The organism is Candidatus Accumulibacter propinquus, assembly GCF_056856495.1.
This window is the reverse complement of sequence record NZ_JBSEHC010000002.1, coordinates 403,701-461,044: the sequence shown is the minus strand read 5'-3', so window position 1 is coordinate 461,044 and position 57,344 is coordinate 403,701. Positions and strand designations below refer to the sequence as shown.

General features: G+C 62.4%; 47 protein-coding genes and 5 pseudogenes (2 of these 52 cut by a window edge). 26 read left to right on the top strand and 26 right to left on the bottom strand.

The genetic code is table 11. The annotated features are described in order from the left end of the window. The 3 genes from AC15MQ_RS04600 to cysC form a co-directional block, all read left to right on the top strand. Positions 1-10,163: the 3' portion of an FG-GAP-like repeat-containing protein gene (locus tag AC15MQ_RS04600; RefSeq protein WP_483079457.1), read on the top strand. Its footprint begins 3,676 nt before the window's first position; 10,163 of the gene's 13,839 nt are visible here — the last part of the coding sequence; the start codon falls outside the window, past its left edge; its stop codon occupies positions 10,161-10,163. A 39-nt stretch (positions 10,164-10,202) separates the two neighbouring features. Then, entirely contained in the window at positions 10,203-11,333 is a 1,131-nt protein-coding gene (locus tag AC15MQ_RS04595) for a TIGR03032 family protein (protein WP_483079456.1), read from the top strand. A 78-nt stretch (positions 11,334-11,411) separates the two neighbouring features. Next, the gene (gene cysC, locus AC15MQ_RS04590) at positions 11,412-12,020 is read left to right on the top strand and encodes an adenylyl-sulfate kinase (protein WP_483079455.1); all 609 of its coding nucleotides are present in this window, start codon (positions 11,412-11,414) and stop codon (positions 12,018-12,020) included. A 54-nt stretch (positions 12,021-12,074) separates the two neighbouring features. On the opposite strand, the gene AC15MQ_RS04585 is transcribed toward cysC, so the two are convergent. The 5 genes from AC15MQ_RS04585 to AC15MQ_RS04565 form a co-directional block, all read right to left on the bottom strand. Beyond that, positions 12,075-12,275: a hypothetical protein gene (locus AC15MQ_RS04585; protein WP_483079454.1), complete on the bottom strand. Its 201-nt coding sequence runs from the start codon at positions 12,273-12,275 to the stop codon at positions 12,075-12,077. 6 nt (positions 12,276-12,281) lie between these two features. After that, the gene (locus AC15MQ_RS04580; RefSeq protein ID WP_483079453.1) at positions 12,282-12,590 is read right to left on the bottom strand and encodes a hypothetical protein; all 309 of its coding nucleotides are present in this window, start codon (positions 12,588-12,590) and stop codon (positions 12,282-12,284) included. Next, positions 12,562-12,792 (bottom strand): hypothetical protein, encoded by a 231-nt coding sequence (locus tag AC15MQ_RS04575; protein WP_483079452.1) that lies wholly within the window; start codon positions 12,790-12,792, stop codon positions 12,562-12,564. Before AC15MQ_RS04575 ends, AC15MQ_RS04580 begins: the two co-directional genes overlap by 29 nt. Further along, entirely contained in the window at positions 12,792-13,019 is a 228-nt protein-coding gene (locus tag AC15MQ_RS04570) for a hypothetical protein (protein WP_287651665.1), read from the bottom strand. The genes AC15MQ_RS04575 and AC15MQ_RS04570 overlap by 1 nt, the downstream gene beginning before the upstream one ends. Before the next feature lie 146 nt (positions 13,020-13,165). Next, positions 13,166-14,014, bottom strand: coding sequence for an SIR2 family protein (locus AC15MQ_RS04565; protein WP_483079451.1), 849 nt, complete (start codon positions 14,012-14,014; stop codon positions 13,166-13,168). Positions 14,015-14,393: 379 nt separating this feature from the next. On the opposite strand from AC15MQ_RS04565, the gene AC15MQ_RS04560 reads away from it, so the two are divergent. Continuing rightward, a complete protein-coding gene (locus tag AC15MQ_RS04560) occupies positions 14,394-14,954 on the top strand; it encodes a phasin family protein (protein ID WP_287668838.1) in 561 nt (186 codons plus the stop codon). Positions 14,955-14,966: 12 nt separating this feature from the next. Here the strand turns inward: AC15MQ_RS04560 and AC15MQ_RS04555 are convergent, their stop codons facing one another. The 8 genes from AC15MQ_RS04555 to AC15MQ_RS04520 all read right to left on the bottom strand — a co-directional run bounded on the left by AC15MQ_RS04555 (position 14,967) and on the right by AC15MQ_RS04520 (position 23,513). Then, positions 14,967-16,160, bottom strand: a complete 1,194-nt coding sequence (locus tag AC15MQ_RS04555) for a trans-sulfuration enzyme family protein (protein WP_483079450.1) — start codon at positions 16,158-16,160, stop codon at positions 14,967-14,969. A 259-nt stretch (positions 16,161-16,419) separates the two neighbouring features. Further along, positions 16,420-17,205 carry a CoA-transferase subunit beta gene (locus AC15MQ_RS04550; protein WP_483079449.1) on the bottom strand — a complete coding sequence of 262 codons (786 nt, stop codon included), beginning with the start codon at positions 17,203-17,205 and terminating at the stop codon, positions 16,420-16,422. Next, positions 17,202-18,191: a CoA transferase subunit A gene (locus tag AC15MQ_RS04545; protein WP_483079448.1), complete on the bottom strand. Its 990-nt coding sequence runs from the start codon at positions 18,189-18,191 to the stop codon at positions 17,202-17,204. The genes AC15MQ_RS04550 and AC15MQ_RS04545 overlap by 4 nt, the downstream gene beginning before the upstream one ends. Positions 18,192-18,312: 121 nt before the next feature. Beyond that, a complete protein-coding gene (locus tag AC15MQ_RS04540; RefSeq protein ID WP_332337375.1) occupies positions 18,313-19,566 on the bottom strand; it encodes an ISL3 family transposase in 1,254 nt (417 codons plus the stop codon). Positions 19,567-19,681: 115 nt separating this feature from the next. Beyond that, entirely contained in the window at positions 19,682-20,788 is a 1,107-nt protein-coding gene (locus AC15MQ_RS04535; RefSeq protein ID WP_483079447.1) for an SCO family protein, read from the bottom strand. A 1-nt stretch (position 20,789) separates the two neighbouring features. After that, positions 20,790-21,623, bottom strand: a complete 834-nt coding sequence (locus tag AC15MQ_RS04530; protein WP_287668828.1) for an ABC transporter permease — start codon at positions 21,621-21,623, stop codon at positions 20,790-20,792. An 82-nt stretch (positions 21,624-21,705) separates the two neighbouring features. Continuing rightward, positions 21,706-22,491 carry an ABC transporter ATP-binding protein gene (locus AC15MQ_RS04525; RefSeq protein ID WP_287668826.1) on the bottom strand — a complete coding sequence of 262 codons (786 nt, stop codon included), beginning with the start codon at positions 22,489-22,491 and terminating at the stop codon, positions 21,706-21,708. Further along, positions 22,491-23,513 carry an ABC transporter substrate-binding protein gene (locus tag AC15MQ_RS04520; protein ID WP_287668824.1) on the bottom strand — a complete coding sequence of 341 codons (1,023 nt, stop codon included), beginning with the start codon at positions 23,511-23,513 and terminating at the stop codon, positions 22,491-22,493. The genes AC15MQ_RS04525 and AC15MQ_RS04520 overlap by 1 nt, the downstream gene beginning before the upstream one ends. Positions 23,514-23,718: 205 nt before the next feature. Here AC15MQ_RS04520 and AC15MQ_RS04515 point away from each other — a divergent pair, with 205 nt between their 5' ends. From AC15MQ_RS04515 to AC15MQ_RS04495, 5 genes are read left to right on the top strand one after another with little or no spacing between them, the layout of a single operon-like run. Next, positions 23,719-25,917: a TonB-dependent siderophore receptor gene (locus AC15MQ_RS04515; protein WP_350495324.1), complete on the top strand. Its 2,199-nt coding sequence runs from the start codon at positions 23,719-23,721 to the stop codon at positions 25,915-25,917. Next, on the top strand, positions 25,907-27,181 hold the full coding sequence (locus AC15MQ_RS04510) for a PepSY-associated TM helix domain-containing protein (RefSeq protein WP_483079446.1): 1,275 nt from the start codon (positions 25,907-25,909) through the stop codon (positions 27,179-27,181). Before AC15MQ_RS04515 ends, AC15MQ_RS04510 begins: the two co-directional genes overlap by 11 nt. A gap of 34 nt (positions 27,182-27,215) precedes the next feature. Further along, positions 27,216-27,824, top strand: a complete 609-nt coding sequence (locus AC15MQ_RS04505; protein ID WP_287668820.1) for an energy transducer TonB — start codon at positions 27,216-27,218, stop codon at positions 27,822-27,824. Between the two features lie 3 nt (positions 27,825-27,827). Further along, complete coding sequence (locus tag AC15MQ_RS04500; protein WP_287668818.1) at positions 27,828-28,556, top strand: MotA/TolQ/ExbB proton channel family protein; 729 nt, start codon at positions 27,828-27,830, stop codon at positions 28,554-28,556. A gap of 3 nt (positions 28,557-28,559) precedes the next feature. Continuing rightward, on the top strand, positions 28,560-29,006 hold the full coding sequence (locus tag AC15MQ_RS04495) for an ExbD/TolR family protein (RefSeq protein WP_483079445.1): 447 nt from the start codon (positions 28,560-28,562) through the stop codon (positions 29,004-29,006). A gap of 148 nt (positions 29,007-29,154) precedes the next feature. Here AC15MQ_RS04495 and AC15MQ_RS04490 read toward each other — a convergent pair whose 3' ends face one another. The 5 genes from AC15MQ_RS04490 to AC15MQ_RS04470 all read right to left on the bottom strand — a co-directional run bounded on the left by AC15MQ_RS04490 (position 29,155) and on the right by AC15MQ_RS04470 (position 34,091). Continuing rightward, positions 29,155-30,090, bottom strand: coding sequence for a CysB family HTH-type transcriptional regulator (locus tag AC15MQ_RS04490; RefSeq protein ID WP_483079444.1), 936 nt, complete (start codon positions 30,088-30,090; stop codon positions 29,155-29,157). Between the two features lie 9 nt (positions 30,091-30,099). Further along, complete coding sequence (locus AC15MQ_RS04485; protein ID WP_287651660.1) at positions 30,100-31,167, bottom strand: sulfate/molybdate ABC transporter ATP-binding protein; 1,068 nt, start codon at positions 31,165-31,167, stop codon at positions 30,100-30,102. 3 nt (positions 31,168-31,170) lie between these two features. After that, positions 31,171-32,064, bottom strand: coding sequence for a sulfate ABC transporter permease subunit CysW (gene cysW / locus AC15MQ_RS04480; protein WP_483079443.1), 894 nt, complete (start codon positions 32,062-32,064; stop codon positions 31,171-31,173). Position 32,065: 1 nt separating this feature from the next. Further along, positions 32,066-32,902, bottom strand: coding sequence for a sulfate ABC transporter permease subunit CysT (gene cysT, locus AC15MQ_RS04475; protein ID WP_483079442.1), 837 nt, complete (start codon positions 32,900-32,902; stop codon positions 32,066-32,068). Positions 32,903-33,080: 178 nt separating this feature from the next. Then, a complete protein-coding gene (locus tag AC15MQ_RS04470) occupies positions 33,081-34,091 on the bottom strand; it encodes a sulfate ABC transporter substrate-binding protein (RefSeq protein ID WP_483079441.1) in 1,011 nt (336 codons plus the stop codon). Positions 34,092-34,290: 199 nt separating this feature from the next. Between AC15MQ_RS04470 and AC15MQ_RS04465 the strand changes: the two are divergent. The 5 genes and pseudogenes from AC15MQ_RS04465 to AC15MQ_RS04445 form a co-directional block, all read left to right on the top strand. Then, positions 34,291-34,779, top strand: a pseudogene (locus AC15MQ_RS04465) (DUF302 domain-containing protein); the annotation flags it as partial. Continuing rightward, positions 34,661-35,071 carry a hypothetical protein gene (locus AC15MQ_RS04460; protein WP_332336099.1) on the top strand — a complete coding sequence of 137 codons (411 nt, stop codon included), beginning with the start codon at positions 34,661-34,663 and terminating at the stop codon, positions 35,069-35,071. The pseudogene AC15MQ_RS04465 and the gene AC15MQ_RS04460, both read left to right, overlap by 119 nt. Beyond that, a complete protein-coding gene (locus AC15MQ_RS04455; RefSeq protein WP_483079440.1) occupies positions 35,068-35,631 on the top strand; it encodes a FlgO family outer membrane protein in 564 nt (187 codons plus the stop codon). The genes AC15MQ_RS04460 and AC15MQ_RS04455 overlap by 4 nt, the downstream gene beginning before the upstream one ends. Before the next feature lie 255 nt (positions 35,632-35,886). Then, positions 35,887-37,118: pseudogene (locus AC15MQ_RS04450) on the top strand (ISAzo13 family transposase). A 20-nt stretch (positions 37,119-37,138) separates the two neighbouring features. Further along, positions 37,139-37,543 (top strand): hypothetical protein, encoded by a 405-nt coding sequence (locus AC15MQ_RS04445; RefSeq protein WP_483079439.1) that lies wholly within the window; start codon positions 37,139-37,141, stop codon positions 37,541-37,543. Positions 37,544-37,717: 174 nt separating this feature from the next. On the opposite strand, the gene AC15MQ_RS04440 is transcribed toward AC15MQ_RS04445, so the two are convergent. Beyond that, a complete protein-coding gene (locus AC15MQ_RS04440; RefSeq protein ID WP_350495353.1) occupies positions 37,718-38,047 on the bottom strand; it encodes a hypothetical protein in 330 nt (109 codons plus the stop codon). Here AC15MQ_RS04440 and AC15MQ_RS04435 point away from each other — a divergent pair. Then, complete coding sequence (locus AC15MQ_RS04435; RefSeq protein ID WP_483079438.1) at positions 38,046-38,345, top strand: hypothetical protein; 300 nt, start codon at positions 38,046-38,048, stop codon at positions 38,343-38,345. The genes AC15MQ_RS04440 and AC15MQ_RS04435 overlap by 2 nt on opposite strands. Here AC15MQ_RS04435 and AC15MQ_RS04430 read toward each other — a convergent pair. Both AC15MQ_RS04430 and AC15MQ_RS04425 read right to left on the bottom strand, forming a co-directional pair. Then, positions 38,330-38,848 (bottom strand): OmpA family protein, encoded by a 519-nt coding sequence (locus AC15MQ_RS04430; protein ID WP_350495355.1) that lies wholly within the window; start codon positions 38,846-38,848, stop codon positions 38,330-38,332. The genes AC15MQ_RS04435 and AC15MQ_RS04430 overlap by 16 nt on opposite strands. Before the next feature lie 14 nt (positions 38,849-38,862). Beyond that, entirely contained in the window at positions 38,863-39,354 is a 492-nt protein-coding gene (locus AC15MQ_RS04425) for a MarR family winged helix-turn-helix transcriptional regulator (RefSeq protein ID WP_287651650.1), read from the bottom strand. 175 nt (positions 39,355-39,529) lie between these two features. Between AC15MQ_RS04425 and AC15MQ_RS04420 the strand changes: the two genes are divergently transcribed. The 5 genes and pseudogenes from AC15MQ_RS04420 to AC15MQ_RS04400 all read left to right on the top strand — a co-directional run bounded on the left by AC15MQ_RS04420 (position 39,530) and on the right by AC15MQ_RS04400 (position 45,236). Beyond that, positions 39,530-40,759, top strand: a complete 1,230-nt coding sequence (locus tag AC15MQ_RS04420) for a cation:proton antiporter (protein ID WP_287651649.1) — start codon at positions 39,530-39,532, stop codon at positions 40,757-40,759. Further along, positions 40,750-41,538: pseudogene (locus AC15MQ_RS04415) on the top strand (gamma-glutamyl-gamma-aminobutyrate hydrolase family protein); the annotation flags it as partial. The gene AC15MQ_RS04420 and the pseudogene AC15MQ_RS04415, both read left to right, overlap by 10 nt. A gap of 13 nt (positions 41,539-41,551) precedes the next feature. Further along, on the top strand, positions 41,552-42,826 hold the full coding sequence (locus AC15MQ_RS04410; protein WP_483079437.1) for a cation:proton antiporter: 1,275 nt from the start codon (positions 41,552-41,554) through the stop codon (positions 42,824-42,826). After that, positions 42,823-43,977 carry a YbdK family carboxylate-amine ligase gene (locus AC15MQ_RS04405; RefSeq protein WP_287651646.1) on the top strand — a complete coding sequence of 385 codons (1,155 nt, stop codon included), beginning with the start codon at positions 42,823-42,825 and terminating at the stop codon, positions 43,975-43,977. The genes AC15MQ_RS04410 and AC15MQ_RS04405 overlap by 4 nt, the downstream gene beginning before the upstream one ends. Beyond that, entirely contained in the window at positions 43,974-45,236 is a 1,263-nt protein-coding gene (locus AC15MQ_RS04400) for a serine hydrolase (RefSeq protein WP_332336091.1), read from the top strand. Before AC15MQ_RS04405 ends, AC15MQ_RS04400 begins: the two co-directional genes overlap by 4 nt. 6 nt (positions 45,237-45,242) lie before the next feature. Here AC15MQ_RS04400 and AC15MQ_RS04395 read toward each other — a convergent pair. Further along, positions 45,243-45,488 (bottom strand): annotated as a pseudogene (locus AC15MQ_RS04395) (ABC transporter permease); the annotation flags it as partial. Between the two features lie 599 nt (positions 45,489-46,087). On the opposite strand from AC15MQ_RS04395, the gene arsS reads away from it, so the two are divergent. Together arsS and AC15MQ_RS04385 are read left to right on the top strand one after the other, a co-directional pair. After that, positions 46,088-47,086, top strand: a complete 999-nt coding sequence (gene arsS / locus AC15MQ_RS04390; RefSeq protein ID WP_483079436.1) for an arsenosugar biosynthesis radical SAM (seleno)protein ArsS — start codon at positions 46,088-46,090, stop codon at positions 47,084-47,086. A 78-nt stretch (positions 47,087-47,164) separates the two neighbouring features. After that, positions 47,165-49,309: an FAD-dependent oxidoreductase gene (locus tag AC15MQ_RS04385; RefSeq protein WP_483079435.1), complete on the top strand. Its 2,145-nt coding sequence runs from the start codon at positions 47,165-47,167 to the stop codon at positions 49,307-49,309. Positions 49,310-49,316: 7 nt separating this feature from the next. Here the strand turns inward: AC15MQ_RS04385 and AC15MQ_RS04380 are convergent, their stop codons facing one another. The 3 genes from AC15MQ_RS04380 to AC15MQ_RS04370 are packed head-to-tail and all read right to left on the bottom strand — an operon-like array spanning position 49,317 to position 53,834. Next, positions 49,317-50,657, bottom strand: a complete 1,341-nt coding sequence (locus AC15MQ_RS04380) for a TolC family outer membrane protein (RefSeq protein ID WP_483079434.1) — start codon at positions 50,655-50,657, stop codon at positions 49,317-49,319. Positions 50,658-50,659: 2 nt separating this feature from the next. Continuing rightward, positions 50,660-52,045 (bottom strand): HlyD family type I secretion periplasmic adaptor subunit, encoded by a 1,386-nt coding sequence (locus AC15MQ_RS04375; protein ID WP_332336074.1) that lies wholly within the window; start codon positions 52,043-52,045, stop codon positions 50,660-50,662. Positions 52,046-52,061: 16 nt separating this feature from the next. Next, on the bottom strand, positions 52,062-53,834 hold the full coding sequence (locus AC15MQ_RS04370; RefSeq protein ID WP_483079433.1) for a type I secretion system permease/ATPase: 1,773 nt from the start codon (positions 53,832-53,834) through the stop codon (positions 52,062-52,064). Positions 53,835-54,174: 340 nt separating this feature from the next. Here AC15MQ_RS04370 and AC15MQ_RS04365 point away from each other — a divergent pair, with 340 nt between their 5' ends. Next, complete coding sequence (locus AC15MQ_RS04365; protein ID WP_483079432.1) at positions 54,175-54,675, top strand: hypothetical protein; 501 nt, start codon at positions 54,175-54,177, stop codon at positions 54,673-54,675. Here the strand turns inward: AC15MQ_RS04365 and AC15MQ_RS04360 are convergent. Then, positions 54,676-54,819 (bottom strand): annotated as a pseudogene (locus tag AC15MQ_RS04360) (Wadjet anti-phage system protein JetD domain-containing protein); the annotation flags it as partial. A gap of 292 nt (positions 54,820-55,111) precedes the next feature. On the opposite strand from AC15MQ_RS04360, the gene AC15MQ_RS04355 reads away from it, so the two are divergent. The 3 genes in view from AC15MQ_RS04355 to AC15MQ_RS04345 are tightly spaced (at most 51 nt apart) and all read left to right on the top strand, a layout consistent with a single transcriptional unit that may run on beyond the window. Beyond that, entirely contained in the window at positions 55,112-56,242 is a 1,131-nt protein-coding gene (locus AC15MQ_RS04355) for a methyl-accepting chemotaxis protein (RefSeq protein WP_483079431.1), read from the top strand. A gap of 51 nt (positions 56,243-56,293) precedes the next feature. After that, positions 56,294-57,310, top strand: coding sequence for an NADH-quinone oxidoreductase subunit B family protein (locus tag AC15MQ_RS04350; RefSeq protein WP_483079430.1), 1,017 nt, complete (start codon positions 56,294-56,296; stop codon positions 57,308-57,310). Then, positions 57,307-57,344, top strand: partial view of a Ni/Fe hydrogenase subunit alpha gene (locus tag AC15MQ_RS04345; RefSeq protein ID WP_483079429.1) — the 5' end (the start) only. 1,450 nt of this gene lie beyond the right edge of the window; the window shows 38 of its 1,488 coding nt (coding positions 1-38); the start codon lies at positions 57,307-57,309; the stop codon falls past the right edge of the window. The genes AC15MQ_RS04350 and AC15MQ_RS04345 overlap by 4 nt, the downstream gene beginning before the upstream one ends.

The following is a 57,344-nucleotide window of genomic DNA, read 5'->3' as shown; positions in this document are numbered from 1 at the left end:
AGACTGTGCAGGCGCTCTTCTGGGCCGACGGCAAGGGCAGCTATACGCCGCCCGGCCACTGGAACCAGATTGCCGAGGAAGTGGCGCGCAACAAGGGCAACAGTCTCGCGGCCAACGCGCGCCTGTTCGCGCAACTCAACGTTGCGCTTGCCGACGCGGCGATCGCCTGCTGGGACGCCAAGTACAGTTACGGGCTGTGGCGCCCCGAGACGGCGATCCAGAACGCCGACCTCGACAACAACGACGCGACCACCGTCGATGCCGCCTGGCGCCCGCTGTTGCTGACGCCGCCGCATCCGGAGTATGTTTCGGGGCACTCGACATTCAGTGCCGCCGCCGCGGGCATTCTCGCCGCGACTTTCGGGGACGCCACCGCCTTCAGCACCACCAGCGCGACGCTGCCCGGCGTCACGCGCAGCTTCTCGAGCTTCACGCAGGCGGCACAGGAGGCCGGCCGCAGCCGCATCTATGGCGGCATCCATTACGAATTCACCAACCAGGCTGGCCAGGAACTCGGCGCGCAGGTCGCCGAAGTCGTGCTCGCGCGCTTCGCGCTGACGAGCGACACGCAGGCGCCGGCGATCGTGCTCGACGACACGCCGGCGGCAACCAACGCCAACCTCACGCTGACCGGGCAGGTGCTCGACAACCTCTCCGGAGTCGCCTCGGCACAGTTCCAGATCGACGACGGCGCGCTGCAGGCGCTCGTCCTCGATGCGACCGGCGGCTTCACGATCACCACCGCGCTGGCGACCGACGGCAGCGCCGACGGCGCGCACACGATCACGATCGTCGCCAGCGACGCCGCCGGCAACAGCAATGCGGGTGTGACGCGCGGCTTCGTGCTCGACACCACGGCGCCGACGCTGACACTGACCAGTCTCGCCGACGACGACACGCTGAGCGCCGCCAGCCGCCTGACCGGCACGGCCGATGCCACCGGCAGCGCGCTGACGCAACTGAGCTATCGCATCGACGGCGGTACCAGCCGCAGCCTGATCTTCGACGGTAACGGTGCATTCGACGAAGCGCTGGCGTATGACGATCTCGACGTCGGCAATCACACGCTGGTGTTGAGCGCGCGCGATGCGGCCGGCAACCCGGCGACGCTGACGCGCACGCTCGTGGTCGACGCGCTCGCATCGCTGACGGTGACCAGCCTGACGCCAACCGACGGTTCCGACGAGGTCGGCGTCACCGTGCGCCCGCAGGTTCGCTTCTCGCGCGCGGTGAACGTCGAGACGCTGACCGAAGACTCGTTCTTCGCCACGGGGCCGGATGGCAGCACGCTCGCGGCGACGATCGTTCCGGCCAACGACGGAACCTTCGCCTGGCTATTCTTCAGCAATCCGATGCCAGGCGCTTCGCAGGTGACCTTGCACGTCGACGGATCGAAGATTCGCGGCGCGGCCGACGGCCGCTTCCTCGACGCCGACGCCGACGGGACGGCGGGCGGCACGCTGACGCAGCGCTTCACGACGGTGAGCCGTTCGGCGGTGATCGGGACGACACTGATCGGCAAGGTGGTCGACCCGGGCCCGGATCTGGAGCCGATGAGCTTCGACGACATCCGCCGCGGGGCGGACGGCGTGATTCATACGCCCGACGACGTCTTCCTGCTGCCGATCGCGCATGCCAAGGTCTATCTCCTCGGGCTGGAAGACCATGTCGTCTATACCGACGAGAACGGCAATTTCGAGCTGACCGACGTGCCGGCCGGCACGGTGAAGGTGGCGGTCGATGGCCGTACGGCGACGAATGCGCCGACCGGCGTTTTCTTCCCGGAAATGGTGATGGATGTCGAACTGCTTCCGGGGGTTGCGAACACGGTGATGGGCGGCATGGGGTCGACCGACGAGCGGCTGGCGAACGTCGATCGGCGGGAGGTCTACCTGCCGCGCGTGCCGACGAACGCGCTGCAGCGAGTCAGCGACACCGAAACGACGGTGATCACGCTGACCGATGCCGCTTCGGCACCTCAACTCACCGTGCAGGAGCGCGCGGCGCTGACGCTGACCGTGCATCCGGGCAGCGCGATCGGCGAAGCTGGCCACGTGCTTGACAACGTGCAGATCGGCATCAGCACGGTGCCGCCGGAACTTGTGCGCGACATGCTGCCGCCGGGGGTGTTGCAGCATACCTTCGATATCACAATCCAGGCGCCGGGCGTCGCGGCGTTCGCCGAGCCGGTGCAGATCACCTCTCCGAACGTCTTCAATGCGGCGCCCGGAACGAAGCTCAGCCTACTGAGCTTTGACCACACGACGGGCATGCTGGTCATCAACGGCACCGGGACAGTGTCGGCGGATGGGCTGACGGTGGTGTCGGATCCGGATTCGGGGATCCGCGCGCCGGGGTGGCATGGGTGGACGCCACCTGGTAGCTGCGGCGCAGCGCCGACACCGCCGCTGCCGCCGCACATTCCTCATCCCAACGACACCGTCGACCCGCTGCAGCGTTCGACCCTTCAGCTTATCATGGACGAAGGCGGCAGCTTCAACTTTCCTGTTATGACTTGGATGGCGCCTGATCCTCTGCCCGGGACGCCACCAACTCCGCCCGGACCCACCGGATGCCCTCAGCCAGCCCCTAATCTTCCTGGCCAGACGCAGCCTTACATTCAGGTCAACGTCACTGTCGACGGACCGCTTGGTGCCTTCATGAAGAATTCCGGCGATATCGACATCGCCGGCGACAGTTTCACGCTGCGAGCGGGCACCGGTCAGAGCCGCACGCTGAACATGGTGGCCAAGAGCTTTGCCGAGCTGTCTGCACGCGGCATCAAGGACTTCGAGAAGAACGTGCTGTTCGGCAGCACGGTCACGATCAACGTGGTGACTGGTCGGCCCGACGGCAGCACCCACACCACGACGGAAGAGATCCTGCTCACCCGCTACGTCGACGCCACCGACGACAACCACATCGACGGCCAAACCACGTTCACCAAGGTGGTAGCCGACGGCTGGGGCAGCAACTTGCGGGCAGCCCCGGTCGAGCTCCGTTACGGATCAAATCCGACATCGATTCCGCAGATTTATATCAGCGGCGGCCTGCTCGGCGGCAGCGACTTCGACTATTCCATTGCACATGACGAGCTCTGGTTCGATCCGATCAGTACCGGCATCTTCAGCCACGTCTCGACCGACAGCTTCGAGGTCAGGAACAACGCCGATTATACGTTGGCCGGAACGGTCAAGCTACGAGGCGAGGTGGCAGCAACCCAGTACATGAAGGTCGACACCGCGTCGATCGAGTCGGCGCTGGCCTCGATCGCCACAATGACCGACACAAACGTGTCCTACCCGGACCTCAGCGCGATCGAACTCGCACTGATCGACACCACGGCCGAACGCACGGCCATCGCCACTGCGGTGGCCAACGCGGTGTACGCACATTACACGCCCTACGCCGCCGGCCTACAGACCGGCACCAGCAGCCTGTTCGGTGACCTGATCACGATTAAGTTCTCGACCTACAGCGAAGCCGGCAACGCCAGGGCAGGGCTATACGGCACTTCGTCGCCGGCGGGTGGCGTCGACAATGTCTTCACCGCCGCCGCCGGCGACACGGTATCGACGGTGATCAACAATGTCACCAATTACAGCAAGGCCGAGACGACCTTCCGGCTCGATAACGCGATGAACATCACCTACAACGGTGTGGTCAACGTGCATCCAGACACCCACATGGAGTTCTGGGACCTGGCGGCCGAGCCCACTGGTGCCCTCGCCGCCTATACCCAGATGCTGGCCGACACAGCCGCCCATGAATACGGCCACACGCTGAGCTTGGCACACACCTACAAAACCTTCGACGGCGGTGTGATTAGGACCACCGGGGCCACGGGCAAGTCCGACCTGATGATGGGTCATGCAGGCGACGCACCGTCGTCGAATGGCGCCCTAACCTTCACGGATCTAACGCAGAACCCGCTGCTGATGTCGACCAACCTGTACTACACCGCTAATCAGGCGTCGAAGGCAATCGATTACTACTACGCGAATATCGTCACCGAGGGCGGTTTCGCCGTCGTCGGCGGCGGCGATATGGAAGAAGACGAGGTGCCCAAGATCACATTCCCGGGCCCGCAATTGGCCCTCTTCGACCTGACCGACGGCGCCGGCGTGTTCGACGATCTTAGCTTCGGCCTTCAGCCAGTCGACGGTGCCGGCGGCAACCTGGCCAACCGGCAGCTACGTGTCTTCAATTACGGCACGCAGGACCTGACGATCGCCAACGCAAGTTTGGGCAATACCGCCTTCACGCTCAACGGCCTGCCGGCCAATGCCGTGATCGCCCCAGGTGAGGGCATTAGCGTCAGCCTGAGTTTCGACCCCACCAGCGTCGGCGCGCAGACAGGCACACTCACCCTGGCCAGCAATGCACCTCAGTCGCTGCGCGCGATCGCGCTGAACGGCTTCGGCCAGGGGACCGGCCCGAGCCTGAAGGTCGACTTCGAGCAGAACAACCTCGGTAGCCTCGAGATTGACGGAGGCTCCACCAACTCTCGCGTCACGTTGCGAAACGACGGTGCCACACCGCTCCAGATCAACGACCTGTCACTGCTCGACGGCCTCGGTGACTTCGCTGTCTTCGGCATACCGTCCGACCTGACAACAAACCCGATAATGCTGGAGTTCGGCCAGACCTTCTCCTTCGACATCAGCTTCGACCCGTCGCAGGTCGGCCTATCCAGCGCGACGATCGCTGTCTCATCAAACGACGTCAATCAACCGCTCACACGGATAAGCGCAGTCGGCACCGGATTTGAGGACACTTGGCGATTCGGTTGGGGTGGCGACTTCGTTGCAGTAAGCCTTGGCGGCAACGCGCTGCGCACGACGAGCGGCTCCGACGGCCGGTTCGAGTTTTTCCTCCCTGCCAGTAGTCCTTACTCGATATCTGTGTTCGACCCAGAGAGCGGTTTGATAGCTCATGGTTCAGGCACCACAGCAAGTTCGAATGTTGGTACCGACTTGGCTTCCGGCCTTGTCTTCCAACCCAGTACAGCACCCGACGGGGACGGGGATGGCCTGCCCGACGACATCGAGTTCGCCATCGGTACCTCCTCGGCGAAATCCGACTCCGATCGCGATGGCCTAAACGACTTCGCCGAAGTCGACATGGGCCTCGACCCGCTCGACGGCCGCGGCCTGCCCGCCGGGGTACTCGCGGTGACCGGGCTGCAGGGCGAGGCGAAGGAAGTGGTTCTGGCGGGACGCACGGATGGCGCGAGCGGGCAGCTCGCGTATGTCGCCACCGGCTCCTACGGCCTGTCAATCGTCGATCCGCGCAACATGCTGAAGCCGGTCGTCGTCGGGCAGCTTGAGTTGCCCGGCGACGCCGTCGGCGTCGCGCTCGACGCGCGGCTCGGCCTGGCCGCCGTGGCGACGGGCGTGTCGGTCGAAGTCGTCGATGTCTCGAACTCGAACGCACCGAGGGTGGCGCGCTCGATCCCCGTGGCGGCCCGACAGGTCGAAGTGGTCGATGGCGTCGCCTACGTCGCGGTAGGCAACACGATCGAGTCCTACAAGCTGTTGACCGGTGAGCGCCTGGATTCGATACCCTCCGGTGCCGGTGACATCGTCGGCCTGGCAGCGGACCGTGGCGTCCTGTTCGCCGTCGATGCGGCCGGGCGTCTGGTGTCGGTCGACATCAGCGGCGCGATGATGACACGGGCTGGCGGCATCGACCTGCCGACGAGCTCCGGCAAGGTGTTTGTCGGCGGCGGCATCGCCTACGTCGGGGGCGGTGCGACCGGTGGCTTCGTCACGATCGACGTCTCTGACCCCTCTGCCATGGTGCTGCTGAGTGGCGTCGACAGCACGGGGATCGTGGGGGATGCCATCGTCGCCACCGGATCGGGCGACGCGCTGACGCTGGGAACGAGTGCAGCAGCCAGGCCGGTGCTGAGCGTGGCCGATGTGCGCGATCCGACACGGACCGGTCTGCTCATCAACAGCTTCCGGCTTCCCTCTACGGCACATTCGCTCGCCGTCGGCTCGGGGCTCGCCTTTATCGCCGGCGGGACGAGCGGACTGGTTGTCGTCAATTACCGGCCCTTCGATACGGAAGGGAAGCCACCGATCGTGATCATCAGCGCCCCCGGCGCCGACATCGATCCGGCAACCGATGGAACGCAGGTGCTGGAAGGAACGACGCTCGCTCTGGATGTCGCCGTCGAAGACGATAGTCAGATCGCCCGCGTCGAACTGCTGGTCGACGGACAGGTCGCGATCAGCGATGTGTCGTATCCATGGCCGGGCAGCGTCGTGCTGCCGACGCTCAAGGGCAGCGACGACACGGTCAGCATTCGGCTTCGTGCCGTCGACACCGGCGGCAACGTCGGATTGTCGGACCCGATCAACCTGCAACTGGTGCACGATACCGTCGCCCCGGCGCTGGTCGACAGCAACGCGCCTGACGGTGCGATCAAGGGAACCGCCTTCCGCATCCTGACGCTGGAATTCTCCGAGGCGATCGACGCCGGAACCGTCACCCCCTCGACGGTCGTGCTGAGCGATACCTCCGGAACGGTGATCGCCGCGCAGGATGTCCAGTTGCGGCGCAACGGGGTCGAACTGCAGGTCACGTATCCGCCGCTTGCCGAAGGCACCTACCAGCTTCGGCTTGTCGCCTCGGCGATCACCGATCGCGCCGGCAACCCGCTCGGCGCGACGGACATCATCTCGGGCTTCACGATCGGCGAAACACACACTGTCGAATGGATCGGCAGCAGCTACGGTTTCTGGGACGACGCGGCGAACTGGAGCAGCGGCGCATTACCTGGCCCCGGCGATGACGTCGTGATCGACGTGGCGCCCAGCGGGCTGATCAACCATCGTTCGGGCGCAACGACGATTCGCTCGCTGACCGCGAACGGCAACCTGCAGATCTCCGGCGGAACGCTTGAACTTACCGCCGACTCTTCGATCAGCGGCACGTTCACCCTGGCTGGCGGCACTCTCGCCGGGGCGGGTACGCTCACGCTTGCCGGAAACGGCAACCGTTGGGACGGCGGCGCGATGACCGGCAGCGGCACCACCCGAGTCGCTCCGGCAGCGGACCTGCTCATCACCGGTCGGCTGGGAGACCTGACGTTGTCCGAGCGCACGATCCGCAACGACGGAACAATCGTCGTTGATCGTGGCACGACCGGCGAGGTGGTGATCCAGCCGAGTGGCGCCGCGCTCATTCACAACCTCGGCACGTTCGAATTCGCTGGCAAGGCACGCATTGGCGACCCAGCGAATCCGACTAGCGGCCCCCGATTCGAGAACCAGAGTCTACTTCAGGTGCGCGCAGATAGCGCCCTCGCCGTCGACCTGGTCAATGCCGGCACGGTTGAAGTGCACGCCGGTGCCACACTGACTCTCGCCGGCGCCGGCACCGGCAGTAGCAGCGGGGCTTTCCATATCGCCGAAGGGGCCATGCTCTCGCTGGCCGGGCGCCAGCGCTTCGAGAGCACGGCGAGTGCGTCCGGCGGCGGGCGCATCGACCTGGGATCGACCGGCCGTTTGGCGATGGCAAGCGGCAGCTACGACCTCACCGTCGCGCTGGCGGACGGCGCCGGGTTATCGATCGAAGCACCGACGACCATCCGTTTCCTGGAAATGACCGGTGGCGAGATCTCCGGCACCGGTCCGCTGACCCTCACGCTGCCGCAAAGCGAGCTGCTGGGCGGCTCGATCACGGTGCCGCTGATCGAGCCGCCGGATACGGTCCGGCCCACGATCATCGACAGCAGTGTCACCGATGGCGCTGCTTACGGCCTCGGCCTGGGTCGCATCACGCTGCGTTTTTCCGAACCGATGCGGCCGGAGACCCTGGTGCCCGGCAATTTCTTCCTGCTCGATGATGCCGGCGAGCGCATCGACGTTTTGTCCGTATCCATCGGTGCGCGCTTCCGTTCGGTGACGCTCCAAGTGCCTCACCTGACTAGCGGCCGTTATCGGCTCGTCGTCGCCGGCGACCAGATAGAGGACCATCGGGCAGGCAACCGCCTGGCCGATGGCGAATCGACGATCGCCGCTTTCCGCGCAGTGCCAAGACTCTTCGACGGCACCCTGTACCCGACTGGGGCTGACACGCGTTCTGCAGTCCTCGGAGACCTGGACGGCGATGGCGACCAGGACATCGTCACGGCGAACTACTCCTCCTCCACGTCGGTGTTGCTCGGCAATGGCGACGGTAGCTTCGCGGCGCGGGTCGATTACGACTTGCCGCATGGGGCAAATTCGGTGGTGCTGGGCGATGTCGACGGCGATGGCGACCTGGACATCGTCACGTCCTCCTACTCCTACTCCTCCTCCTACTACTCCTACTCCTCTTCCGCGTCGGTGTTGCTCGGCAACGGCGACGGCAGCTTCGCGGCGCGGGTCGATTACGCCTTGCCGCTTGAGGCAAATTCGGTGGTGCTGGGCGATGTCGACGGCGATGGCGACCTGGACATCGTCACGTCCTCCTACTCCTACTCCTCATCCGCGTCGGTGTTGCTCGGCAACGGCGACGGCAGCTTCGCGGCGCGGGTCGATTACGCCTTGCCGGGTCAGGCAAATTCGGTGGCGCTGGGCGATGTCGACGGCGATGGCGACCTGGACATCGTCTCGTCCTCCTACTACTCCTACTACTCCGACTACTCCTCCTCCTTCGCGTCGGTGTTGCTCGGCAACGGCGACGGCAGCTTCGCGGCGCGGGTCGATTACGCCTTGTCGGGTCAGGCAAATTCGGTGGCGCTGGGCGATGTCGACGGCGATGGCGACCTGGACATCGTCTCGTCCTCCATCGCGTCGGTGTTGCTCGGCAATGGCGATGGCAGCTTCGCGGCGCGGGTCGATTACGCCTTGCCAGGTGGGGCAAATTCGGTGGCGCTGGGCGATGTGGACGGCGATGGCGACCTGGACATCGTCTCGTCATCCTTCTCATCCTCCGCGTCGGTGTTGCTCGGCAATGGCGATGGCAGCTTCGCGGCGCGGGTCGATTACGCCTTGCCAGGTGGGGCAAATTCGGTGGCGCTGGGCGATGTGGACGGCGATGGCGACCTGGACATCGTCTCGTCATCCTTCTCATCCTCCGTGTCGGTGTTGCTCGGCAACGGCGACGGCAGCTTCGCGGCGCGGGTCGATTATGCCTTGCCAGGTCAGGCATTTTCGGTGGCGCTGGGCGATGTCGACGGCGATGGCGACCTGGACATCATCTCGCCCTCCTACTCCTCCAACTCCTCCTCCTCCTTCGCGTCGGTGTTGCTCGGCAACGGCGACGGCAGCTTCGCGGCGCGGGTCGATTACGCCTTGCCGGGTTGGGCAAATTCGGTGGAACTGGGCGATGTCGACGGCGATGGCGACCTGGACATCGTCTCGTCCTCCTACTTATCCTACTCCTCCTCCGTGTCGGTGTTGCTCGGCAACGGCGACGGCAGCTTCGCGGCGCGGGTCGAATACGCCTTGCCACGTGGGACAAATTCGGTGGCGCTGGGCGATGTCGACGGCGATGGCAACCTGGACATCGTCGCATCCTCCATGACATCCTCCTACTCATCCTCCGTGTCGGTGTTGCTCGGCAACGGCGACGGTAGCTTCGCGGCGCGGGTCGAATATGCCTTGCCACGTGTGACAAATTCGGTGGCGCTGAGCGATGTCGACGGCGATGGCGACCTGGACATCGTCTCCTCCTCATCCTCCTCCGTTTCGGTGTTGCTCGGCAACGGCGACGGCAGCTTCGCGGCGCGGGTCGATTACGACTTGCCGCGTGGGGCAAATTCGGTGGCGCTGGGCGATGTGGACGGCGATGGCGACCTGGACATCGTCTCCTCCTCCTCCTCCTCCGCGTCGGTGTTGCTCGGCAACGGCGACGGCAGCTTCGCGGCGTGGGTCGATTACGCCTTGCCACGTGGGACAAATTCGGTGGCGCTGGGCGATGTCGACGGCGATGGCGATCTGGACATCGTCACGGGGAACGACAACTCAGCGTCGGTGCTGTTCGGCAACGGCGACGGAAGCTTCGCGGCGCGGGTCGAATACGCCTTGCCGGATGCACTTTCGGTGGCGCTGGGCGATGTCGACGGCGATGGCGATCTGGACATCGTCACGGGGAACGGCTCCTCAGCGTCGGTGCTGCTGAACCGTTTGCGCTGGCTCTTGTCAGGACACCGAACGATTTGTTGACTGCACTCGCATTGACCGCACTCCCGTCAGGATCCTCACATGACCCATCCGACCGTTCCCGCGAACGCAACCGACCAACCATCAGTCGCCGACGCCGAACCGGCGAACGCGTTCCGTTACGTCGTCTCGCCCGGCTTCGCCGATCTCCTCGAGCAGCTCGAAAGCACGCTCTTGCTGACCACGTACCAGGCCGGCAAGCTGATGACCGTGCGCGCGCGAGCGGGCCGGGTGTCCACGCTGCTGCGCACCTTTGAACGCCCGATGGGCCTGGCGCGCAAGGACGACACACTCGCACTGGGCACCCGCAACGCCGTCTGGTTCCTGCGCAACGCCCGCGACATCGCCGCCCAGCTCGCTCCTGCCAACACCCACGACGCCTGCTTCACGCCTCGGCAAAGCCACGTCACCGGCGACATCCTCGGCCACGAGATGAGTTGGGGATACCCGCCCCCAGCGGGCGGCGGCGAAGCTACGCCGGGGAGTCCGGCCAATGAGCTATGGGTCGTCAACACCCGCTTCTCATGCTTGTGCACCCTGCACCCCGACTACAGCTTCGTTCCGCGCTGGCGTCCGTCATTCGTCTCCGCCCTCGCCGCCGAAGACCGCTGCCACCTCAACGGTCTGGCCATGGTCGACGGCCAGCCGCGCTTCGTCACCGCCCTCGGGCGCAGCGACACGCCGAGGGGCTGGCAGCCCGGCAAGGCGGACGGCGGCGTGCTGATCGATGTACCGACTAACGCAATCGTCGCCGACGGCTTCGCCATGCCGCACTCGCCGCGCTGGCATGCCGGCAAGCTATGGGTGCTGAACTCGGGCCAAGGCGAACTGGAGGTCGTCGACCCGAAGACCGGCCAGCGGGAGACCGTCGTTCGGCTACCCGGTTACACGCGCGGCCTGGCAATGCACGATGGCTACGCCTTCGTCGGCCTCTCGAAGATCCGCGAGAAGGCGGAATTCGGTGGCCTGCCGATCGAGACCAGCGGCGAGCCGCTGCAATGCGGCATCTGGGTAGTCGACCTGCGCCGCGGCACGGCGGTCGGGTTCATGGCCTTCGAGGCCGGTTGCGAAGAAGTCTTCGCGGTGGAAGTGCTGCCCGGCATCCGCTGGCCGGCGATCATCGGCTTCCAGCAGGAAACCATCCAGGGCCTCTATGTCGTACCACCCTCATGAAAGCACGCGCGCAGAGACGCGCCACCACTTCCCAGGAAAACCGACTGTTGCCGCGTAGACCTTTCCGACAAGGGCCGCATGGAGCACACGAACGATATCGTCTGGTACCCCTCCGCGATCACTCGCGAACAGCGCGAACGACTCAACCGACACCAGAGCGTCATCGTCTGGTTCACCGGGCTCTCTGGCGCCGGCAAGTCGACCCTCGCGCATGCCGTAGAGGAAGCGCTGCATCGGCGTGGCTGTCGCACCTTCGTACTCGACGGCGACAATGTCCGTCACGGGCTTTGCGCCGATCTGGCTTTCTCGGACGCCGACCGAACGGAAAACATCCGCCGCGTTGGCGAACTGGCCAGGCTGTTTCTGGAAGCGGGAGTGATCACACTCACCGCTTTCATTTCACCCTTTCGCAAGGATCGTGAACGGGTTCGTTCCTTGGTGCCGCCGGAGAGCTTCATCGAAATCCATTGCCATTGTCCGCTCTTCATCTGCGAGCAGCGCGATGTCAAGGGGCTCTACAGGCGAGCGCGTACCGGCAAGATCCCGGCATTTACCGGCATCTCGTCACCATACGAAGCACCCGATTGCCCGGAACTGGTTGTCGAGACGGGTGCATGCACCGTAGACGAGGGTGTGGCGAAGATTCTGGGCCTACTTGAAGCGCGGGGCGTGATTCCCTTAACCTGATGGGCAACTGGGTTATCACCTCCTGATCTGCCGACGGCACGGGGATCGCCCAGATCACCCCTGAAGTTCGACCCGGAAAATGGCCGCGACGAGGTTCTTGAGCGGAGCCAATTTGGGCGGGACCGGGGCAGCGGCCACCATCCAGGGGGCATCACCCCGCTTGATCAGGTCCTGATAGAGCAGCCCCCCATCGACCATCTGTCCATGGCTACAGGTGGCCCGATGGCCCGCGACGTTCTGGAACTCGGACGGCATTGCGGTTCATGCCCGCAGCGGGCCCGTCCCGTCTGACGAACGTTTCCGGAGCAACTCCAGCGCCCGCTCCAGGATGATGCGGTCGGCCACATCCTTGTCCCGCCTGGTCTGTTTTGTCCGCAGCAGCCCTTCGAGATTGATCGTACGGATGGGCAGGCCGTCCAGATCAATCGTCTCGGCAAACTGCTCCAGCGTCTCGTAGCTCTCGCCGCAGGCGTTGATCAGGATATCCACCACGAAGGCATCGGCCACACGGATGTTTTCGCCTTCCTCGAACCAGGCCGGGTCAATATCCCGGGCGGACTGGTCCGGCAACTACCATCAGGGCCTCCTTGATGCATTCTCCGGCCTGCCGGGTGGCGGGGACCAGCACGTCGATGTCCGTGGTGGCGCGATGGTAGCCATGCGCAAACAGCGCGTAGCCGCCAATCAGGAGGTACTTGGCGCCGTGCCGATTCAGAGAACCAATCAGGGTCTTGAGGTCTGCCAGCGTGGCCGGTCGGCTGTACTCTTCCATCAGCGACGCGCCAGGGCGGCTTCGGCCATGCCTTCCACCAGACAATCCAGTTGCTGACGATTGGCGTCTGCATGGGTCTTGAACCGGAAGACACCTTTCGGAATGAAGGTCGACCTGCCGGTCGGGAGGCGGTGGATTTCATCGTTGAAACGAGCACCCTCAGCCAAAAGGGCGGCGGAAGCCGAGAAGCTGATCGGACGCTCTTTGCGGTGGCCGACGGTACGCACGATTTCTCTCCTCACCTTTCCCTATCCCCGTTGCGCAGGCCAGTAACCATCCCCCGGCAGAGCCGGGGGATGGTTACTGGCCTGGTTAATGCCTTCGCCACGAGCCGTCGATTATAGGATTCAAATTGACTGACGGCCAGATCGATTCAGCCCGGCACGCCCGCGCCGAGCAGGGCCATCGCGTCGCTGTCAACGATCGCGATGCCGAGCCGCTTGCAGAAGCGACGCTCCTTGTCGTTTGCCTCGGCGATCAATGCCCAGCCGGCGAAGTCTGCAGCGGCATCATGGATCAGGTCCGAGAAGACCATTCGCTCGGTGTCGCGATTCAGGCGCATGCCGAGCAGGAGATACCGCTTGCCGCGACGACGCGCCTTGATGAACGAGGGAACCGCGAAGCCGCCCATCAGTTCGGTGATGTAGTCGACGTAGTCGGCATCGGAAGCGATGTAACTGGGCTGCGGCAAGGGACAACCCATCGGTTTGAAAAGCACCGGCAAACCGGCATCGGCCTGCTCCGGAGCGATGGCACGGTAACTGGCACCATCCGAGACGTGCAGGGTGAAACGATAGTCGGTACCGCCGAGGCGAGCGCAACCGAGGACCAGCAGATGTGGGATCCCGGCATAGGAATCGAGCAGTTGCGTGTCGCGGTTGATGTCGATCACATACGGCGGCCGGATTTTCGCGAGCCAGTCGTGCACCGCCGCGCGCGTCCAGCGCGTGTCGCCGTAGGTGCTGTCGAGAAAGCGTGTCACTGCGCTGCGGCCGCGCTTGAGTTCGACGTTCATCGCCGCGCGCGGAAACTCGTACATCAGCTTCGGTGCCATCGGGCGCCCGCCGTTCATGGCCAGGATCAGTTGCTCACTGGTGGCGGGAATACTTCGACCATCGAGTTCCGAGTGTACGTCGGCAAGCACGCCCGGCCCGAGATAAGGAACGATGCTGCCGTCGGCAAGGCCGGACTGCCATTGATCGAAAAGGTCGCTGGGAATCATTGTGCGTACTCCGAGTGGATTCACAAGGTCCACGCAAGAAATGCGCCTGCCCTGCAGACTCGTGCCTGCGGGGTAGCACCACCCGCAGCCCTTGCCGTTGTCGGCTTTGCGACAAACGCCATCACGCTCTCCTGCCGGCCTTGCGAGGTGTTGCTGGCCAGCACGGCGAAGGCGACCGGAATGCGTCGGTCGCAGCCGCCGCTGCCGCCGTTCCGGAAATGGGAGACGATGCGGTGGACAAAAAAATCCGTTGGCCAGGAGCAGGGAAAGGCGTAATCTTGCCTGACGCATCAGCGCAGCCATTCCGGTGGAAGACGGTCATCCAGGACGCGGCTTCAGGAATGACGGGATCAACTCACCAGAACGACTGGAACCTGCCATGCCCCCTTCGCACGATAAAATGATCGACGCCAGTCACCTCGACGCGTTCGCGTCCCTGGCCAATACCACTCTCGACGGTACGGAGCGTTTGCTGAGCCTTAACCTGCAGGCGGCTCGCTCCTTGCTGTGCGATGCACTGACCCACAGCAAGGCGCTCAGCGAAGCCAGCGACCTGAACGAGGTGCTGTCGCTCAATGCCGCGCTGAGCCAGCCTTTTCTGGAGAAGACGCTCTGGTATTGGCGCCGCTGCTACGAAATCTCCGCTGATACGCAGGAACAACTGGTCACCACCGGCGACGCCCAACAGTCCGATTTCAGCCAATCGATGAGCACTTTCCTCGACCGGATGGCCAAGTCGTCTCCGGTGGGCTCAGAGCTTGCCGCGGTGATGGTGAAGTCGGCTATCGCCGCGACCAGTTCGGCATTCGATGCCGCCCAACGTGTAGCCGAACCACTGGTCGAGATCACCGAAGCCAGTGCCGCGGCGGTGGCTGATGCCACCGCCCGAGCCGCTGGCGCCGCTACTCCCCCAGGCAATTCAGCAAACGCCAACAACTGACCGACCGCACGGCTAGTCGGGAAGCCTGCCGAGAGCGTTTTCGAGGTCGCTTCTGAGGTCAGAGACATCCTCGATGCCGACGGACAGGCGAACCAGTGAATCGCTGATGCCGAGTTGGGCGCGTTGCTCCGGCGGGATTGTCGCGTGTGTCATGATCGCCGGATGTTCGATCAGGCTTTCGACGCCGCCAAGGCTCTCGGCAAGGGTGATCACTTCGGTCGCTTCGAGGAAGCAACGGGTACCGGCAAGATCGGCAGCGAGTTCGAAAGCAATCATGCCGCCGAAGGCGCGCATCTGCCGTCTGGCCAACTGGTGTTGCGGGTGTGAGGCGAGACCGGGGTAGATCACGCGGCGCACTCGCGGCTGCCGTTCCAGCCAGGCGGCCAGTTCCTGGGCATTTTCACAATGCCGCTGCATGCGCAGATCGAGCGTCTTGACGCCACGCAGCGCCAGGAAGCAGTCGAAAGGTCCGCTGATCGCACCGACGGCATTCTGCAGAAAGGCGAGCCGCTCGCGCAACGCCGCATTGCGGGCTTCGCCGCTGACGACCGCGACGCCACCGATGACGTCGGAGTGGCCGTTGATGTACTTGGTCGTCGAGTGCAGGACGATGTCGAATCCAAGTTCCAGCGGGCGCTGGATCCATGGCGTGGCAAAGGTGTTGTCGACCACCGAGATGAGTTCGTGCCGCCGACAGAAGGCCGCGAGGGCTTCGAGGTCGGCCAGTTTCAGCAGCGGGTTGGTCGGCGTTTCGACAAGCAGCATGCGGGTATCCGGGCGCACGGCAGCGGCCAGCGTTTCGGAATCGGCGAGGTCGACGAAAGTGGCCGCGAGCCCGGCGGTGCGCCGGCGCACCCCTTCCAGCAGGCGGTAGGTACCACCGTAGAGGTCGTCGCCGGCGATCACGTGCGCGCCGCTATCGAGTGTTTCCAGGACGGTGGCGATCGCCGCCAGTCCGGAGGCGAATGCGAAGGCCTGCGCCCCGGATTCGAGATCGGCGATGCAGCGCTCGAAGGCCCAGCGGGTGGGGTTGTGCGAGCGTCCGTAGTCCAGTCCCTTGTGAACACCAGGGCTTTGCTGGACATAGGTCGAAGTGGCATAGATCGGCGGGATGACGGCGCCGGTGCTGGGGTCGGGCGATTGCCCGGCGTGGATGACCCGGGTGGCAAAGCCATGGCCTTGCCCGGAGCGTGGTAGGTGGTGCATGTGCATGCCTTTTCTGCGATGGGTTGATAGGGGGCGTCGAAGCGGTGCAGCAGGCCCGTAAACAAAGCCGATTGGCGGTGCTGCCGGCGACGGGAGAGGCGACCGAGATTTCCCGGAATTGTGACACGACGGTGCCGGGGGCGCGGCCGGATTTCGTCGTGCGGGCCGGGACAGGGAGGATCTCCTGGTCGGATCAACTCGCCGACCGACGCGGATTCTGGCCGGGAACCGTGCTTCGTCGCCGACACCGCCCAACTTCTTACCGGCGCAGCATGCCCGTTTGGTCCACACGGCGCAGGGCTGCCAGCTCCTGCAAGGTCGGTTCAGGAACGACACGCACCCCGGCCGACACCTGCAGGTTCCAGCCGGTGTTGGCGAGAATCTCGTCGACCCCGGAAAACGGGAAGTAGGCGTCGAGCTGGAATTCACGACTCTGCGGATCGGGCCGCAGGATGCCCAGGGTGGTGATGATTGCCGAAGGGCCGCCGCCGACAAAACCCACCCGCTCCCTGGCGTCGCCGCCGTCGAGATATCCCGGTGAAGAAATATAGGTAACCCGATCCACGAAGCGTTTCGGCTCGTGGCTGACCATGATCAGGTAGCGCTTGGCACCGCAGGCGATGTCGTTGGCGCCGCCGGCGCCGGTCAGGCGAGTCTTCGGCGGGCGATAGCTTTCGCCGATCGGGCCATCCCAGATACCGGTGGTGTTGACGTTGCCGAAGCGATCGACCTGCGCCGCGCCGATGATGCCGACGTCGCAGCGACCGGACGCCACCAGGCAACCGAGAGCGTCGAGCGCACTGGTGAAACTCACGGCATTGACCGCCAGACGATTGCATTCGATTCCCCAGGGCAGGCCGCCGACGGGCGTCGCGCCATACACCCCGCCTTCGGTCATCGCCCGCACCCCGGGGGCATGACATGCCTGCGCGAAGTAGCCGGCGAGCATCGACAGGCCAACACCGAAGATGGCAAGTTCGCCATCTCTGATCTCGCGGCCGGTGGCGATGGCCATCATCTCCTGGCGACTGTAAGCGCTGCTCATGCGTCACCTCCCGTACTCAGGGCCTGCGCCTCGGCGTGCGGCAGCAGCCAGCGCCGGTAGGGGTCAAGCAGGAAGGCAGTCGCCCCGTTCGACAACTCGGCCCGCTTCCCGGCGCCGATGCGTTCGAGGTAGCCATCGAGGTCGGCGTAGCTATCAACGTAGTCGCGAACGTAGGCGGCCGCGCCCTGCTCGCTGCCGAGGGCCTCGTTCATGTCCTTCATGTGTGCTTCGTCAACGTCGTACATGCCCGGCGAAGCTTGCGGCCAGGCGGCGAAGGGCCAGTACACGACGGCCTCGACGATGATGCCGGGGATCCGCACCAGGTTTGGATACTGGCGCATGCAGTCGGTGTGCACCAGCGCATCGGCCAGCAAGACGACCCGCTTCGCCGCCCGCGACAGTTCGAAGCGGCTCCACTCGGTACCGAGCATGATCGCGTTGCCATCGCTATCGGCGAGCGTCACGTGGATCGCCGCCAGATCCGGACGCAGTGGCGAGAAGGCACCGATCTGCCTGCCCGAGAAGGGATCGGTCACCGCCGGTATCTTGTTCCGGTTGGGGTGAATACCCGGCTCGAACGCGCGCCGGTCTTGAAGATCCGAGCCGATATTGACTGTCGCCGGAACGAACGGCCAGTTCAGCGCGCCACCCAGCAGACGCAGTGTCATGCCCAGATTGGAGTAATCCTCAAGCACCAGCCGGCCCTGCTCGACTGCCCGCCGCAGGCCGTTGGCAAAGCCGAAGCCCTCCAGCCCGCTGAAGCCACACTCGGCTCGGGCCACGGCACCGGCCGCAGCGAGCAGGTTGAGTTGCTGGGTGTTGGCGTGAAAGACGGCGTGCAGATCGCGGCGCTTCTGGCGCAACAGTTCCCGCCCGAAGGCGATGGCATCCGAGCCGACCGGCAGCGCCGCGCCACTGGCGTACTGCATGCCATCCCAGGTGTATCGACGGACCGCTTCGGCCAGGGTAATCACTTTGGTGGACATGGTCGCTTCTCTTCAATTGGCCCGGGAAAACCGCTGCGCTGCTGCCTGCCCGCCGGCAGATTCAGCCAGCAGTATGGCCAGGTCGCTCTGCAACTCGGCGGCGCTCTGGCCAAATGGGGGTTTAGGTCGTTTCGTGTGGAACGGGCCTGAAAGGGACGAAGGGAGATACGGGCAAATGGATGAGTTTCCCGGCGATGAGGTAGGCCATGGCGATGAAGTTGTCGACGCGGCGATAGCCGCGGGCGCGGGCACGTGCCTCCTGAAGAGCTCTATTCATTGCTTCGACACGGCCGTTGTGTTTGCCGGATTCGAAGCCGTTGAGTACGCCAGGAAGGTGCTTGGTAATGGTCCTGCCGAGGCGCTTGAAGGGTTCCAGTCGGCAACGACAGGCCCAACTGAGCCAGCGCTTCAACAGGGGCTTGGCCTCGTCAGGTGTCTTGGCCGTGGCATAGATCGCGCGCAACGCTTCCTTGATGCGCCAGGCACGTGCGGTTTTGAGGTTGGAGCGCTGCAACCAGTGCATGGTCTGGGTTTGCTTGATGGTCCAGTCGGCGGGTTTCTTGTGCAGGCTCCAGCGGGTGCCTTTGAGTTCAGGTTCGCTTTTGACCTCCGCACGGCGCACCTCGTCCAGGGCCGTGCTGCCCAGGGCGACCACGTGAAATCTGTCGAAGCAGACCTCGGCTTCGGGAAAGTGTTCGGCGGCGCCGGCCTGAAAGGATCCACTCATGTCCATACTGACATGCGTAATCGCGCTCGGTTGGCCGCCATGCTCGGTGAGGTCGGTGGCGAACATCCCCAGCGTGGCCTTATCCCGGCCAGGCGTGGCAAACAGCAGGCGCGGCTTGTCTAGATCATGGAAAACAGTGATGTACGTCTGGCCGCGCTTACTGGCGGTTTCATCAACACCAATGGCGCGAACCTCGGCATGGCTTTCCTTGGCGCGCGCTTTGTTCACATGATGCTCGATCACGCGCCACAGTCTGCGACTGCGGACACGCAGCAGCCGGCCGGCCGCCAATACCGACATGGTCGGTGCCAGCATCAGCGTCAAGGCTTCGAACAGCAGGGTGAAGCGACTCCCTTCCCGTGCCCAAGGCACGGGAATCTGTGTCACCTTGTCGCAGACGGCACAGGCCACGCGCGGCACGGCGGCATGCAGATGAGCTTCATACTGGAAAAAATCCAGATGACGCCACGAGCGCGCCAAGCGGTCGTGCAGTGGCTGCGCCGCCGTTCGACAGGCCGGACAGGCATGAACTGCTGCGCTGAACGTCACCTGGAAGTCAATCCGCCCCGCTTCGGGTGTAAAGATCACTTGATCCACTTGCCAAGGAGCGACAAGACCCAGAGCCTGGGTGAACAGCGTTTCAATCATGGGGAACCGGTCGAGAGAAGGAAGGCCGCTATTGTCCTCCATGCCGAGTGCGGCAGGCTGCCTCCCTCGGCCCGGAGGAAGCGTAAGCGAGGGGGCGGCGATGTCAAGGGTTCGGCTACGCCCGGACTTCGTCCGCCCTTGACATCGCCGCCCCCTCAAAACCACAAGGCCACCGCCCGTTCCACACGAAACGACATAGATCCCCAAATGGAGCGACTCCTCGCAGTCGACCGCCGCCATCGAACAGGAATACGCCGGCGGTATGGTCGAGGGTATAGCCAGCGTCCCCCGCGGGCCGCTTTTCGGCCACCAGTTGCAGTTGGCTGATCAGTCTTGCCGTCGCCTCGGCGTTGCCGCGCAGCCCGATGACCGGGCGTCCGCCCGCCGGGGCGAAAGCGGCAACGTATTCCTTGAGCATCGCCAGTGCATCACGATCAGGATCGAGGGTGGCGAAGAGCACCTGGACTCGCTGGCGCTGCGCCGCCGAAAGGGCCTCGACCGCGCCCTTCAGCACCAGCAGCGTCGTCGGGCAGACATCGGGGCATTGCGTGTAGCCAACCGACAGGGCAACCACCTGACCACGGAAATCCGCCAGACGTCGCTCCCGTCCATCGCTCGCCGACAACGCCAACTCCGGGTAGAGCGGCAGATTGCCGGCTGGCGGCGAGGCATGCAGCGTCGCGCTCGGGCGGTCAGCAGTCTTGCCGCGCGTGGCGTCCCGGGAAGCGAAAGGGACCGTCTCGTACTTGGCCCGCACGACGTAGTCGGCAAGCCGGCGCAAACCGGCCCTGTCGAGCGTGCCCGAATATCGGTAGAGAAGACTGCCATCCACGGCAAAAAAGACGAACGATGGCGTGCCGAAGGCGCGCAGGCCCTTCGCCAGATCAGTGGCGGTCGTGGCCCTCCCCTTGACATCGATGATCGGCTCGGTACTGGCGAGATCCAGATGAACGGTTCGGAAGCGGCGCTCGATCGCCCGCTGCGTGTGCGTGTCGCGATAGACGGTTTTCTCCATTTCCAGGCAACCCGGGCAATCCGGGAGGGACAGCACGACCGCCAGTTGCTTGCCCTCCGCGCCGGCCACCCGTATCTCGCGCTGCAGGTCGTCGACGCTGCGCTCGAACAGCACCGCATGCGCCACGCCGACCACCAGGCCGAGTGCCAGACCGCTGCCGAGTCGCAGCCAAGCCGCGAAAGATGACCCCCATGCGCGACGCCGCATGCTATCGCAGCCAGAACAACGACCGCCGCCGGACGCGGTCGAGCAAGGTCATCGCCAGGAAGGTCACCAGGCCGGTATAGAGGATGCCGGCGACCATCCGGGGATAGTCGGCGAAGTCTGCGTAATACTGGACAAAGCGGCCAAGACCGGCGTTGGCGCCGAACAACTCGGCAACGGTGAGCAGGATGAACGAGAAGGCGAGGCCTACCGCCATGCCGGTGAAAATGTGCGGCAGCGCCGCCGGGAAGACCACGCGCCGCTGATATTCGAAACCCTGCAGCCCGAGAATGCGGGCATTGTCCCGATAGCGCTGCTCGAGCGCATGCGCGCCGGCAACGGCATTCTGGAAAATCGGCCAAAAGGCGCCGATGAAGACGACGAAGATCGCCGACAACCTGAAAGTCGGCAGAATGGCAATCGCATAGGGAATATAAACCGTCGGCGGTACCGGCCCGGCAACCTTGGCAAAAGGCAGGAACATCCGCTGCAGCCGCAGCGACGTCCCCACCGCCAGCCCCGTGACGATGCCCAGCAGCGTCGCCAGGGCGAATCCGGGGAGCAGGATGGTCAGCGACGACAGGGTTCCCGCCCACAGTTCAGGCAGCGATTCCCAGAGGGCTCTGGCGGTGATCAGTGGCGATGGCAGCAGCGGGTTGTCGCCCAGCGGCAGATAGACTGATGCGACCGACCAGGCAAGCAGAAGCACGACCCAGACGGCTACGCTTTCCAGCGCACGACCAGGCCAGCCGGGGGCGGCAAGGGGCGGCCCGTCCAATGCTCCAGACAACGGCTGGGCCGGCAGATCCTGGTTCGCCAGGGCGATATAGTCGCTCATCCGAGTTTCTCCTCAAATACTTTCAGGTCGCGTCCGAACAGATGGGTCAGCGCGTCACGACGACGCGGGCACGCGCCCTGATTCAGGCAGCCCTGAGTCGCTGTAGGGTATCCTGCACCAGCGTCGCGGCCACCTGTTCCCGCAGTGCATGCAGGCTGTGGCTGTCGAGCAGACTGCAGCGCTCGCGTGGCCGCGCCAGCGGCACCGGCAGGTCGGCAATCAGCCGGCCGGGCGACGATCCGAGGACGATCAGGCGGTCCCCGAGGTAGATCGCCTCGTCTACGTCATGGGTGACGAAAACGATGGTCTTGCGCGGTGTCGCGAGTTCCCAGGCTGCCAGCAGCAGGTCCTGCAAACGCGCCCGGTTCACCGGATCGAGCGCCCCGAAGGGTTCGTCCATCAAAAGTAGTGGCGAACCCAGGGCCAATGCACGCGCAATGGCGGCGCGCTGACGCATGCCACCCGACAGTTCGCCAGGGTATTTGCCGATCGCCGCGGCCAGCCCAAATTGCCTGAGGTAGCCTCGCGCCTCACTCAGGCGCTCGGCTTTCCGGATGCCGGGCTTGGCCTTGGCAATGGCGATCTCGACGTTATCGACCACCGACAGCCAGGGAAACAGCGCGTAGTCCTGAAAAACCACGCCGCGCTCAAGGCTGGGGCCGCATACCGGCACCCCGTTCCAGGACAAGCGGCCGCTGGAGACCTCGTTCAGACCGGCCGCCAGTCGCAGCAAGGTGGTTTTCCCCGACCCGCTGGCCCCCAGCAGGCTGACGAACTGGCCTTCCGGGATATGAACATGGATATCCTGGAGGACCGGCGTGGCGTCGTAGGCGAAGCTGACACCCTCCAGCTTGAGACCGAGTCCCATCAGGCGTCCTTCTGCCGGAATTCCTTCTGCAGCTTCTTCCAGAAGGGATCGCCGGGGTTCTCCCTGGCCAGCTGGTTCAACACCTTTTCGTAGACACGCACGTCGATCGCGGCGTCGAGGTCGGGCTTGGCGGTGATGAACTCGCTATTCAACATCACCTCGGCGAAATGCTTCACGCCCTTGACGTCGGGATCGCTGGACTGGTCAAGATATTGCGAGTAGTAGCCACGCCAGAGCAACTGGCGATCGATCTTGACGTACCGGGCAATCGATTCGATGGTTTCCTTCTTGTTCTCGACCGCGAACTTTTCGGCCTGCAGGATGGCACGCAGGAATTTCTCCCAGGTTACCGGGTTCTTCAGGCTGGCCTCGGTGACCACCAGACGGCAGCACGGATGGCCGGGTTGCAGGTCGGTGGAGTGAATGACCACCCGCAGCCCCTGGTCTTCGGCCCGCAGGTCATGCGGTCCCCACACCAGCCCTGCGTCGACCTGGCCCGACTTGACCGCCTCGATCACTGCCGCCGGGTTCTTCAGTTCGAAGATCTGCACATCGCTCTTCCAGTTGATACCCTTGTCCTTGAGAGCGCCGCGCAGCACGGCATCGCCCGAAGCCATGCGCACGGTGGCGATCTTCTTGCCCCGCAGATCGGCCACGCCGGCGATCTTGCCGGCGTTCGCCGGCGTGGCGATCAGTGCGGCATCACCGCCCATGATGCCGCCGATGATCTTGATCTTTGCCCCCTTGGAGATGTGGGCCACCGGTGCCGTGGTCCCGAAGGCGCCGATGTCGAGTTTGCCGGCAACGATGGCGTTGAGCCCATCGGCGGAGTTCTGGAACTCGATCAGTTCGACGTCCAGTCCTTCCCTGGCGAACAGACCCTGCTCCTTGGCAATGAAGAACTTGGCATGGCCGGTGACCGGCAGATAACCGACCTTGAGGGTATCCGCCACAGCGTTGCCGAGGCCTGCGACCAGCACGAGCGCAGCCAGAAGCTGTCGCCGTGTCCTGAAACCGATCATCGCTCTCTCCTGAAGACGTGAAAATTCACAACGGGAATGTAATCCCCACGCTTGCTCGTAGAAAACGATGCATTTCTTCGATCCTTATACCCCCACCGGTTCGGATCTCGACACCCCTCGTCGCTGTCGCCTGCGGCAATTGGTCACTTCCGCCATGCCCAAACCAAATGCTATCTTGCCGCGCTTTACCGTTTGGGAATCAGTCATGGCCGGACACCTGAAGATTCAGTCGATCTCGTCACTCGTCGCGATCGTATTTTGTAATGCTCTTGTTGCAGAAGAAAACGTTGCGGCGCTATCGACGATCGAGGTGCGGGGCGATGTCGACAACGGCTACGTCGCCAAGCGAGCCAACTCCGCGACGAAGACCGATACGCCGATTCTGGACACTCCGATGGCAATCCAGGTGATCACACGCGACGTGCTTGACGACCAGCAAACCCTGTCGATTCAGGAAGCGGTGAAGAACGTCAGTGGCGTTCAGACGCCGCCTGGTGTCTATTATGACAATTTCCTTATCCGGGGCTTTTCGACCGGCAGCGATACCTTCCGCAACGGGCTGAAGCTCAATGGGGTCATCGGAACGGAAGACATGGCTTTCGTCGACCATGTCGACGTCGTCAAAGGGCCGGCGTCGATGCTTTATGGACGCATCCAACCAGGCGGACTGGTAAACATCGTGACCAGGAAGCCGCAGGACGAAACGGCTGCCAGCCTGCAACAGCAAGTGGGGAGTTGGGGGCTGCTCCGCACTACCGCCGACATCACTGGTCCGGCGAACAAGGACAAGACGCTGCTGTACCGCGTCATGGGGGTTTACGACCAGGCCGACAATTTCATCGACTACCAGCATCACAAGAATGCCGCTGGCGCCGCGTACTTGAGCTGGCTCCCCTCCACCAGCTTCCAGGCCAACCTGCAACTGGAGTACTACGACCAGAAGGTCGCCAACCCTGGATACTCGGCCCAGCAGATCCCGATCATTGGCAATCGGCCTGCCGACGTGCCGAGGCACTGGACGCAGAACGATCCGGTCATGTGGTCGCAGTGGCCCAACACCGTCAAGCGGACGACAGCGGCCTTCGACTGGACTTACGCCTTCAATGACTCATGGAAGTTGACGCAGCGCTTTCTCTACTACACCGCCGACGAGGTCCAGACCTACCTTCTCGCCCAGGCATTCAACGCCCGGACGAACTTGCTCAACCGCCGCATTTCGTACAACCCGGTCAGCCGCGATGAATACTCGACCAATCTGGATCTGACCGGCGAATTCAGAACCGGCAATGTCGGCCACAAGCTTCTGGTGGGCATGGACTGGTTCTCCTACGAATCAGTGTTCAAAGGCTACAACGAGTCCGGGTCGACACTCAATCGCGTCCCCCCGCTCAATATCTTCGCTCCGGTCTACGGAAACATCGACGTTGCGAGGATGCAGGCCTATTTCGATGCGGCTGCCGGCAATGTTCTGAGCCGCGGCAAGTGGCGGGACACGGGTTTTTACGTGCAGGACCAAATTGCCTTTGGTGGTCACTGGGAACTGCTGCTCGGTGGACGCTATGACATTGCCACGAATGACGGCGCAAAGGTCTATGGTGCGGTGAGCGCGGCGTGTTACCCGTATTGCACCGGCGCCCTGGATCAAGGCGTTCCAACCGAACGCAAGTTTTCGCCGCGCGCCGGCCTGCTCTACAAGTTAAGCAATGACGTGTCGGTCTATGGCAGCTATTCCGAGTCGTTTGGCAACTCCATTTCGAGCGCCTCGTCGTTCTCCGGATCGTCTCTCCCGCCGCAGGAGGGAGTGCAGTACGAACTTGGAGCCAAGGCCAGTCTGATGGGAGGCAGGGTCACTACATCCGCGACGCTGTTCGATCTCTACCTGCGCAATCGCCCGACAGCGGACCCGCTGCATCCCGGTTTCGTGGTCGCGGTCGGAGAAGTCCGCAGCCGTGGCTTCGAATTCGATGTCGCCGGGCAAGTCAGCAACCATGTGAGCCTGATCGGCAGCTATACCTACGATCACGCGGTGATCACCAAGGACAACGCCACGGGTGCCAGCGCTATCGAGGGTCACCGCTGGTTTGGCGTGCCGTTGAATTCCGCCAGTTTGTGGGCCAAGTACGATACGGCTCCCGGTGCGACCGCGGGATGGGCGTTCGGTGCAGGAGCCTATCTGAACGGTCAGCGTCAAGGCAACAACACCAACACCTTCCAGTTACCGGGCTATGCGCGCTTCGACGCGATGCTGGCTTATCGCACCAGGGCGGGTGGGAAGCCGGTAAGCCTGCAGTTGAACGTGCAAAACCTGTTCGACAAGACCTATTTCGAGAATACTGATGGTGGTGTGTATTCCGCCTACGGTGCGCCGCGCTCGGTCATCGGATCGGCCAGGATTGAGCTCTGAACCCCGCATGCCGTCCTTGTTGCCGACTGGACGAACGGGGCGATTCTCGGCCCGTTCCCGACGCAAGCTATGGCGGGAAGTTCATTTCTGGCTCGGGCTGGTGGCCGGTACCACCCTGGTCGTCATTGGCCTGACCGGCAGTCTGTTGGTTTACTTCAAGGAAATCGACGCCTGGCTCAATCCTCAGTTACAGATAGTCGCAGCTCCGCCCGCAGGGCGGGCTGCCTACCGCCCAATTTCCGAAATTGTCGCTGCGGCCCGTGCGGCAATCCCCACGGGGGCACAGCTCGGCTTCACCTACTATCCGCGCAACGAGGAGACCGCGTTCTGGTTTTTTTACTCTATGGGAAAGGGCTCGCAGTCGGGTGGCTCGGACACGCTCAACGTGTTTGTCAACCCCTACACCGCGCAGGTGACGGGGACACGGGTGTGGTATTCGGCAGAAAGTCCGTTCAAGAACTGCCTGATGGGCTTCATTTTCAAGCTCCACTACGCGTTGCTCCTGGGTACGCCGGGAAACACCCTGGTCGGCATTCTCTGTGTCTTCTTCATCATATCGTCACTGACCGGGCTGATCCTGTGGTGGCCAATCACTGGCAAGTGGCGACAAGCCTTCCTGTTCAAGAAGCAGGCGAGCAGCGAGCGCCTGAACCACGACCTGCACAAGCTCTCCGGTTTCTATAGCCTGGTGGTGTTGCTGGCGGTTCTGGTTTCCGGGGTGTACTTCAATCTGGGACCACAGTTTCGCTGGCTGGTCGAATTGTTCGCCCCGGTGACGCACCGGCCGGACATCGTCGGGAAACAGCAGGCGCATGGGACCACGATTTCGATCGACCGGGTCGAGGAGGTCGTCCACCAGCGATTTCCCGACGGACAATGGTTTGCCTTCTCACTGCCGCCACAGACCAGCGCGATGCCCGGCAATCGCCCACTGCCCTACATGGTGGCCCAGCTGGTTCCGAGCGCTTGGGGCTTCGTCGGCCGCCGCGAGATCATCGTCGACCAGTACTCTGGCGAGATCCTGCATGTTGGTGATCCTTTTCGCGGGCGCGGTGGCGACGTCTTCATTCAGTGGCAGTGGCCGCTGCATTCCGGCTACGCGCTCGGGATGCCGGGACGCATTCTGGTGCTGATTGCGGGTATTGTCTGTGCTGTGCTCTACGTCACCGGGATCATCCGCTGGCTGCAGAAGCGGCGTGCCTCCCGGCTCGCCGAACGACGCCGCTGCGCGCTGCCGATCCCGATGAGCGAAGCGCGTTCCTGAGATGTCTCTTCGCCTTCTACCAATGGACCGCTGGGTGGGTCTACTGGTGGTCGTGGTGCTGCACGCCGCCGTGTTATGGGGCCTGTGGAGCCACCGCCTGATTCCCCCACCGCATGCTGCGGCGACGCTTTTCGTCAACTTCATCGCGCCGCCTCAACCCGCGAAAGCAGCGGCACCGAAACCACTGCCGCCTCCGACCAGGGTCATGGTTCGGCAGGTCGACAGACCCAAACCCCGGACACTGGCGGTCGAGACGCAGGCCATCGCGCCTGCCGAAGTCATTGCTCCGCCGCCGTCCCCAAGGCCGGCGGCGCATGGCGAAGCAGCACCGATGCCGCTGCCGCCAGGGCCCCTGGCCATGTCTTCGGAATTGTCGGTAAGCTGCCCTGAACGTCCCGCTCCCCACTATCCCGGTCAGTCCCGCCGCGTCGGAGAAAGTGGCCTGGTCGTGCTGCGTGTCGAGTTGAGCGAAAGCGGGCACGTAGCGTCCGCGCGGGTGACGACTTCCAGTGGTCATCTCCGTCTGGACGAAGCGGCTCTCGCCGCCGTGCGCATCTGGCGCTGTGTTCCGGCGACCCGCAACGGCCAACCGGTACGCGCTGTCGCTGTGCAACCCTTCAATTTCATTCTGCCAGGAAGCTGACTTATGGAACATGCAGTCGTCGATGGTCTGGGCTTTGCCCATTTTCTGACTCAAACCGATTCGGTGGGCAGGATCGTCCTCGGGACACTGCTGATCCTTTCGTTTGCCAGCTGGTACTTGATCGTTACCCGGACACTGACCAACACCCTCGCGCAGCGTCGCGCCGACGCTTTTCTCAAGCGCTTCTGGCAGGCATCGTCACTAGCCAGCGTGGACGAGATCCTGCGTACCCAACGCGCCGAAAACGCTTTTGCGACCCTCGCAAGGCGGTCCCTGGAAGCATTTGGGGACGCGGCGCGGAACGGCGATACTCTGGCCGCCGCCGGTGGCATGGCGCAATACCTGACGCGAAGCTTGAACAATGAAGTGGACCGGGAAGCGGCGCAAGTGGAGTACGGGCTGACGGTTCTTGCTTCGGCAGGTTCCGCGGCACCCTATATCGGGCTTTTCGGCACCGTCTGGGGCATCTACCATGCCCTGGTGCAAATCGGCATGAGCGGGCAAGGCACGCTGGACAAGGTGGCCGGGCCGGTCGGGGAGGCGCTGATCATGACTGCCCTTGGACTAGCCGTGGCAATTCCCGCGGTGCTTGCCTATAACGCTCTGAACCGGCGCAATCGGATGTGGCTCGCCCGCCTGGAATCCTTCGCCCATGATCTGTACGTGCTGCTGACGGTGAGAGGCGGCGAGGGCCACCGACCTATCGCAGACGCCGCTGGGCGAGAGGAATAAGCGATGGCCAGAGGAAATTTCAACCGCCATGGCAGTGCCAGATTACCTCTGGCGGAGATGAACGTGGTGCCCTTGGTGGACGTGATGCTGGTATTGCTGGTCATCTTCATCGTCACTGCCCCACTACTCACGCACGCGGTCAAGATCGACCTCCCGAAGGCATCGTCGCGGGTAAATGTCACCAAACCGGAACACATCGAGCTCGGCATTCGCGAGAGCGGTGAACTGTTCTGGAACGGCGAGGCGTTAACGACCGACGAGCTGACGCCACGCTTTGCGGCCGCCGCCACCACCGAGCCGCAGCCGGAGCTTCACATCCGGGCAGACCGGCACGCACATTACGAGGCAATTGCCCGGGTCATGGCCGCAGCCGCCAGGGCCGGCCTGATCCGGATAGGCTTCGTATCGGAACCGGACGAGCGCGCATCCGGCAGCGACAAAGTGCTCTAGCCCAACGTGCTGCGGCTGGCAGCCGATCTCAACCGGAGCACGACTGGCGCCTGTTGCGGGCAGCACTCACCGGAGCACGAAGGCTGGCGTCTCGCTTCAGACCGAGCACATGCGATGCTCGACGGCAGCGCGCTGCGCCAACGACCACTCACTCGCCGCCGTTCTTGTTCTGGATCAATGCCTTGAGGTTGGCTTCGCCGAGGTCTGGGCAGACCTTTTCGATGAACGCCAGGGCGTAGCTGCGCAGGTAGATTCCCCGCCGAACGGCGAGGCGGGTCGTGCTTTCAGGGAACAGGTGTGGTGCCGGAATCAGCGCCAGGTTGCGGTCCTTGACTGGATCGTAGGCCATCGAAGCGACGATGCCGACACCGAGATCGAGCTCGACGTAAGTCTTGATCACATCGGCGTCGATTGCCGATAACACGATGTCGGGCATCACGCCGGCGTCGGCAAAGGCCCGGTCGATGTGCGTCCGGCCGGTAAACCCCTCGTGATAGGTGATGATCGGATAGTCGCCGATCTGCTCCAGAGTCAGCTTCTCGACCTGCAGCAGCGGGTGGCCGTGCGGAACGATCAGCGCGTGGTGCCAGCTGTAGAAGGGAAAGGTCGCCAGTTCCGGGACCCTGTCCAGGCGCTCGGTAGCGATGCCGACATCGGCTTCGCCCGACACCAGCTTTTCGGCGATGTCCACCGGACTTCCCTGGTGCAGCGCCAGATGCACGCGTGGATAGTCGGTCTTGAACCACTTGATGATCTGCGGCAGCGCGTAGCGCGCCTGGGTGTGGGTGGTGGCCACCACGAAGTGGCCGGTTTCGCGGCTGGCAAACTGATCGGCGATGCGGCGCAGGTTCTGGGTGTCGAATAGAATGCGATCGACCACCTCGGCGAGTTCCTTGCCCGGCTCGGTCAACCCCAGCAGACGCTTGCCGCGGCGCACGAAGATCTCGATCCCGAGTTCGTCCTCGAGATCCTTGATGTGCTTGCTGACCCCCGGTTGCGAGGTATACAGCGCGTTGGCCACTTCGGTCAGGTTGAAATCCTGACGCAGGGTTTCGCGAATGATGCGCAGTTGCTGAAAGTTCATTGCCTTGCTTCAGGCCGCCTGGGCTTCGCTGGGGAAGACCCGGATGTGGCGTGGGCGCAGCGATACCTGGTCTCCTTCCGAGAGCCCCAGCAGGCGAAATGCCTCGCGGCCAATGGTCACCTCGATCAGTTCGCCGTCATGGTGGGTGAGCTCGATCTGGGCACTCGGGCCCACGGAAACGATGCGCACGATGCGCGCCGGCAAACCCCCTCGAGCCTCCCAGCCGGGCACCAGGTCGAACTCGTGCGGCCGCACGAAAGCCACCGCCTTGCCGTCGCTGCCGTCGGTCGAGCCGAGTGCCAGCGCGTCATCGCCGACATGCAGGTGCCCATTTTCGACGCGGCCGTGGAACAGATTGACCGATCCGAGGAAGTTGGCGACGAAAGGCGTCGCCGGATGGTCGTAGACCGACTCCGGCGTCCCGATCTGTTCGACCTTGCCCTTGTTGATCACCACCACCCGGTCGGAAACCTCCAGGGCCTCCTCCTGGTCGTGCGTGACGAAGACGCTGGTAACGTGAATTTCGTCGTGTAACTGCCGCAGCCAGCGCCGCAGCTCCTTGCGCACCTTGGCGTCGAGGGCACCGAAAGGCTCGTCGAGGAGCAACACCTTGGGCTCGACCGCCAGCGCGCGCGCCAGGGCAATGCGCTGGCGCTGGCCACCGGAAAGCTGTGACGGATAACGGTCCGCGAGCCAGTCGAGTTGCACCAGTTCGAGCAGGCGCTTGACCCGCCGCTTGATTTCGGCTTCGCTGGGACGCAACCGCCGCGGCTTGACGCGCAGGCCGAAGGCGACATTGTCGGCAACGCTCATGTGGCGGAACAATGCGTAGTGCTGGAAGACGAAGCCCACGTGCCGGTCACGCACGTGACGGGCCGAAGCGTCGTCGCCTTCGAGCAGGATCTGACCCTGGTCGGCGAAATCAAGACCGGCGATGATCCGCAGCAGCGTCGTCTTGCCGCAGCCGGAGGGCCCGAGAAGAGCGACCAGCTCGCCGGAAGGGATGTCGATCGAGACGTCGTCGAGCGCCTTGAAGGCGCCGAACTGCTTGCTGATGTTACGGATCGCAATACTCATCAATCATTCTCCGGAAGGGGTGTCGATGTCCTGCAATTGGCGACGTGTCTGACGTTCGACCAGCGTCTTCAGGCCCAGGGTGATGATCGCCAGCACGGCCAGCAGGGAGGCCACGGCAAAGGCCGCGGCGTAGTTGTATTCGTTGTAGAGAATCTCGACGTGCAGGGGCATGGTGTTGGTCTGGCCGCGGATGTGCCCGGAAACCACCGACACCGCTCCGAACTCGCCCATCGCGCGCGCGTTGCAGAGGATCACGCCGTACAATAATCCCCATTTGATGTTCGGCAGCGTGGTGTATCGGAAGACCTGCCAGCCGGACGCACCGAGAACGACGGCCGCCTCCTCTTCCTCGCTCCCCTGCGCTTCCATCAACGGAATCAGTTCCCGGGCGACAAACGGAAAGGTGACGAAGATCGTCGCCAGGACGATGCCCGGCACGGCGAAAATGATCTTGATGTCGTGTTCGTAGAACCAGGGGCCAAACCAGCCTTGCGCGCCGAACATCAGCACGTAGATCAGGCCCGAGATCACCGGCGAAACCGAAAAGGGCAGATCGATCAGGGTGATCAGCACGCGCTTGCCGCGAAACTCGAACTTGGCAATGGCCCACGAAGCGGCCAAGCCGAACACCAGGTTCAGCGGCACGGCGATCACCGCGACCAGCAAGGTCAGCTTGATCGCCGACCAGGCGTCAGGGTTGACCATGGCGTCGAAATACGCGCCCCAGCCCTTGCGCAGACCTTCGGCGAAAACCGTGCCCAAGGGCAACAGCAGGAAGACGCTGAAGAAAGTCAGCGCGACGCTGACCAGCACCACCTTGACCCACGCCGGTTCGCGGGTGCTTGCGGTTTCCTGGCGCTCCAGGCTGCCCGCATGCAGTGCAATACTCGCGCTCATTTCAGGCTCCTTTGGCGTAGCGGTTCTGCATCCATCCCTGCAGGCCGTTGATGATCAGCAGGAGGACAAAGGAGATGATCAACATCACCGAAGCCACGGCGGTGGCACCGGCGTAGTCGTACTGCTCCAGTTTGGTGATGATCATCAATGGTGTGATTTCGGAGACCATCGGCACGTTGCCGGCGATGAAAATGACCGAGCCGTATTCCCCGACCGCCCGCGCAAAGGCCATGGCGAAGCCGGTCAGCAAGGCGGGCGCGATGTGCGGCAGGATGATCTTGTAGAAGGTCTGCCAGCGCGAGGCGCCGAGACCGGCGGCGGCCTCCTCGACTTCCTTTTCGAGGTCGGCGAGCACCGGCTGCACCGTGCGCACGACAAACGGCAGACCGATGAACACCAGCGCCAGCAGCACGCCCTTGGGGGTATAGGCAATCTCGACACCCAGGGGCTCGAGCAGCTTGCCGACCGGACCGTTCTGCGAATAGATCGTCGCCAGGGCGATGCCCGCCACCGCTGTCGGCAGCGCGAAGGGCAGATCGACCAGCGAATCGACCAGGCCCTTGCCGGGAAAGCGGTAGCGCACCAGAACCCATGCAAAGATCAGACCGAAGACGACGTTGATGCCCGCCGCCAGCAAGGAAGCGCCGAAACTCAATTGATACGAGGCCACCACGCGCGGACTGCTCACCGCCGCCCAGAAGGCATCCCAGCCGAGGGTGAAGGTTTTCGCGCCCACCGCCGTGAGCGGAATGACGACGATGATGGCCAGGTAGACCAGGGTGTAGCCCATCGCCAGGCCAAACCCCGGCAAGGGGCTGAATCTCCTCAGGCTGGCCATGCGTGACTCCCGAAAAACACTTGGATCATTCTCAACTCCTGCTGCAACGCAACATGACATGCCGCCAGTCTACGAGCAAGCAGGTTATGAAGAGAAATACTTAAATGTGAGAACTTAATGCATTTTCGTAATATAGACGGGGCTGAATGCCAGTATCCTCAGCCCCGTCGCCGAGAACTCAGCGTTTGCCGCCAGGGACGTAAAGCTGGTCGAAGATGCCACCATCGGAGAAGTGGGTCTTCTGGGCGTTGCGCCAGCCGCCGAAGGTGTCGTCGATGGTCACCAGGTTGACCTTGCCGAACTGCCTGGCGTACTTCGCCGCGATCCTGGCGTCGCGCGGGCGGTAGTAATGCCTGGCGGCAATGTCCTGGCCTTCGGGGGAATACAGGTATTCGAGGTAGGCCTGCGCGACCTTGCGCGTGGCGCGCTTGTCGACCACCTTGTCGACCACCGACACCGGCGGCTCGGCGAGAATCGACAGCGACGGCGTGACGATCTCGAACTTGTCCGGACCAAGTTCCTTGATCGCCAGATAGGCTTCGTTCTCCCAGGCGATCAGGACATCGCCGATACCCCGCTCGACGAAGGTGGTGGTCGAGCCGCGCGCGCCGGAATCGAGGACCTTGACGTTGCCATAGATCTGGCCGACGAATTCCCGGGCTTTCGCTTCACTGCCTCCGGACTGTTTCAGCGCGTACGCCCAGGCCGCCAGGTAGTTCCAGCGCGCGCCACCGGACGTCTTGGGGTTGGGGGTAACGATAGCGACGCCCGGCTTGCTCAGATCGCTCCAGTCCTTGATGGCCTTGGGATTGCCTTTGCGGACCAGGAAGACGATCGTCGAGGTGTAGGGCGCCGCGTTGTTGGGCAGGCGCTTCTGCCAGTCGAGCGGCAAGATGCCCCGGTCGGCGATGGCGTCGATGTCGTAGGCCAGAGCCAGGGTGACCACGTCCGCGTCGATGCCGTCGATCACCGATCGGGCCTGCTTCCCCGAACCGCCGTGCGAAGCGTTGACCTTGACGGTGTCGCCGGTCTTCCCTTGCCAATACCTGGAAAAAGCCGCGTTGAAGTCCTGATACAACTCGCGCGTCGGGTCGTAGGAAACGTTCAGGATGGCGATCTCGGCGGCGTTCGCATTGCCGAGCAGCAGGGCGCCGGCCAGCAGGCCGGCGAACAGACGTTGCATATTCATGGGGACTCCGTTCAGTCAAGGGATGGCGCGGAGTCTAGAAAAGCGGCGCGGCGAAACGAACGAATCTTTGCTTATTAGCTTATATGCAGGTTTTCCGATGCCTCGGTCTGCGGACCGCCATACTCATTTCCCGTGTCGGCTTGCTGGTTGGGAAGCACGGTAAAACCGTGGGTCTGGAGCACATGTAGTTGCGGCGAGATTAAACACGATCACCGGCAAGCCGTCACCGAAGGTGGAGATCTACCACTTCTGTGACGCCCTGTTCGCTCGTGAACTCCTCGATTACAGCCTGGAATTCGTGGTCTTGATGCCTTGCCGTATCGCCGTCGTCGAAGTCTCCCAGCAAAAAATTGGGTTGACCATGCTCGACTGGGATGTGCGTTGGACTGAAAGGGTTGAGCAAAGCCCGACCGAGAGAGTCGAGGGATCCGTGCTGCTGCGGCGAACCACTTTTTTCTGCAATGCATATCACCGAGCGCAAACGGAGACCGCCTGCAGCAGCCTCCCGACCGCCCCGAAATCGATCACGAAGCGAACCCGCACGTATTCCTCGAACACGTCGCACCGCCATGTTCCTGGTGAATTCCGGCGTCAGCGTGGCCAAATCGCCGAGAGGTGCCACCGAAATCGATTTCGAAATCCAGGCGGTGAAGTTCTCGCCCAGGCGTCCGGATGGCAGGTTCTATAGCGCCACGGTGATTTACGGCGGTTTGTGGGGTCTGGCCGGCGTATGGGATAGTGCTTCGCCAGGTGCTGCGGGGGCTCTGGCGGTGGGTGCCTTCGACGCTTATCGCTGGTTGACGTCCGAGTGGGCTTCCGGCCCGACACCGCAAATGGAAGTGATCGTCACGGTTTCGGCGAGCGACGGCAACCAGTACCTTGGCCGCGCGACGAACGTTTACTACGTGGCTGACAGCGATGCCTTGTTGTATGCGCCGCCGCCAGTGCTGTACAACATCCCGGTGAGAGGTGGCGAATGAGGACGCGGACAGTAGGGGTGGTCGGAGCCCTTGTCACTGCGACCTTGCTGGCCGGTTGTGCCACCGACGTACCGCGGGTTCCGGAGATCACTTACGAGCAAGCGGCCAAAAGTGAGCTGGTGGCGACCAACTATCGCGCGGCCGATGCGCTGATGGCGCAGTTTGGTGGTGGCCCAGCCGACGGGCCGTTGATCGTGGCGACGGTGGTCAATATCGACGCCCTCGATCAATCCTCGACGCTTGGCCGCCTGATTTCGGAACAGGTGTCGGCACGCTTTTCGCAGCGTGGATTCTCGATGATCGAGATGAAGTTCCGCAGCGCCGTGTATATGAAACGCGGCGAAGGGGAACTGGTCCTGACACGGGAAATCAATGATGTCGCGAAGTCGAACAAGGCGCAGGCAGTGATTGTCGGGAGCTATGCCACGGCCGCGAACGGCGTGTACATCAACATGAAGATCGTCCAGCCGGGCAGCAACACCGTGCTTTCGGCATACGACTACGTGTTGCCGGCAAACAACGAGATTCGCAGCATGCTCGGACGCAATACCGGAAGATGAGGGATCAGGCGCACTGATCAGGAGCCGCCGTCAGGCGGCTTTTTTTGCGCCTGTCGCAGCGCCTCTGCGTGGCATTGGCAACCCTTGCTCTGCGGCAGTCCGCTGCGGGACAATCGCTCTGCGCGCCGCACGCCGCGAAACTCATTCTCCTGCGCAACCTTCGAACCGGATCCAGCCCACTTAGGTGATATCCCCAATTCTTCATACCGTTGTGTGCGATACTTTTAGCCGATTCTGCGATTGGAGGTCTTGCGAATGGGAGTCGCCACGGTAGCGGAAAGGAAGATTTCTCTTGAAGCCGAGCACCTGGAAGATATCCGGCTTGCTGCGAGCAAGATGACGGGGGCGAGGCGCAGGGCGTTTCAGGCGGAGATGGCGTTGAAATATTGTAGTGGCAGTGCTCGGCGTGCCGAGGAGGTATTCGGCTGGAGTCGGCAGGCCGTGCAGCTCGGTCTGCATGAGAAACGTACGGGTATCATCTGTCTGGGGCTGCACGCGTTCTGCTGCGGTGCGAAATTGTGGGAGAAGAAACACCCCGAGGTGGCGCAAGCCCTGTGGGAACTGGCGGAAAGTCATGCGCAACAAGACCCGACTTTTCGTACGACCGTGTCGTTCACCCGCCTGACGGCGGAGGAAGCCATCAAGCAGTTGCGAGCACAGGGATTTGCGGACGATGTCCTGCCTTCCCGAAGCGGTATGTCGAAAGTGTTGAATCGCAACGGGTACCGGTTGCGCCCGGTGCTCAAGGCCAAACCCCAAAAAAAGTCCCTGAAACCGACGCCATTTTCGCCAACATCCGGGAACGTGACCGCGATAGCCAAGACGAAGCCGTCATGCGCCTGAGCATGGACTGCAAGGCGACGGTGAAGATTGGCGACTACTCGCGTGGCGGCAAGACGCGGGGTGACCACCGGGCTGCCGACCACGACATGGGGTGCGAGGAAAAACACACGCCGTTTGGTGTCGTCAATGAAGACAGTGGGTCTCTCCATCTGTCCTTCGGAAGCTCGGCGAAGACCAGCGATTTCATCATCGACAGTCTCTACGCCTGGTGGGAGCGTCAAGCACCCGAGGAGCGTGCTCGCGTCACACACCTCCAGATCAAGGCCGATAACGGACCGGAGAGCAATGGCCGGCGTACGCAATTCCTCAAGCGCATGGTCCAGTTCGCCGATCACATCGGCAGGTCCATCCGCCTCCTCTACTATCCGCCATACCACAGCAAATACAATCCGGTGGAGCGTTGCTGGGGAATCCTGGAAAAGCACTGGAACGGTGCCAAGCTGACCGATACCCAAACGATGCTGGAGTGGGCCAAGACCATGACCTGGAAAGGCGTTCATCCCGTCGTCGAACTGAGCCGCACGGTCTACGAGAAAGGAGTCACGGTGGCCAAGGAGGCTATGCAATCGGTCGAGTCCCGGCTGGAACGTCACCCGCTCCTACCCAAGTGGGACATCTTGATCCGACCAGTCAGCACGGTATGAACTATCGTAGAAATCACCTTATGCTCAGTATCGAATTCGAATCGGCGAAGTTCCTGCCGTACCTGCCCGAGTCCAGCCAGGCCAACCCCGGCGCCTATGGTTTTGAGCTGGCCCTGTGGCTGTCGCAAGCGCTGATGCGCGCCGGCATCGTGACGAGCTATCCGCTGGGAGAGGATTGGGGCTGGTTCATCGAATACCTCGCCGGCGAGGCCGAGTTCATGATCGGCTGCGGTTCACGGGCCGATGCCGGCGAAGGGTATACCGGCCAGCCCATCGCCTGGCATGTCTTCATCAAGCAGCAGTTGTCGCTCAGGCAGCGGCTGACCGGCGGCGCGGCCCCGCAGGTCGTCGCGACGCTCGCACAGGCGATTCAGGCCGCCCTCGCCGCCGAAGGCATCACGCCGATTGTCGAAGGCGCGGCCTAGACCTGCGTAGTGCCGCGACCGGAACGATTTTCCCGGTTCGACAGGAATTTGCCAGACATCGCGCAAGAGAAGGATGCCCGCACAAGCCCGGAACACCGCGACGCTTGAGGCCGACGTCGACAACATTCCGAACGGCTTCGGCCCTGATCATCGGATGATTTTACTGTTGAGCGCTTATTGACTGAACGCGTTGTTGCGCCCGGAAACGGCAAGGCAGCTGACCGAATCCACCTGGCAAACCACGACATAGGTCGACTTTTCGCCGCAACCCTCGACGCCGACGGTGTATTCGGCGCGTTCAATACCGTTCCACAGCACCGGCTGCAGCAGGTTACTGGAAAGCACGATGCCGGTGGCCGTGGGGCAGGATAGCTCGAACTGGCCGCGGCGAGTAGCAACGTTGACGGCGTTGGCCTGATCGTCGGCCAGGAGTTGCTGGTCGCTGGCGCAGCCCGCCACCACGAGATTGAAAGCTATCAAGGCAAGCATTCTGGTTTTGGGCATGATGGTCTCCATTGAAGAGGGGGATGTGCTGGCGCGATTATTGGTTGGTTTTCCGTATCGTGCAAGCCGGCGTTACCCCAGCAGGGCCCACACCTGCGTCTGGCAGGGCAAGAGCAAGGCACGCAAAAAGTGGCAGATCAAGGACAAGGAGAGCATGAAGTGGCTGAACAGCTTCTCCCGTGTGGTCGCCATCCAGGTGCAGCACCCCGAAACCCGGTTGGTGAGCCTGGGCGATCGCGAGCCGGACATTCATAATCTGTTTAGCACACGACGTGGTCCGCGTTACCGAATACCGTAGATCAATTCCACCCGTCGCATGAGCTGGCGGCATTCCTTTGTCCTGCAATCGGGCATTGATTCCCCTCGCCCGACGCTATAGCGACGCAGCGGATGAATCTGTTTCTTGGGAACGCCGTAGGTACGAAGGAGTTTGGCGACGGCTTCGATACGCTGGTCAGATATCGCCAGATTATATGAGTCACTGCCCAGGTCGTCCGTGTAACCGGCCAAGGTCACCACCTGCGCCGGATTCTCCTTCAACCGCGCTGCGTGCTGTCGTAGTTTGTTCTGCCCCGCCGGATCGATACGCGTTGCGCCCTTGGCGAAGTAGATGCTGTTAACTTCCTCCAGCGCTACAGAATCCGTGTCCCTGGTTGAGGGCGCATCCAATGGTGTGTCTGGAACTGCAGTAGATTCAAGCGACTGTTGCGGCATCGGTTCTGAAGGTGAGATAGCCAAGGTACTACATCCGATGAGCATTACGCCATAGAGCAGCGGTGTCAGGCTGGAGAGCCTGGACATGATCTGACCAGGCCTCATTTCGAATCCCGCAGCATGTCGGCCAACGGTATGCTGGCGAAAGCATCGTCTCGTCCGGGCAGATGCCGTATCAACTCAAATAGATTGATATACAATGTTTGCAAGGCGACTTCCGGCATGGCGGCGAGCGCTTCGGGAAGGACGCCTTCTGCGGACCCTGGTAGCGCTGCGATGGCCTGCACACCGTCGGGAGCGAGCTGGAGACCGACCCGGCGCTGATCGTCCTGCTTGCGCGTCTTGATGAGGCATCTGCGAGTAACCAGTTTTTCAACCAGTTGACTGCAGGTGGACTGGTGTATGCCTAGGCGTGCAGCGAGTTCTGTCACTCCAAGCCCCGGGCAGCGCTGCACCTCCTGCAGAATCCACATCTGCGAACCGGGAAGTCCGCAGCGCTCTTCCACCTCACGGAAATACTGGCGCATCGTGCCATAGATCACGCGGAACTGTTGCAGAACCGCCAGAGGGATCTGTGGTGTGGCAACCGTCAAAGGAAGTGTCATTGGGCGTTAGCCATTGCTCTAATCGAAATAGAAAGATTATTATATTCACTATCAATGTAGTCTCATGGATTTTTCGTACATGCACCTTTGGCGATGACTTTGCGCCGACGCCGATGGTCACGTAATTGCGCCACACAGAGCACCGGTAAGGGGTCGCGACTCGATGTTCAATTCGATCCAGATTTTCGGCATGGCGCTTCTTGGCGGCCTGGGTGCAGGCGAGGTTTCGCGTCGAGCTTTGGCTTTACCACGGACCACCGGCTACGTCTTTTTTGGGCTGCTGGTCGGCCAGAGCGGACTGGGGTGGATAGCGCCTTATCACATCGAATCCAACCAGCTTTTCATCGATCTGGCACTGGGCCTGATCCTGTTCGAATTGGGCTATCAAGTTCCGCTGGTGGCGATCAGCGAAGGATGGAGCCGACTGCGCGCGGGGTTGCTGATCTCCCTGACCACAGGTGCGACCGTAGTACTGACGCTCCTGGCCATGGACTTCTCCGCCAGATCCGCAGTCTTTGCGGCAGCCCTTTGTCTGGCCACTTCGCCAGCGATCACGATTGCGACCTGCAGCGACGTAGGCGCCAGAGGAGACAAAACCGGCTTGCTGTTCACCATGGTGGCAACCACTGGATGCGTTGCCTTTGTGATCTCGACTTGGTCCATGCCCTTTCTGGTTGAGGACGAGACAAGCCGTTACCTTGTCAGCGCCTGGACGGCGACCCAGGAACTTGGTGCGGCCGTCGTGCTCGGTGGATTGTGCGCCGGGTTGGTGCTGATTGGCGCGCGGTTCCTGGGGCAGCGGCCAGAACACCAGCACCTGCTGATTCTGGGTACCATCGTTCTGGGTGTTGGAACCGCCATTTACCTGGATATCTCGGTGCTGCTGCCGATGCTGCTCTTTGGTTGCCTGACGCGAGCTCTTGACCAGAAGCAGCAGGTCGTTGCCATCCGGATTGCCAGTGATGCCAGGATCTTTCTGGTAGCCACGTTCGTTCTTGCCGGAGCCATCCTGGATCTTGGCGTGCTAATGGCATACTGGCTGGAAGCACTTGTACTCGTGATGGCACGCTTCTCAGGGCAAATCGCAGGGGTTTTCTGGAATCGGCATCGCCTCGGTTTGAACACTGAATCGTCAATTTACTTGTCTATTGGGTTGCAGCCGATGTCAAGCATTGCTCTGGTTCTTCTTGCCAACATGCAGACGCTCTACTCCGGTCTTGAGCCACGGCTGACGGGCGCCTTGCTGGCGACGATTCTCCTCATGCAGTTGCTTGGTCCCCTGGCCACGCAGACGGCGATCAAGGGCTTCGGCGAGGCAACATGTCTACAATCGGACGACCCGGCAGTGGACAAGACTGCCTCAGACAGAGATTCCTGGGAAAACAAATCATGAGCAGACGCCCGCTACGCATTGGTCTCTCCGCACGCATCTATCACCCAGTGGTCGGCGCCACTGGTTTGCAGTCGAAATCGCTGCAGTACCTCGAGCAATCGGTGGCGCACTGGGTGATGTCCCGCGAAGTGATGGTGTTCATGATCCCCGCAGTCAGTGGCGACGCCATGGTTCATCGCAGCAGCATCCGGCTCTCGGACTACCCGGAGTATCTCGATGGCCTCATTCTCCAGGGCGGAGCCGACATCAGCCCACAAAGCTACGGGGAGGAGCCGTCGCAACCTGACTGGGCTGGCGACCGGGTACGCGACGCCTACGAAATGGAGCTTCTCCACGAATTCATGGAAGCCGGCAAGGCGGTGCTCGGCATCTGTCGCGGCGCCCAACTGATCAACGTGGCGCTTGGCGGGACACTCTATCAGGACATTGCCACACAGATCGAAGCGGCGGACGAGCACGTCCATAGCGATTACGACCAGCACAGCCATGCGGTCGAGTGGGCCGCAAAGTCCGGCTTGGCGAAGCTCTATCCGGGCAAGACCGGTGGGCAGGTGGTGTCGATACATCATCAGGCGATCCGAGCATTGGGTCGGGACCTGATGGTCGAAGCGCGCAGCACCGGGGACGGCCTGATCGAAGCCATTCGCCTACAAGGTAGACCGTATGTTCTGGGCTTGCAGTGGCACCCGGAGTTCCATCCTCCCGGCAGCGAAGAGCTGTTGGACTGCACGCCAATCCTCGACGAGTTTCTCGCTGCCGCGCGCGGCCGACTTTGGTGAGCACAACGGATCGATGCTGAACGGTATCCTGTCGCCGGCACGCACCGCCTGGGAAGGATTGCAGGAGCGCCTCTTCTTCCTGCCACCCTTCCCCGATGAACTCGATTCTCTCGCCTTGTTCAGCATGCTGCTGGTCGTCGGTTTGCTGGTCGGTGAGTGGTTGCGCGCCAAACTGGGCTGGCCCAAAGTCATCGGCTACGTCCTGGCAGGAACGTTCTTCGGCCCCTCCATGCTCGGCTGGATCAGCATTGAGGCACTGGCCCAGATACGGCCGATGGCCGATGCAGCACTCGGACTCCTGATGCTCGAGATCGGCCGACGCCTCGACCTGCGTTGGCTCGGTGATAACCGCGATTTGCTCAGAGCAACGATTGGCGAGATCACCCTCTCATTCACAGCCATTTTCCTCTTCGCCTGGGGTTTCGTTGGGTTGACGCCGGCATGGGCGGCCGCGGCCGCAGCCGTAACCATGGCCTCGGCGCCGGCGGTTGTCCTGCTGACCGTCGAAGAATCGAGCGCGCAGGGGCAGGTCACCGAACAAATAATCCTGCATACGGCGCTGAGTGCGGCGGCGTCATTTGTCGTCTTTGTTGTCGTCGTCGGCGTGGTGCACGCGGAATACAGCGACGACTGGCTGAATGCCGTAGCCCATCCGCTGTGGGTTGTGGTCGGTTCCTTGATAATCGCCTGGCTGATGGCGCTTCTCGCTCGTCTGGTCGCGGCGCTGTTGCCGAAGCGCTCGCTGGCACAGGTCTTCATCCTCGTGGCCACGGCCCTGCTCGCCGTCGGCACTGCCCGCATGCTGGCGGTGCCGGTCTTTCTGACGCTTTTCCTGATGGGGGTGATCCTGTCGTTCAGCGATCAGGAAAGAACGCTCAGCTATACCAACCTGCCGGAAGGACACTGGTTGCTGGCGATCATCCTCTTCGTCGTCGTCGGCGCTTCGCTGCCTTGGCAGGACTTCACCTGGCTGATCGGACTGCAGGCGATTGGCCTGTTGATCGTTCGGGCGGTGGCCAAGGTGACTGCCGTGGCATGGGCTGGCGGTGGTCTGTGCGTTGCCAGGCGAGTACTGGTTGGCATCGGCATTCAGCCGCTGTCGGCAACTGCCGTCTTTATGGCTTATGAAATCGCCGGACTCTACCCGGAAATCGGCCGTTCATCGCTGTCATTGCCGCTGTTTGCGGCCGCCATCATGGAACTTGCCGGCCCTGCCCTCTGCCGTTTCGCGGTGACGCGCGCCGGCGAGACCGCGGCGACCGACAACAGCAAGGAAGGAGTGGCATGAGCCAGCCAATCGCCGAATTCAGACAGAGCCAGCCACTGACCCTGGGAGTCGAGCTTGAGTTGCAGCTGGTTTCCGTGCGCGATTTTGATTTGACTCGCGGAGCGACGGATCTTCTCGGCAGCATGGACTACGATGGCCGCTTTGGTGAGATCAAGCTTGAAATTACCGAAAGCATGATCGAGGTCAGCACCCTGCCGCGCACACTCGTCGATGGCATTGCTGCCGATCTGGTCGGCCTCCGGCAAGCGCTTGTCAGTCAGTGCGTACGCAACCATATCTCCATTTGCGGCGGCGGCACGCATCCCTTCCACCGCTGGGCGGAGCGGCGGATTTGTCCGGGTGATCGCTTCGATGAGATCTCCCAGCGTTATGGCTACCTGGCCAAGCAATTCACGGTCTTTGGCCAGCACATTCATGTCGGCTGTACGTCGGGTGACGAAGCGATCTGGATAACGCAAGCCCTGGGACCCTATGTGCCGATCTTCATCGCGTTATCGGCTTCGTCACCATTCGTCGATGGCGAAGACACGCTGTTCCAGTCCTCTCGCCTGAACGCCGTCTCGGCCTTCCCCTTGAGCGGACAATGCCCGGAATTACGCGACTGGGCAGACTTCATTGAACACTTTTCCTTTCTGCAGGCCTGTGGTATTGCTCGCAGCATCAAGGACCTTTACTGGGATATCCGCCCAAAACCCGAATTCGGCACGGTAGAAATCCGCGTTTGCGATACGCCACTGACGGTCGAGCGCGCCGCAGCCCTGGCGGCCTTGGCGCAAAGTCTGGTACGCCATCTCTTGCGAACTCGACCCGCGCTCAACACTCAACGGCAACTGTATGTCGCCCGCTACAACAAGTTTCAGGCGTGCCGCTATGGTTTCGATGGGCGGATCTCGGATCCTGTCAGCCTGCGGCAAGTCCCTCTCCGGCAGATCGCCCGTGAACTACTCGCTGCGTTGGTCGAGGATGCCCGAGAACTTGGCTGTTCCGCATGGCTTGAATTGCTGCAGGCCTCCCTGGCAGGAGAGATCTCCGACTCCAGATGGTTGCGCGGGCGTCAGGCCATCCACAAAAACCTGAACGATGTCGTCCGTGAGGCCACAATGCGCTTTAGCAATAAAGGGAGCCTGCACCTTGCCGAGGGACAGCGATGAAGCAATGGCTAACATTGCTGGCGTTGACGGTACCTTTGGCATGGCCACTGCATGCGGCAGAGGAGTGTGTGATCGAGTCGGTCCCCAGGGGCACAAAGGGCCCTGGCCCATGGATCGACCAGGACAACTGGTTAGCTCCTGAAAATCTTCGCATCGGCTTGCAGTCATTCGGCAGCTTCATGCCGTTGCTGAAAATCAGAGTGACAGCTACAGGCCACATTCTCCGCCCGGCTCCTCGACAGATCGAGCTCGACAAGCTCAAGGCCCGCGACCCGCTTGATCAGCAGCAGCGCGATATCGGTTTCCTGCTGGCCACGCGCTTGTATGCTGATGGCTTGTTAGTGCTGCGCGACGGTAAGGTGGCTGGCGAGCGCTACTGGAATGGGCTGGTAGCGCAGGACCAGAGACTGCTGCTTGGCGCAACCCGACCACTGCTCTCCCTGATGGGTGCAATGGCAGTAGCCCAGGGCAAGCTCTCGCCGGACCGGTCAATCATTCGCTACGTACCGGCCCTTAGTGGGCAGACGGGGTTGCGGAAGTTGTCAATTCGGCGCCTCCTCGAAGGAGAGAGTAGCTTCGATTGGTCGTCGCAGGACGTCGATGACTGGTTGGTGTCAGGTGGATGGAACTTCGGCAAGACCGCCAGCGGGATTCGGGCATGGCTTAACCAACCGGGCCGCTGGGAAAGGGGCTTTGCCACGAACCAGAAACTCGGCGAAGTCGGACCTGACACCGACCTGCTCGTCTGGGCACTGGCCGAAAGTTACCGGCTACCGCTGGCCCAGATCTTTTGCGAAGAAGTATTTGAAAAACTCCGACCCGAGAATGCAGCCTTCTGGCTGACCGACACGCAGGGAACGGAACTGTCCGCTGGATTGGCTCTTTCGCTTCGTGATTTTGCCCGTTTGGGGCAACTGCTGATCGATGCCAGGAACAGCAGTCGACGCAGCAGGATTCCAAACTGGTTCATCGAGACGCTGACCGCCTCAACCGGGCTGCGAACAGCAAACACTTCGGATCTCAGAGGCCTGAAAAAAGGCAGCGAATTTCGCTACGGCTTTGTCCACCTCGGCGGTGCGCAGAACCGCATCGCCATTCTGGGACCGTACGGCAACAGCCTGTACATCGATTTTGATCGTCGACTGGTGATTGCCATTTATGCTGCCTATCCTAGGGATCACACCGCAGGAATGCGGGCTACACTTGAGCAGATATGGGACACCCTGGCTTCTGCAACGCAGCCGATTGGCAAGCGTTGAAGCATGAGGTGAGAATATGCGGAAGTAAGTCAGGAACAGCTTGACTACCACGTCGATACCGAACCACAGGATGACCAGCGGAATCAACGCCAGCAGCGGAATGTTGCGAATCATCTGCAGGCTGGTGTCGAGAGCGATTTCCATTTTTCGGAAAGATCCGGTCAACAGACCGAGGACGAGACCGAGCCCGCCGCCGATGGCGAAACCGGCAAGCGCCCTGCTGGCCCTGACCCGGATGTGGGTCCACAACTTGCAGGCAATTCAGGCCGTTCTCGTCGCCGAAGGCATCGTGCCGATTGTGGATGGAGCGGCCTGGGCCTGCCGCGACCGGGACGATATTCCAGGCGGCTGCGCATGAAAAGGATGCCCGCAGCGCACCGCAGGCACGACACCGTGGCATGTAGGGACGGTATCGTCACTCCGAAGGACAACATCGTCGTTCCGAGAGACGATGTCGAAGCGCCGAAGGACAACAACTTCCCTCCGAGGGACGACACGGTCTCACCAACGTCGCCGACGTGATCCAGGATCACGCTCATTCTCGGGCAGGGACGCTCCAGTGACTGTTCGGTCTTCGCCGACGAGGCAGTCCACCTTACCTCAGACTCGCTCTCTCCTCGCGCCGTGATTCTTTCAGACGCATTGCCGCCGAAGACCGATTACTACGCTCATACCTCGTTGGACAAGGCTCCCACTTCGAGTGACTTATGCGGTCAAAGCGGACGAAATGTCGTATGGTGACACCCTGACCAGCAAGGGAACCCTTCCCACCCGCGAAGGAGGGCCGGCTGTAAGGAAACGCCACACCCCTTCGACTCAGGTCACTAGAACAACCCGAGAGAGAGCCAACCATGCACGCCACCCTGCCCCTGCTGCTGACCAGCAATTTTCCAAACCTGGCCCGGCGTTCGGTCGAAACCCTCCAGGTCAACCTCGGTTATCGCTGCAATCAGAGTTGCCTGCACTGCCATGTCAATGCCGGTCCGCAGCGCAAGGAGGAAATGACTGCGGAGACGATCGACGCCTTGCTGGCCTTCATCGCCGCCAGCCCCGAAGTCAAGGCGCTGGACCTCACCGGCGGAGCGCCCGAGTTGAACGCGAATTTCAGGCGACTGGTCGTTGCTGGGCGCGAACGCGGTCTGCGGGTCATCGACCGTTGCAATCTGACGATCCTCGAGGAAGTCGGCCACGAAGATCTTGCCGCTTTCCTCGCTGCGCATCGTGTCGAGGTCGTCGCATCGCTACCCTGCTACCTCGAAGAGAACGTCGACCGGCAGCGCGGCAAGGGTACCTTCGACGCCAGCATCCGCGGCCTGCGCCGACTGAATGCGCTGGGGTACGGAGCGCCCGGCGGCCCCCTGCTCCTGAACCTGGTCTTCAATCCGCAGGGGCCGACGCTACCGCCACCGCAGGGCCCTCTGACAGCGGCGTATCGCGAGCACCTCGGGCGCAACTTCGGTATCGTTTTCAACCAGTTGTTCACGCTGACCAACATGCCGATCCAGCGTTTCGGATCGCTGCTGGTCTCGAAGGGACAGTTCAACACCTATATGCAGTTGCTGCACAGCGCCCACCGTGACGAGAATGTCGAGCACGTGATGTGCCGCAACCTGCTGTCAATCGACTGGCAAGGCTACCTCTACGACTGCGACTTCAATCAGCAACTCGGCTTGCCGATCAGGGGCACCGAACGCGCCCGCCTGCACATCACCGACGTGCAGGCGGCGGCGCTAGACGGCTGGAGGATCCGGGTCGCCGACCACTGCTACGGCTGCACGGCTGGCCAGGGGTCAAGTTGCGGTGGGGCGCTGGGCGAGGAAGTCGCGGCGGCACCGACCTGCAGCGCCTGATCAGGGTCGCACTGTAAGGTCTGCAAGCTGCCGCACGACAGAGCGCTGTACCGAACATCAGGAGGTGGGAAAGCTGCCATGACTATTCGACGACTGCTGCTGATTGCAGCCCTGACCGGGTTGCTGCTGGCGTATTTCGCTCTTGACCTGGGCCGCTTCCTGAGTCTCGACTACTTCAAGAGCCAGCAACTCACGATCGAGGCCTGGCGGGCCGCACAGCCGATCCAGGCGGCTCTGCTGTTCTTTGCCACTTATGTGGCGGTGACCGGTCTTTCGCTGCCTGGCGCAACGGTGATGACCCTGGTCGCGGGCGCCGTATTCGGCCTGTTCTGGGGTTTGCTGCTGGTTTCCTTCGCCTCGTCGCTCGGTGCCACCCTCGCCTTCCTGGTCTCGCGTTTCCTGCTCCGCGACTGGGTTCAGCAGCGCTTCGGCGATCGCCTGCGGGCGATCAATGCCGGCGTCGAGAAGGAAGGGGGGCTGTATCTCTTCACCTTGCGTCTGGTGCCGGTGTTTCCGTTCTTTGTGATCAACCTGTTGATGGCCCTGACGCCGATCAGGACCGGCACCTTCTACTGGGTGAGTCAGATCGGCATGCTCGCCGGCACGCTGGTCTATGTGAATGCCGGCACACAACTGGCCAGGATCGACTCTCTGGCGGGAATCCTCTCACCGGCGCTGCTCGGATCCTTTGTTCTGTTGGGGGTTTTCCCGCTGCTGGCCAGGAAGCTCGTCGCGGCCCTGGCCGCCCGCAAGGTCTATTCGGGATGGCAGAAGCCGGCGCGTTACGACCGCAACCTGATCGTCATCGGCGCCGGTTCGGCCGGGCTGGTCACCGCCTACATCGCCGCGGCGGTCAAGGCCAGGGTGACGCTGATCGAGAAGCACAGGCTCGGCGGCGACTGCCTGAATACCGGCTGCGTACCGTCGAAAGCGCTGATCCGTTCTGCCAGGCTGCTTTCGCATATGCGGCGCGCGCCCGAGTTCGGCATTCGCAGTGCGCGTGCGGAATTCGACTTCGCCGAGGTCATGGCGCGCGTGCAGCGCGTGATCAAGGCCATCGAACCGCACGACTCCGTCCAGCGCTACACTGAACTCGGTGTCGAGGTCATCGCCGGCAGTGCGAAGCTGGTTTCGCCGTGGGTGGTGGAGATCGTCCGCGATGACGGTGGCAGCCAGCGTCTCAGCGCCCGCAGCATCGTCATCGCCGCCGGCGCCCGTCCTTTCGTGCCGCCGATCCCTGGTATCGAACAAATGGGCTACCTGACCTCCGATAACGTCTGGGAACTGCGCGAACTGCCGCGTCGGTTGCTGGTCCTCGGCGGCGGCCCGATTGGTTCGGAATTGACGCAGGCTTTTGCGCGCCTCGGGGCCGTCGTCACGCAGGTCGAAATGGCGCCGCGGATCATGGTCCGCGAAGATCCCGAAGTGTCCGAAATGGTCATGCAGCGTTTCCGCAGCGAAGGCATCACCGTCCTGGTCGGCCACCGCGCCAAAGAGTTCCTGATCGACAACGGAGAGAAGGTCCTCGTCGCCGAACACGCTGGTCGGGACGTCCGCATTCCTTTCGACGCGGTGCTGGTGGCCGTCGGTCGGGTGGCCAATCTGGACGGCTACGGGCTCGACGAACTCGGCATCAGCGCGCAGCGCACCATCGAAACCAACGCCTTCCTGCAAACGAAATATCCGAACATTTACGCCGCCGGCGATGTCGCCGGGCCATTCCAGTTCACACATGCGGCAGCCCATCAGGCCTGGTATGCGGCGGTCAATGCGCTTTTCGACCCCTACCGGAAGTTTCGCGTCGATTACTCGGTGATTCCCTGGGCAACCTTCATCGAACCCGAGGTGGCGCGCGTCGGAATCAACGAAAGTGAAGCCCGCGAACGCAATATCCCGCACGAAACGACCGTGTACGGGATCGACGATCTCGATCGGGCGATCGCCGACGGCGAAGCGCATGGTTTCGTCAAGGTGCTCACCGTCCCCGGGAAGGACCGCATCCTCGGCGTCACCATCGTCGGCGAGCACGCCGGCGACCTGATCGCCGAATATGTCCTGGCGATGCGCCACGGCATCGGCCTGAACAAGATTCTCGGCACCATTCACATCTACCCGACGCTCGCCGAGGCGAACAAATACGCCGCCGGCAACTGGAAGAAGGCGCATGCCCCGCAAAAGCTGCTCGCCTGGGTAGCGCGCTTTCACACCTGGCGTCTCGGCTAGCAGACGGCTACAGGCGCTCACTGCGCGGCAGCAGCAGGCTCGCGATTTCGGCGACATCCTTTTCCGAAAGAACGCCGGCTGCCGTCTTCAGTTGCAGGATGCTGACCAGAAACTCGTATCTGGCCTGCGCGAGATCGCGCTTGGCGACGAACATCAGCCGCTCGGCGTCGAGAACATCGGTATTGGTCCGGATTCCCGCCGCCATCCCGCGCATCGTTCCTTCGGCCGCCACCAGGCTGGCATCGACCGCCTTTTCATAGGCGGCAACCTTGCTGACGCCGGTCTCGACGGCCATGAACTGGCGCTTCACCTCGACCAGGACCTCATTCACCGTCGCATCGAGTTCGGCCTGTGTGCGCTCGCGGTTGGCCACCGCCTGCCCGGTCAACGCCGACACCCTGCCTCCGGCGAACAACGGAAAGTTCAGTTGTACGCCAACGGCCGTGACCGCGGTCTTCTGATTCAGCGTCGAGATGGTCTCGTTCTCCGATCGGGTTGCGCGCGCGACGAAGTCGAGTTGCGGCATATGGCCGGCACGATTGCGATTCACTTCCAGGCTGGCCATTTCGTAAGCCTTGCGCTGCGCACGAATCTCCGGGTTGTTGTCCTGCGCCAGCACGTACCATTCTTCGAGTTGCCCGGGTCGCACGCCAGTCGGAACAAAGTCCGGTCGCAGAATCCACAGATCTCCCATCGGCGTGCCGGTGATGCCTTCGAGTTTTCGCATCGCCACCGCGACACGGTCGAGCGCGTCGGCACGCCCGGCGCGGGCAAGCTGCAGCCGCGATTCGGCCTCGGCGACTTCGGTCACCGTACCTTCACCGCCCTTCCGCCGCCTCTCAGCCAGTTTCCGCTGGGCGCCATAAGCGGCAATTTCCGCATCGGCCAGCGCCAGCTTGTCCATCGCCAGCAAAGCGTCAAAATACGCGCCGGCCACCTTGACGGCGAGTTCCGCCTCCTTGCGGTCGAATATCGCGTCGCTGTACGCTGCCTGCACGCCGCCCTGCTGGTAACGCACGAAACTGTCGTAGTTGAACAAGGGCTGCCGTAGCGCGATCGAGATTACCTTGTCGTAATAGTCGAGCGACTGGGTCACGTCGACGATCGTCGAGGTGCGTTCTCCAGCGTTCTTCGAGTAGGAACCGGTAACCGAGATATTTGGCAACAAACCGGAACGGCCGATGGCGATCGCGTACTGCCCGGCGTCGCGCTCGTAGCGTGCGGCCCTGAAGGTCGGGTCGTTCTGCCGAGCCGCACTGTAGGCGTCGAGCAGACCGGCTGCCAATACTCCTGAAGACCACAGCGCCAGAGTGCAACAGCTCATCAGCTTGACCGACCAGTGCGTCATGCTCATTCCTCGGTCAAGGCCGACTTCATCCGGTCGAGCAGCGGTTTGAACAGGTAGTTCAGCATCGTCCGTTCGCCGGTCTTGATGAACACCTCGGCCGGCATTCCTGCCTTGATCTCGTGCGTCTTCAGCTTCTGCATGCCTTCCGCCGTCACCACCACCTGGCCGCGGTAGAACGGTGGTATCCGGCCCTGCGGGTCGGTCGTCGCGTCGGCCGCGACCTGCACGAAGTCGCCGGGGATCTGCGGGGTGGTCCTCTGATTGAAGGCGGGAAAGGTGATTTCGACCGGTGATCCCAGTTTGACCTTGTCGATCAGCGTCGTCGGAATCTGCACATCGATTCGCAAGGGCTCGTTCTTCGGCACCACCTCCATGAGGGGAGTACCCTGAGCGAGTACACCGCCGACCGTATGCACGTTCAAACCGACGATGACCCCCTCGGAGGGAGCGCGCACGGTGGTATTTTCCAGTTCGAAGGCGAGCCCCTTGAGCCGACTGTCGAGAGAGCTGGCCTCCTTCTGCACGTCGGCCAGACCGTTCTCCACTTCCTTGTCATACTCCTGCCGGCGCGCAAGCATGCGCATCCGGATTTCGCCGATGCTTTGCTGCGTGCGGCCGAGGTTTCCCAGGTCCTCCGAGATGGCGCCACTGAGTTGCGCCAGAAGGCGCTCCTGCTCCGACAGGCGGTTACGCGGCAGGTAGCCCTCGGCGGCAAGCTCCCGCAGTCCCTGCAGTTCCTCAAGCAACAGCCTGGATTGTTCCTCCTTGGCCCGCCGGGTAGCCTCCAGACCCTTGGCCGAGGACTGCAGACCGGCAAGCGTGTTCTTCATCGCCCCGAGTTCGGCCTGCAAGCCGGCCTGCCGCGAACGCAACAACTGAGTCTGCACGGCCATTGCATTGGCCGCCCGCGGATCGTCCTTCTCGCTTAACAGATCGTCGGGAAAGACGATCTCCGAATGGCCCTGTGCATCGGCAATCAGGCGTGCCTCCGCCGCTTTTGCCACCAGCCACTGGCTGCGCGCCACCTCGTACTGCGAACGCGCGTTCGTCGGATCGAGGCGTACGAGCACATCGCCACTCCTGACCTCGTCTCCGTCCTTGACCAGGATCGCTTCGACCATTCCCGGGCCGAGGTTCTGCACCGTCTTGCGGTTGCCGGTCACCACCACCTGTCCATTCGCCGGTACACCCTGGTCCAGGGGTGCCAGAGCAGCCCACAGTACGAAACCACCAAAGCCGATGGCCAGCACCCACCAGCCCAGCCGCGAAGCACGCGCATGGTTGATGTCTACGCTTGCCGCCGGCTTGGTTCTGGTGTCGTTGACATCGGTGACATCGGTGATATCGCTATCCGCCGTACTTTTTCGATTGAAGATGTTGATCGCCATGCTCCCGCTTTTCGAATCAGGCTTCGACCGCCGGCGCTGCCGGAAGGCCGCCTGCCGCCGTCACCGGCGAAACGGGCCGGGCCGCGTTGGCCGTCGCCGCCGCTGCACTCCCCGCACGCATTGCCGCCAGCACCTGCTCGCGCGGCCCATGCGCCTTTACGGTCCCCTCGTGCATCACCAGAATGCTGTCCGCTACCGCCAGTGTAGTCATTCGGTGGGTCACGATCACCACCGTACGCTTCCTGGCCTTCAGGCGTCGCACCGTTTCGGCAAGAGCGGCTTCGCCCTGATCGTCGAGGTTGGAATTCGGCTCATCGAGCACGATCAGCGCCGGGTCGCCGTAGAGCGCACGCGCCAGGCCGATACGCTGTTTCTGGCCGCCGGAAAGGGCGCTGCCGGCATCGCCGAGGGGCGTGTCGTAGCCGTTGGGAAGCATCAGGATCAGTTCATGCACACCTGCCGCCTGCGCCGCCGCCAGAACCTGGTCCGAATCGACCTCGCCGAAGCGGGCAATGTTCTCGGCAACGGTACCGTCAAACAACTCGATGTCCTGTGGCAGGTAGCCAAGGTACGGCCCCAGTTCGTCCTTGTTCCACTTGAAGATCTCGGCGCCGTCCAGGCGCACGGATCCGGCCAGCGCTGGCCAGACACCAACCAGCAGGCGCGCCAGGGTAGACTTCCCGGAGGCGCTCGGGCCGATCACCGCGACCACCTCTCCCGCCGCCAACCGAAAATTGACGTTCTTGAGGATCAGAATCTTGCTGCCAGGAGCTGCAGTCGCCGCGTTCTCCACCAGCACATCGCCCAAGGGTCGTGGCAGCGGCATGCCGGCGACACGCGCCGGGTAGACGCGCAACAGTTCAGTCAGGCGCTGGTAGGCGGCGCGTGCCGATACCAACTGCTTCCAGTTGGCAATCAACACCTCGACAGGAGCCAGAGCACGACCAACGAGGATCGAGCCGGCAATCATCATTCCCGAGGTAATTTCGCCGTCGATGGCCAGCAGCGCGCCATAACCCAGCGCCAGCGATTGCATCGAGATGCGTGCGAAGCGGGTCAAGGCGTTGAGCGTGCCTGCACGATCGCTCGCCAGCGCCTGCTGCATCAGGAACTTCTCGTGCAACTTGAACCAGCGACTACGGATCGCCGGTAGCATGCCCATGGCTTCGATCACCTCGGCGTTGCGCAGGTGATTGTTGGCCTGCGCATTGGCGGCCATGGCGAGCCTTTGCGCTTCGCCCAGCGGCGCCGCCGAGACACGTTCATTGATTATCGCCAGGACCACCAGCACCAGCACACCGATCAGCGAGAAGAAACCCAGATGCGAATGCATCATGAAAATCACGATCAGGTAGATTGGCATCCACGGCGCGTCCGCCAGCGCGATCAGACCCGCACCGGTCAGCGTCTGCCGCATCGTGGACAGGTCATTGAGCGCCTGCGCAGGATTCTGGCCGGCCTGTCGGAGGTTGCGTTCGAAGGTCGCGTCGAAGACGCGCGCATTGACGTCGAGGTCGAGGCGTGCCCCGACACGCACAAGAACCATCGACCTGATCCGCTCGAGCACCGACATCAGCGCGAACAGCCCGAGCGTGATCAAGGTCAGCATCAGCAGCGTGGTCACGTTGCGGCTGCCGAGCGCGCGGTCGTAAATCTGCAGCATGTAGATCGACGGCGTCAGCATCAACAGATTGATGAAAAAACTGAACGCGCCGATGGTCAGGAAAGCCCGACGAAACGACAGAAGCGCCAACTCGAGTTCGGGACGCTGCTGGGGGGGCTTGATCATGCGCATTCTTCCTTGGAAACCAGACCATTCCATAGATGGAGCAACGACGACGCGCTGGGAAGCTCATGGACGTGCATCAATGATCAGTCCTGCTCATCGCGCAGTTCCCAAAAAGGTTGTAATGATGACAGAATGAGCTTCCATGATCCAGCCCGAAGCCCCGATGCCAGAGGCTTCCCTGACCCGAAAATTGTGATCACCTTAACGCAGGCGACACGCGAATGCCTTGTGCGGGTGTCCGGGCCGTGATAAGGCTCCGAGCAGCAAATGCGCGCCTTGTCGTCTGCATCACATTCATAATGCCAGTCCATGATCAGGGTGACTGTGCCAATTTTCATACATGACGGTAGAGAAGGCGCAAGCCGAGGCCGAAAGGATTCTCGGAGAGTTCGCCAGCGGGGCAAACCCTGCCGAGGCGCGGCGAACGTTCAAGACTGAGCTGACACTGACGGAGTTTTTCACCGAGTACGGCACCCGGCACGGCGAAAAGCTGGTGGTGTGGCGCGACATGCAGCAGCGATTCCGGGACTACCTGCAAAAGCCGCTTGGCGACCGAAAGCTGACGCGCATCACGAGGGCGATGATTGCCCGTGCGCTATCCGATATTGAGAAGGCCGGCAAGGCGTCAAGGTGGCAGGCCGAACGGGAAGCCGTGACCGCTTCTTGCAAGCCGACGAACTGCCCCGCTTCTTTCAATCGCTGGCGGAAGAACCGAGTATCGCCCAATCAGCCGACACGGCTTCATTGCAAATCAGGTACAGTTTTGGCGCGGGCTAGCAACCAATGGAACGGAAATGTCTTCGACGACTTGGGATTTCTCCCGAAAGAGGCCGTCCTGTGATCAATCGGACGGGCTTGTCGCAAGCAGCCCCGCCAGCGCCGCCTCGATCCAGCCAAAACCGATCCGCTCCTGTTCGAGACGCAGATTCCTCGGCAGGCGGTTGTCGCGCAGGTCGTCGTACAGGGCGCCCTCCTCCGCGTCAAGAAGAACAGAGGAATCCAGGTTCTATCACCCCCGAGTTCTCTTTGTTCCCTGCCGTTAGACTGGCAGATTCCGCCACCCGCTACTGCGGGGAGCGATACCAGGGAACCGGAACGCATGCAGACGGGAGTAACAAGCGCGTGTCGAGGTGCCGGGCCGACACGCAGCGAAACATACCCCGCATTGTGTGTCGGCAAGTATTGCTGTCTAATACAATTGGGGCAAGCAGATACCAACAGGGTAAGGCATCTACTAGGGTGGGGGGCTAATGGCAAACTTCAGGGCAAGGGTCTGGATGACGTTGATCGGGGTGGCTGTACTGTCATCCATTCCGGTTTTTGTTGTCGCAGGAAGCGGTGGCGGGATGGGGGTAGCGCTTGGCGGGATGGTGCTGGCAGTCAGCATTGCAGCCCTGGCTGCTTATTTTCTGGTATCGAGTATCAGCCGCCCACTGGATCAGTTGTCCGGTCATATCGGGCAGGTGGCCAAAGGCAATCTGAACGTGACACTGCCCGCATCGGTTGGCGATGATGCGGGCAATGTTTTTTCCGCATTTGCCAGCATGGTCTCGAACCTGCGCAGGTCCATCTCCGAGGTGAGCCAGTCTGCACTGCAGATTGCTTCAACAGTCAATCAGCTGAGCACATCGGCGGCAGCGATCGCCGACAAATCCCTGGTCGCATCCAAACGTTGCTCGAGTGCCGCCGCCGCTAGCGAGCAGATGGCAGCGACTGCCGGGCATATCGCAACAAACTGCGTTGAGGCATCACATGCTGCATCGGCAGCGAACGAGGCGGCGAATGTTTCGGCATACGTTTCCATGGAATCGATCAATTCCATCCACGCCATTGCCGAGTTGATCAAGGATTCATCGGAACGTATCGGTAGGCTGGGCGAGAGTTCCGAACAGATTGGTGCCATCGTTTCAACGATCAAGGATATTGCCAATCAGACCAACCTGCTGGCGCTCAATGCCGCTATCGAGGCGGCGCGGGCCGGCGAAACGGGGCGCGGTTTTGCCGTGGTGGCGGACGAGGTGAGAAAGCTGGCAGAACGTACTACGCAGGCAACCCAGCAGATTACCGAGATGATCAAGCTCATCCAGGGCGAAACCCAGAGTGCAGTCGATACCATGAAGCAGGCGGTGCATGAGGTGGAGAAAGGCGTTGAGGATGGCGCACGCTCAAGCGAATCGATCTGCGAAATACTCGGCAAGATCACTGAGTTATCTGACGATATCAGCAAGATCGCCACTTCCGCCCAGCAGCAGAAAGCGGTCACCGACGACATCAGTTCAAGTAGCCAGCAGATGAGCACGATGGTCGACGGGTCGGCACAGGAGGCAAGTACCGTGGCGACGGCGGCGATGACCCTGTCTCGGCAAACGGATCATCTGTCCCGGTTGGTCAAGGGTTTCACGTTTTGACTGTTCCGGCTTGCTTGCCGGGGTTGCAGATCGCTTAGGCCGTTCCTGTTCATGGAGGGAAAGATGTCAGCCAGCAAACCAAAACTTGCCATGTATTGGGCAGCTTCCTGCGGCGGATGTGAAATCGCCTTGGCCAATATTGATGAGGTCTTGCTGGAAGTTGATCATCATTTCGACTTCATGTTTTGTCCTTGTCTGCTCGATACCAAGACAAAGGACATCGAGGCGCTGCCGGATGGCGATATTTTCCTGACCCTGTTCAACGGTGCGCTGCGTACCGAAGAAAACAGGGAAATGGCAGAGTTGTTGCGCAGGAAGTCGAAGGTGTTCGTCGCTTTCGGCGCTTGCGCCGCTACGGGGGGCATTCCCGCTCTGGCCAATCAGCACGGTTTGCAGCACCTGCTGGACACGGTCTTTCTGAATGCGCCCAGCGTCGAAAACTCGGCGCGGTTGATCCCTCAACCGATCTGCCATGTAACCGACGGGGAACTGGCATTGCCGGCCTTCTTGCCGCGCGTGCTGGCCGTGCATGAAGCTGTGAGCGTTGATTACACCATGCCCGGTTGTCCTCCGGAGCCGGAACAGATCATCGCCGTCATTCGCCATGTGGCTTCCGGTGCGCCCTTGCCACCGCTTGGTACCTGGCTGGGTTGCAGCAGCCGCGCCGTTTGCAGCGAATGCCCACGGGAAAAACGCGGCGTGCTGGCAGCGCGGTTGTTACGGCCCTATGAGGGCATACCGGAAACCGGTTGGTGTTTGATCGAACAGGGGTTCGCCTGTCTTGGACCGGCCACGCGCGGCGGTTGCCATGCCCTTTGTCCGACCGCCAATATGCCCTGCACCGGCTGCTATGGTGCCCTCGATGCGACCGCCGACCCCGGCGCCAGCGCGCTGACGGCACTGGCGGCGGCGGTCGATCCCGGCAATCTGGCTGGCAAGGACGAAGAGGACCTGCATCGGCGACTCAAGCATGCGCTATCCGGCGTGGCTGACCCGCTGGGCACTTTCTATCGCTATTCACTGGCAGCGACCGTGCTCGCCGAGCGCAAGCCGGAGGTGGAGCAATGACTCGACGAATCACCATCGATCCGATCACACGACT

What these genes read in the sequence shown, in the direction of transcription:
- AC15MQ_RS04545 (WP_483079448.1), bottom strand. Translation starts at nt 18,191, where the DNA reads ATGTCCACCAAAGTGATTACCCTGGCCGAAGCGGTCCGTCGATACACC.
- AC15MQ_RS04535 (WP_483079447.1), bottom strand. Translation starts at nt 20,788, where the DNA reads ATGCGGCGTCGCGCATGGGGGTCATCTTTCGCGGCTTGGCTGCGACTC.
- AC15MQ_RS04520 (WP_287668824.1), bottom strand. Translation starts at nt 23,513, where the DNA reads ATGATCGGTTTCAGGACACGGCGACAGCTTCTGGCTGCGCTCGTGCTG.
- arsS (WP_483079436.1), top strand. Translation starts at nt 46,088, where the DNA reads ATGCACGCCACCCTGCCCCTGCTGCTGACCAGCAATTTTCCAAACCTG.
- cysC (WP_483079455.1), top strand. Translation starts at nt 11,412, where the DNA reads ATGGAGCACACGAACGATATCGTCTGGTACCCCTCCGCGATCACTCGC.
- AC15MQ_RS04405 (WP_287651646.1), top strand. Translation starts at nt 42,823, where the DNA reads ATGAGCCAGCCAATCGCCGAATTCAGACAGAGCCAGCCACTGACCCTG.
- AC15MQ_RS04400 (WP_332336091.1), top strand. Translation starts at nt 43,974, where the DNA reads ATGAAGCAATGGCTAACATTGCTGGCGTTGACGGTACCTTTGGCATGG.
- AC15MQ_RS04550 (WP_483079449.1), bottom strand. Translation starts at nt 17,205, where the DNA reads ATGAGCAGCGCTTACAGTCGCCAGGAGATGATGGCCATCGCCACCGGC.
- AC15MQ_RS04440 (WP_350495353.1), bottom strand. Translation starts at nt 38,047, where the DNA reads ATGCCCAAAACCAGAATGCTTGCCTTGATAGCTTTCAATCTCGTGGTG.
- AC15MQ_RS04490 (WP_483079444.1), bottom strand. Translation starts at nt 30,090, where the DNA reads ATGAACTTTCAGCAACTGCGCATCATTCGCGAAACCCTGCGTCAGGAT.
- AC15MQ_RS04555 (WP_483079450.1), bottom strand. Translation starts at nt 16,160, where the DNA reads ATGCACCACCTACCACGCTCCGGGCAAGGCCATGGCTTTGCCACCCGG.
- AC15MQ_RS04495 (WP_483079445.1), top strand. Translation starts at nt 28,560, where the DNA reads ATGGCCAGAGGAAATTTCAACCGCCATGGCAGTGCCAGATTACCTCTG.
- AC15MQ_RS04435 (WP_483079438.1), top strand. Translation starts at nt 38,046, where the DNA reads ATGATGGTCTCCATTGAAGAGGGGGATGTGCTGGCGCGATTATTGGTT.
- AC15MQ_RS04515 (WP_350495324.1), top strand. Translation starts at nt 23,719, where the DNA reads ATGGCCGGACACCTGAAGATTCAGTCGATCTCGTCACTCGTCGCGATC.
- AC15MQ_RS04500 (WP_287668818.1), top strand. Translation starts at nt 27,828, where the DNA reads ATGGAACATGCAGTCGTCGATGGTCTGGGCTTTGCCCATTTTCTGACT.
- AC15MQ_RS04350 (WP_483079430.1), top strand. Translation starts at nt 56,294, where the DNA reads ATGGAGGGAAAGATGTCAGCCAGCAAACCAAAACTTGCCATGTATTGG.
- AC15MQ_RS04460 (WP_332336099.1), top strand. Translation starts at nt 34,661, where the DNA reads ATGTTCCTGGTGAATTCCGGCGTCAGCGTGGCCAAATCGCCGAGAGGT.
- AC15MQ_RS04380 (WP_483079434.1), bottom strand. Translation starts at nt 50,657, where the DNA reads ATGACGCACTGGTCGGTCAAGCTGATGAGCTGTTGCACTCTGGCGCTG.
- AC15MQ_RS04470 (WP_483079441.1), bottom strand. Translation starts at nt 34,091, where the DNA reads ATGAATATGCAACGTCTGTTCGCCGGCCTGCTGGCCGGCGCCCTGCTG.
- AC15MQ_RS04375 (WP_332336074.1), bottom strand. Translation starts at nt 52,045, where the DNA reads ATGGCGATCAACATCTTCAATCGAAAAAGTACGGCGGATAGCGATATC.
- AC15MQ_RS04540 (WP_332337375.1), bottom strand. Translation starts at nt 19,566, where the DNA reads ATGATTGAAACGCTGTTCACCCAGGCTCTGGGTCTTGTCGCTCCTTGG.
- cysW (WP_483079443.1), bottom strand. Translation starts at nt 32,064, where the DNA reads ATGAGCGCGAGTATTGCACTGCATGCGGGCAGCCTGGAGCGCCAGGAA.
- AC15MQ_RS04420 (WP_287651649.1), top strand. Translation starts at nt 39,530, where the DNA reads ATGTTCAATTCGATCCAGATTTTCGGCATGGCGCTTCTTGGCGGCCTG.
- AC15MQ_RS04410 (WP_483079437.1), top strand. Translation starts at nt 41,552, where the DNA reads ATGCTGAACGGTATCCTGTCGCCGGCACGCACCGCCTGGGAAGGATTG.
- AC15MQ_RS04445 (WP_483079439.1), top strand. Translation starts at nt 37,139, where the DNA reads ATGCTCAGTATCGAATTCGAATCGGCGAAGTTCCTGCCGTACCTGCCC.
- AC15MQ_RS04585 (WP_483079454.1), bottom strand. Translation starts at nt 12,275, where the DNA reads ATGCCGTCCGAGTTCCAGAACGTCGCGGGCCATCGGGCCACCTGTAGC.
- AC15MQ_RS04530 (WP_287668828.1), bottom strand. Translation starts at nt 21,623, where the DNA reads ATGAGCGACTATATCGCCCTGGCGAACCAGGATCTGCCGGCCCAGCCG.
- AC15MQ_RS04455 (WP_483079440.1), top strand. Translation starts at nt 35,068, where the DNA reads ATGAGGACGCGGACAGTAGGGGTGGTCGGAGCCCTTGTCACTGCGACC.
- AC15MQ_RS04595 (WP_483079456.1), top strand. Translation starts at nt 10,203, where the DNA reads ATGACCCATCCGACCGTTCCCGCGAACGCAACCGACCAACCATCAGTC.
- AC15MQ_RS04525 (WP_287668826.1), bottom strand. Translation starts at nt 22,491, where the DNA reads ATGGGACTCGGTCTCAAGCTGGAGGGTGTCAGCTTCGCCTACGACGCC.
- cysT (WP_483079442.1), bottom strand. Translation starts at nt 32,902, where the DNA reads ATGGCCAGCCTGAGGAGATTCAGCCCCTTGCCGGGGTTTGGCCTGGCG.
- AC15MQ_RS04370 (WP_483079433.1), bottom strand. Translation starts at nt 53,834, where the DNA reads ATGATCAAGCCCCCCCAGCAGCGTCCCGAACTCGAGTTGGCGCTTCTG.
- AC15MQ_RS04355 (WP_483079431.1), top strand. Translation starts at nt 55,112, where the DNA reads ATGACGTTGATCGGGGTGGCTGTACTGTCATCCATTCCGGTTTTTGTT.
- AC15MQ_RS04430 (WP_350495355.1), bottom strand. Translation starts at nt 38,848, where the DNA reads ATGTCCAGGCTCTCCAGCCTGACACCGCTGCTCTATGGCGTAATGCTC.
- AC15MQ_RS04485 (WP_287651660.1), bottom strand. Translation starts at nt 31,167, where the DNA reads ATGAGTATTGCGATCCGTAACATCAGCAAGCAGTTCGGCGCCTTCAAG.
- AC15MQ_RS04575 (WP_483079452.1), bottom strand. Translation starts at nt 12,792, where the DNA reads ATGGAAGAGTACAGCCGACCGGCCACGCTGGCAGACCTCAAGACCCTG.
- AC15MQ_RS04385 (WP_483079435.1), top strand. Translation starts at nt 47,165, where the DNA reads ATGACTATTCGACGACTGCTGCTGATTGCAGCCCTGACCGGGTTGCTG.
- AC15MQ_RS04365 (WP_483079432.1), top strand. Translation starts at nt 54,175, where the DNA reads ATGACGGTAGAGAAGGCGCAAGCCGAGGCCGAAAGGATTCTCGGAGAG.
- AC15MQ_RS04560 (WP_287668838.1), top strand. Translation starts at nt 14,394, where the DNA reads ATGCCCCCTTCGCACGATAAAATGATCGACGCCAGTCACCTCGACGCG.
- AC15MQ_RS04565 (WP_483079451.1), bottom strand. Translation starts at nt 14,014, where the DNA reads ATGATTCCCAGCGACCTTTTCGATCAATGGCAGTCCGGCCTTGCCGAC.